The sequence below is a fragment of the Marivivens donghaensis genome (genome assembly GCF_030410045.1).
Classification (GTDB): Bacteria; Pseudomonadota; Alphaproteobacteria; order Rhodobacterales; family Rhodobacteraceae; genus Marivivens; species Marivivens donghaensis.
Genome location: NZ_JAUFRA010000003.1, coordinates 1 through 57,671, shown reverse-complemented (window position 1 = coordinate 57,671; position 57,671 = coordinate 1). Strand labels below are relative to the sequence as shown.

Sequence of the window (57,671 nt, the reverse complement as noted above, 5' to 3'; positions counted from 1 at the left end):
TCGCAATCGTTGGTAACGCGAAATCGGTTCTTGAGACGAACTATGGCGAACAGATAGAGACGCACGACGTCATCATACGCCTCAACAAGGGTTATGTGACGCAACCAAACGCCCAAGGCACGCGCACCGATATGGTTGGCCTTACACCAGAATTGTCCGAAGACGAGACGATCGCGCACTTTGAGCCATCATATTTCCTGATGCTTATCCCGAAGATGCGGCACTACAAGCTCTTTGGCAAAGATGCTATTAAGAACACTCTCTTCTATAAGTTCCGGTATTGGCTCGCAGACCGAAACTTGATCGGGAGAAGGCCCTCGTCAGGCTTTATGGCAATTAGTTGGATAGTGAGGCTTGGCATCGCAAAATCGATCACACTTTACGGGTTCGATTTTGGCGCGACACCGACCTACTACAATCCTGAGGGCTACAAGACGCCGCATAACTACGACAGAGAGCGGGAAATTGTACTCGAGTGGGAGCGCCTGGGGCGGATCCGAATTGTGCGGTCAGCTTAATTTAGGTCTTCACATTTAGGCGCTACAGCATGCCCGACACGGGAGCTCTTTTTATATTCTGAGGTCTAAATTTAACTTTAATGCTAGCCTTACTAGCCACACGTCCGAGCCCTCTCAGCCCCGAAACTACCGAGGCGCAATTCAATAGAGAGCTCTGTCGTACCGTCGAGCCCAGTGGCAGCATTCTTAACACGCGTGACACCCGCAAGGAACTCCACACACTCGTTGCTGTATTCAAGCCCGAGACCGAACCGGCTGGTTGTATCGAAGTCGTCTGAGTGAATGGCGTAAAGATCGCCACCCCAGTCCATTCGCCGGCGGATTTCTGCATCGACTTGGTCGTAGCGCTCGAGATCTCGGTCGTAGCGGCCACTGATTGATGCACGCCACACCTCACCGTCATCATAATTCAATGCACCAGTGGCAAAAGAATCATCGGTTTCAAACCCATTAAACGTTGTGCCAATTGCCCCACTCAAATGCGAGGTCAGTGGCGCAGAAATATCGAGTGACCAGCGCTCTAGGGCTTGTGCATTGGCGAAGGCCGGGTCCAAGTCCTGCCTGACATATGCCCCCGACACCATGAGGCGATCAATCGGCACCGAAAATGAGGCCGCGTCGTATATACGATCGGCACTTTGGTTAAACTTGGAGGTAAGCGAATAAGTCAGTCCACTCCCCTCCCGGCCGAGGTCGAGTGTATAGATGCGGCTGTCATCGAGGTTTAAATCGCTCGACGACACGACGAAGTCCTGATTGATGCCACCGCCAAAATAAAACCCGCCAATGGCACGGTACTGAAGGGTGACATCCACCTCAACTGTTGTGACGTCGTATGCCACATTTTGGTCTCTATTGAGACGCCTGAAGCGATTTAGGTCCGAGTAGTCATACGGATCGAGGAGATCAATCGTGGACCCATCGACTGTTGGGAGGTTCAAACCACCAGACTTAAATGTCATAAATTGCAGGCTAGGTATCAAAGTGGAAGCACCTCAGTCAGATCCTGCGAATGCTATTGGCCGCTCTAATTTTGTGGCGGCCAGGTAGGACGCACCAATCTGTGAATCTTCCCAAGATACATCATCAAAGACACGGTAATTATCGAGGAATACGCCCAGATCGGAATGGAGTTTCAGCTGATCGCCTACCTCTCGGCTATCCCGCCACGATAAATTCACTGATCCACGAGCAATATCAACCTGACGCGCATTTGCGGACCCAAAGTCATTTGCGTCGACTTGACCAACAACATTTAATCGCACCGTCCCAGGTAATTCACCAAAATTTAACTCTCGCATCCACTGCGAGTTAACAACTCGGTTTGGACCGTCATAGAGGTACGAGGGATCACGGAGCGGCGTGAAACCAACGTAACTAAATTCAAGGATTTCGCCTTCAAGGTGGCGGGTAATCATCAAGTTATCGTTTAGACGATCGTCCTCAAAAACAATTTCATCTCCTCGTCATGTTTTCCGATCGCGATCAAAAAAATCATACGTCCCGATATATGTCGGGTCGCTCGCGCTCTGTGATTGGAACCTTAAATCAACCCCGTTCTCGAACAGGAAATGGCCATTTGAGAAGAGGAACGCCCTCAAACTGGCATCGCTCAAGTCGTCTGAGCTCACGGCACCATTGAGCTCAACGTATCCATTTCCGTAAAATCGTCGGTATCGACCCTCAACAGTTTGAGACGCGTTACCCCCAATGGCAATATTGGGTGCGACCGTTAGGTCGGCGTAATCCCCAAGTGTTTTGAAATACGGCACCCCAATTCTAGTACCAAGGCGAGAGTTTACCGACAAAGTGGGCGGAAGAAAGCCATCTGCCCGCGTCACCGAGGGGTCGGGCAATCGAAGCCAGGGCGTGTACGCAACGGGAATATCCCGAATTCTGAGCTGCGCGTGTCGATATGTGACTGTCTTTGCTGCCTCATCGTGCACCGCAGCCTCAGCTCTAACTTCCCAGATAGGGATATCAGAGCCGGAGCATATTCGACAGGAAGACGCTCGAACCCGGCTAAATTCTGTCAAATTTCCGCCACTTCGCGTGACCTGCTGGGCGGCGACTTGCAGGTTATCCTCGATGACCTGGCGCACCGCGTAAATCACGCCCTCCGCTAGATCGGGAGAGAGTTCAGCAAATTCACCGTAAGTGACGGAGGTCCCGCTCGCATCGGACAATACAAACGGGCCCTCAATGCTGAACCGATCGCCGCCCTGATCATAGGTCACACTCGGCGCCGTGAGTTTTGCACCATCAAAATAAACTTCAACATTTCCGGTCGCGGTAAAAATTTGACGCTCAGGATCTACGGTCAGACTATCGGAAATTAGGAGCGGAGCCGACTGTGGTGAAGCCGCCTGAGATAATAATGATAGGCAAATGGCTAAGGACAAAGTCCTGAGGGCAGATGTCACCGACGCCATTTTTCAACTCCGCTCCCCAGACTACATTAATTTTCACTCTACAGGTAGTTACGCACTGGTACCAGTGCGCCTAGCTGCCAAATGAGAACGCCCGCAAGTCCTCGCATAAATATTCTCAAAATGTAGCCAAGAATGAAGCCCGCTTTGAAGACCCTACAATTCAGAACCGTTTTTACGGCCTCCGAAAACTCGCCACCACCAAACAAGGCCGCGCTCTAAATGCCCGATAACACCCACCCCCGGCCACCCAACGCATCGCGTGACCCAGCGCAAAGCGATCAATCAATGGAGCCAAAATCAAAGCCTAACTATGAGAATGACGCAGCCAGCGCGACAGCGCCCAGGTTATGTCGGACCAACTTGCGTTAACCGCTTAACCTCAGACTTCGCCCCGAGGATCAGCCCCACACGCTGGTGGTGATCCTCGGGCTGCAGGTCGAGGATATCGCTCACGCCGTTCGTCGCTGCAGCGCCCGCCTGTTCCATGATCATCGCCATCGGGTTCGCCTCATACATCAGACGCAACCGACCGCCCTTATCCCGCAGCTTTGCATCGACGGGATACATGAACACGCCGCCCCGCATCAGGATGCGATGAACCTCAGCCACGAGGGAGGCAATCCAGCGCATGTTGAAATCCTTGCAGCGCGGACCGTCTTTGCCAGCGAGGCAGGCCTCAACATACTCCCGCACAGGCGCATCCCAGAACCGCATCCGCGACATGTTCACCGCGAACTCAGCCGTTTCTTCGGCCACGCGAATATCGCCGTGGGTCAAACGGAAATCACCCGTCCCGTGCCGCGCAGAGAACCCGTGGACCCCCTGCCCCATCGTCAGTACCAGCATCGTCGACGGGCCATAAATCGCATAGCCCGCCACGATCTGATCCCGCCCCTTACGCAAAACCGTCCGATCGCCGTCCGCCTGCACCTGCATGACCGAAAAGATCGACCCGACGGTCATGTTTACGTCCAAATTGGACGACCCATCCAGCGGATCAAAGTAGAGGATGTAATCCCCCGCCTTCGGCTCCTTGAGCCACTGAACCTCATCCATCTCCTCGGAGACCAGCGCGGCCACATGGCCACCGTTAAACGTCTCAAGGAAGATATCGTTTGCCACGATATCGAGCGGCTTTTGCGCCTCGCCCTGAACGTTCGTCTCATCCGTCTGCCCAAGGTTTCCCTCAAACGCCATGTCGCGCACATGGCTGGCAATACGGGCACAGCTCGCCGCGATATCTTCGATCAGGAAAACGAGCGACGGATCAGTGTCCGAGGCCGTTAGGAAATGACGCAAGCTCTGCATGGCGGGACCTTTCAAATGCAGGGCAGATGTACCGCCCTGCAGCTTTGGTCACAAGCGACGATCAGTCGTCGTCGTGGTCCGAACCGTGATCATCGTCATGATCGGAACCATGATCATCATCGTTGCCGTTGTCATCATAACCACCAGAGTGATCATCCGACCCGCCTACATGATCGTTGTCATCGTTCGAACCGTGATCATCTACTTCGACGTAAACCGTCTCACCGGATGCTGTGGTTACGGTCGTATATACATCGTCGCTACCAGCTTTTGGCGCGCTGCGAAGCTCACCAGCTTCGACCAAAATCACTTCGCCAGTTGCAGTCGTAACTTCAACCAGCACGTCGTCGGACCCAGCAACTTCGCCAAGGTGCTTCTGTTCGATCTCTTGGATCGTGCCCGCAACAACTGCTGCATCATTGGTCTCAACGCGCTGGCTCACAACTTCGCCGGTCGAGTTATCGAGGACGACAGTCGTTTCCAGACCAGTCGGCGAATAGGCCTCAACCGAAGAATTCAGAACGCCGCGGCGAACCGAAAAGTGTGTGTAGCCCTGCGCAAACAGGCTGTCAATCTGCGCTTGAACAAAGTCCTGAGCAGAAGCAGCAGAAACCGAAAGTGCGAGCGCGATGGCGGCAAACGAAAGTGTTTTCATGTCTAGTCTCCAAGTGTTCGACGCAACGTTGTCTACTGCGCCTTCGATGGGACCGTTATGACCGCCGCATCCCCACCCCCAAATATGCCAAAGGTGTATTTTAAGCCGTTTTTGGCCTCTATACCGATGGTTTATGGCAATTTTAGCAGGATTAGCCCTAAGTCTAGACCTCATAAAAAAGGGCAATCCAATGTATTCCACCACCAAATTCGAAAATGCGACCTTCGCGACCATCATTTTTTGGGGCATGGGGATTTCAGGACTTTTCTTCGCTCAGGATGTCATCGTTGACCTGCGCGAGCACATCAGCGAAGGGCGCGGTTACCAATTCGGTGACCTCTCACACCTCATTTTCGAGATTCTCGCCGTCACCGTACTTGGATTCGGCATGGTGCTTTTGTCGGTCTACATCACCGAGCTAAAGACAAAGAACGCCCGCCAACGCGAAACACTCCATTCCCTTCGCCACGATTTCGACAGCCACGTTCACGCGCAATTCAACGAATGGTCCCTCACCCCGTCCGAGTCTGACATCGCGCTTTTGCTTATGCGCGGGCTGGCATCCAAAGACATCGCTGAACTGCGCAATTGCACCGTCGGCACGGTCAAGGTTCACTCGCACAACGTCTTTCGCAAGGCAGGCGTAACGTCTCGCGTAGAACTCATGTCGCTGTTCTTGGATGAATTCATGGATGTTGGCATGCAATCCGCCCCGCAACAGCCATCGTAAGTCACCCCGCCAAGAACTCCATCAAGGCTTCGCTATCCAGCGGCTTTGACATCACCAAATCCGCGCCCGCGTCAGTGAAACGATCCATGTCGTTGCCAACGGCCGCCGCCGTCAGGCCAATCATCACGTAATCATGATCCAACTCTTTCAGAGCACGGATCAACTGATCGCCCTCCATCTTGGGCATGAATAGGTCCGTTATCAGAAGGTCGGGCGGGTTTGCTTGGGCCATGACCAGCGCATCCTCACCATTCCGCGCCAAAGTCACATTCGCGAAAATCTTGTTCAGCCGCGTCTTTGTCACCTCGGCCACCAGCGGGTTATCCTCGACCAACAGCACATGCAGAACGGACAGGTCGACCGCGTCGCGCACGGTCGGCTCAACTGGCTCTACATCGGTCGCGATGTCCTCTGGTAGTCTGATCTGATAACATGCGCCCCGCGCCCGTTCGATATATGTGATCGACCCGCCCAGCAGCTCCACCGCTGTCTTCGCGATATAGAGGCCCAGCCCGCTGCCATCCGCCTGATTGCGTGGATCTTTGCCGCCCCTCTCGAATGGTTCAAACAGTCGATCGACCTCATCGGGCGGAATCCCGATCCCATCGTCGCGCACAGTCCAAACGGACCACATTTGCCCATTTTCCTCAGGCTGCGCTTCAAAGATAATCTCGACCGTCCGGCCCCGCGAATGCAGCAAGGCATTGCGCACAAGGTTCCCAACCAACTGCTTTGTCCGCAACTGATCCCCTATCCGCCGAACATCCGCCCCCGCGCCGAGCTTGAGCTTGATGTTCATGTGGTTCTTCTTGGCCTGCGCTTGATAGGTATTGCGCACCGTCTCGGCCAATTCCGCAGGCACATAGGGCGATTTAACCACAGCGAGGTTTTCTTCGGGGTTCACCGCTTGCCGCATGTCGCTCAGCACACCCAACAACTGGTTCGACGCCTCGGCGAGTTTTGGCTTCATCGCCGCGGTCTGCAACGGCTCCAAATCCTCGATCAACATCGCCATCACCGACGCAGGCGTGCGTATTTCATGCGAAATGATCGAGAACATCCGCCGCTGCTTTTCATCCCGCGCCTCAAGATAGGTCAACGCATGACGCAACGCGGACTCTGTCGCTTGTTCGTCGGTAATATCCAGCACCAGCCCGTAGGCCAGTTTTGCCCCGCTCTCGGCATATTGCGCCCAGACAAAGATGCGGATCATGCATTCGTCACCAGGTCCGCGAATGACCCGCAAAACATGCTTATACGTTTGCCCCGGCTCAACGATCCCCATCTCAGCCATCCGCTGACGGGACTCGGGCGCGAACCGAGCATAGATGTCCCGCACCGGCGTATATACAGTATCGACACCCAATACCCGCATGCTCGTCGGGTCAAGCTGCACCATGCCGAGGTTCTGATTGACCTGAAAAATCCCAACGCCCGCGAAATCGCGCGCTGCGTCGAGCCGTTCGTTACTGTCCCGCGCCAATTGCAACCGACGTTCCATATAGCCGCGAAGCGCCAGAATGTAGGTCCCCAAATTCAACAGGACCGTGCCGTAGTAATCCATCGCATTTTCATGCGCGGTCTCGGGTACCAGATCGGTTAGGAATGTGCCCGTCAGCACAGCATAGCATCCAACCCCAGCGACAAGGCTCAGCGGAGCGATAGCCTGCGGCATAACCAAAGCCATGACCATAATCACAAGGCCAGCTTCCATCTGGTTGCTTTGCCCAAAGCCAGACGCGTGAATAACCCCAAGCGTCGAGAACACAAAAATTGAAGGCAGCAGGTAGAGCAGCTCTAGCTTCTGCGGGCGATGTAGAAACAGCAGCAAAAATACCAAAATTACCGCGCACCCGCGCAGCACACGTTTCAGCGCGAGGTCAAAGTAGTGTTCGTCGTAACCAACCAAACCCTGAAGATCCGCAGGCAGCGACTTCATCACGTTCACGAAAATCGCGATCATGATCAGGTTCACGATGAAGAACACGACCTGCGCCAAAAGCGCGAGAAGAAGATCCGCCGTGTAAGGTAAGAGCCTGCTTCGGAATAACCCGATCGTCTCTCTCGCGACCACGCCGACGATCAACGCCGCAATCAGGTTCACCACAAAGAACGCGATGACCACTTGCGGCGCACGCACCAGCAATTCGTGCCAAACCGACATATCGACAAAGGGTAGGAGGAACGGCGCGCAAAGGGCGAATAGAAACACCAGCGCAGGCACCCAGATCAGTCTGGTTGGATAGATCAGAACACCAAGGGCGAGCACATAGAACGAGATCGACGGGGAGTATTGAACCGCAAAGGCATTATGACCGAAAATCGCGGCCCCATAGGACATCGGGTATGTCCACAGCAGAACAACAGGCAAGAAATACAGCAAAAACCCAAGGGGTTTTCTGCGCACAAACCGACGCATACGGTATAGCCGTGATACCGCAAATCCATCGTGCAACGGCTCCGACACCAACGGCCCGCCACCGACATTGATGCGCAAGTTGTTAAGTATTCCGAACACCCCGTAGATTTACGCCCCAGCTTAGGAACCGAGCCTATGCCGACGGGCGCAGAAATCAACCCGATCCCGCGCCCGCCCGACAAACAAACCACGAATGTTCAAGGTGATAGGCCGTCGGCCTAGTTCGGTAGCGCCCCACAGAACCCACCAGCCGTTGATAACCCCGACCCAATAGCGAGGATTGGCGGTGCCGCATAAGGATTCGGCGGGCTGGCCTTTAGGTCCCAGCCAATCAAACCAGCGACGGCCAGAACGGCGATACCTGCTGTAAAACGTCTGGTCATGACCGTGCCTCCAATCCCAGAATGGGACGCAGTTTGATCCCATAAATCGACCCGACAAAGGCGGCGCCGAACCAGACCCAACCGTGCAGGCTCCCCGTGGAAATCCCTGAAAAGAACGCACCTACATTGCAACCAAAGGCCAAACGCGACGAATACCCTAGCAGGAACCCCGCCACGATTGTCCCGACCCACGCCCGCGCGGGCAAGGATGGCAGTTTCGCCGATAGACCCCCTACCCTCCAGCTCGCGACAAAGAACGCGCCGAGGATGATGCCGATATCCGTCAACGACGTGTAGTCGGTCAGCACAGAACTGGTGACACGTTCTGCCGTCGCCGGTGCTGCCCAAAACGCAGAGCCCGACAGGTCCACGCCCGCCGCTACTGCACCCTTCGCCACCCAAAGGCCGAGCCCGTAAACCACGCCCCACGGCTGGCCAGAGATCAACAGGTTCGCCAGCGCCAGTGCCGCGATCACGACCGCCGCAATCACCAATCGACGCGGCAATACCCGTTTCTGGGGCGTTGCGAATTTCCACGCCACCATCGCGACCGAAAACAGCAGTCCAAGCGTGATGAGAACACCGCTCCACCCTTCAAAGTTCATGATCGGCAGCGCCCCCAAGCCCGTCCACCAGAACAGGTGATATGCGCCCGCGAAACTCCCGATGGCAAAGAATGGCAGCGCGACCAACGACACGGGGTTCCCAGACCCCGCGTTAACCAATGTGCCCGACCCGCAGCCCAAAACGACCTGCATCGCGACACCGAACACAAAGGCCCCGGCGATCATCGCAAAACCAATCGGGGCTTGCGCGCCGTTCAATTCGCCACCATGGTTCGCAATCAACGGCAGGGCAAAGACGGTGACGATCCCAATCGCCAACAACTGCGCCCACAATCCCGACGGCTCGCGCCGCAGGATCATCGCCCGCCACGGTCCCGCAAATCCGAACCGCAACCCTTCGAGGGCGAGGCCAAAGCCCAGCCCCACCGCCAGCAGCAGCCCATATCGAGCCCCCGCCAGCGCAGCCACGGCCAAAACGACGAACACGGCAGCCACAATCAGGCCACCGCGCTTTAGGATCGGACGGGGGGCCAAAGCCCCCGCAATCACGTGTTCAGACATTTTAGAAACCAATCTGGTTCAGCAAGTTACGGAACAGGCCCGGAGTGTTTTCCATCGGAAGACCCGCGTTGGAATATTCAACCATCGACCCTGCGTAGAGTTTCACGTTGTCTAGCTCAGCCAGCTCCGAGAGTGCAAACCAGTTCGTTGCCGCCCAGTGACCCGTGTTGCAGAAGGACACGATGTCTTTGCCCTCTTCGACGCCCAAAGCCACCTTCAACTCATCCACATTCGACGCCCCACGGATCGCCGCAGCGCCGTCATCAAAGAACGAAGTGTAGACGTAGTTAACGGCACCCGGCAGCGTGCCCGGACGGTCAGCCGCGTCATGGCCCTTGCGACCCAGATAGAAATCTTCAGGACGCGCATCGACGAGGATCGCTTGCGCCGCACCTGTGGTCACAGCCTCAACATCCGAGGTTTCCGCCAGCCACTCGTGGCTAAAGGACAGATTCAATTCCGACGGGATCGACGACTCGACTGTCGCGTTGATCGGCAAACCCGCCGCCGCCCAAGCCGCCTGACCACCGTTCAGGATCGACAGATCGGTAAAGCCTGTAGATTTCAGCGTCCAATAAACCCGCGCCGCAGCACCAAAATCAGTGTCTGTTTTGCCTTCAGTGATGATCACGATCGGCAGATCATACTCCAGACCCAACTGTTCGAGGTTCCCCTCAAGCGCGGTCAGATCAACCAGCGCACCTGGGTTTTCCGCAGGACCACGGAACATCCGATACGGCGCCCAAAGCGCGCCATCAACGTGCGCCTCGGCATAACCATCATTGCGAATATCAACGAGGATCGGTTGCACGTCATCAATCGACGCCGCCAATTCAGCAGGCGTCACCAGAGGCCCATACGTGTTCGCTTCAACAGCAGAGGCAAAGCCAAGAGCGGCTACAAAAGCAGGAGCAAGGAATTTCATTTCGACACCTTAAAGTCTTGTTCGAAACCGCAGGTAGTTGGAATTATTTTCTCTTTCAAGTGCCACAGCCCACCAAATTTCAGAACAAAATTCTCACATAACGCAGGCGAAAATGCTAAAATCCAAAACCCATCCCAAAAACAGAAAAAGCCGCCTAGCAGCACCAGACGACTCAAAACTCTGATCTTAATTTACGCGGCCCAAAGAAAAATGGCGGGCCTAAACCCGCCATTTAACTTTTAGCACTTATCCGCGGATTGCTGCCCACCGTTGCTGCGAAACGAGGTGCATATAGACCACGGGCAGCGCGCCAGTCTTGCGCAGGGCGAGGAAATCACCGTCGGACAGCGCCGACAGTTTCGACTCGTTCACAACGCGGAAACCACCGATGCGGGACTTGGTTCCGTTGGCGAGGGTCACTTCGACCTGACGCTCTTCGAGGAGGTCCAGCGTCTCCAACTGGCGGATGATGGTCGCGGTCCGCTCCATGTCCATGATGAAGGATTTGCTGAGCTCCAACATCCGCTCGGTCGCCTTGGACGGCTGATCGCCATCAAACAGCGGATCGCCGATTTTCGCATGGATCATCTCGGACTCGGGATCGATCGCCATGTTGTAGGTCGTGCCGTCTGGCGACTTCACCAGCATAAAGGGATAGCGACGGACGTAGGCGGGAACATACGCGCCTTTCTTCCACGCACCGTCTTTCGACACGAACATGTTCTCGCCCGTCTTACGACCTGTCACCGCAAAGGCGGTCGGCTCTGCGCCCTTGCCGCTGAAGACGATCGGGTAGTCGTGGCTGGCCGAGGCAAATTCAGATCCTGCCAGAACGATGGAGTTTGCCTTCGCCGCAAAGCTCATCGATTTCGCAGGGCGCAAACGCAGGTCGCCGTGGGCCGCTTTGTTCAGCAGCGCGAGCGATTTGTAGAACATGGGCAGCTGCGGTGCTGCGGTCTCTGCTTTGGGGGTGTCAGTCGCCATAATCGTCCTCAGTTCAAAATACGTTACAGGCCCCAGTGGCCCGCGTTGCGCATAGTTTTAACTGAAACGACAGAAGCCTAAAGCCGAAAATCAGGTGGTGAGTTCCGCTTCGATCAAATCGAGGATTTGGCGGTTGTCAGGTTTCGTGGTGCTGCCCCATGTGCCCTTGACCCGACCATCGGCACCAATCAGCACTTTGTTGAAATTCCACTGCGGGACAAAGCCATGATCCGTGGCGAGCCATTGATAGAACGGATGCGCCTCTGGCCCTTTGACATGGGTGATGTCGGTCATCGGTAGGGTCAGGTTAAAGTTCAGCTCGCAGAACTCTTTGACCTCATCAATCGACGACAACTCTTGGCGGAAGTCGTCGGACGGCACGGCGAGGACGATTAGACCGCGATCCGCATAGGCATCGTAGACTGCCTGCATCGCGTCATACTGCGGCGTGAACCCGCAGCGACTGGCCGAGTTGATCACCAGAACAGGATGCCCCGCCCAATCGGCGCTGTCGTGCATCCCACCATCCGCATTTACAAAGCTTACCCGTGGAAGAGGACTATCCCCCGCCGCAAAAGACGGCAGCGCAGCAGTGGCGCAGAGGGTGCCCAGAATAGAACGGCGCGTCAGGGTCATAGTGTCCTCCGATTGAGGTGTGCAACCTAAGATGGGGGTGAATGTAGCGCAGCCAGCGGCGTCGGCAACTCTGGTCCGATAGAGAGGGTTGCGCTATGGATTGGTCATGTCCGTCGCCACCGCCCCCCTGCGCCTCGCGCCATCACCTACTACCCGTTTGCTCTGCAACGGGGTAGAGGTGACGCGCCCCTATGTGGCTCGCGCCACGGGTGGCCCTGTCGATGTGATCGCGCCAAGCCCTCTGGCGACCGCCCTGCCCCGCCTCTTGGAGGCACTACACAGCGGTCAGAGCTTCTGCATTTCGCCCCGCCTGTTCGAGGCCGATGACGAGCCAGAGTATATACACACGCTCACCTCTGGTTCGACGGGCGCACCGAAACGTATCCGCCGTAGCTACGCGAGTTGGGTGAGCAGTTTCGCCGTGAACCGTGACCTCTTTGGAATTACTCCTGACGACCGTTCTGCGATCCTCGGCAGCTTGGATCAGTCGCTCGCGCTCTACGCGCTCTGCGAGGGTCTGTGGCAGGGCATCACCGTCGACGTCCTCAGCGACCTGCGCCCCGACCGTCAGACCGCCGCGATGGAGCAGACGACGATCCTTTACGCGACCCCCACGCAATTGCGCAGCGCCCTCCTCCGCCCCCTGCCCGCCTTGCGGCTGATCCTCGTCGGTGGCGGCCATCTGGATGCAGCGACCAAAGCACGCGTCGCTCAGATGGCACCGAACGCGCGGCTGCATGAATTTTACGGGGCGGCTGAGACGAGCTTTATCACCCTATCGGATGTATCCACGCCCGAGGGGTCCGTTGGCGCGCCCTACCCCGGTGTTGAGATCGACATTCGCGATGGCCTCGTTTGGGTCCGTTCACCCTACCTTTTTGACCACTACGTTGAGGGCTCCAGCGCCACCACTCAAACCCGCAAAGGCTGGGTCACCGTTGGCGAGATGGGAGAGATGCGCAACGGCCACCTCTTCCTCACAGGTCGTGCGGATCGCATGTTCACCGTCGCAGATCGCAACTACCACCCCGAAGCCGCAGAGGCCGCCCTATCCCAAATCGACGGCGTGCATGGGGTCGCTGTTTTGCCGATGCTGGACGACATGCGCGGGGCGGTTCCTGTGGCGCTCTATCACGGGATGATCACGCCCGAGGACCTCCAGTCCGCAGCCCGTGCCAATGGCATCCAAATCCGCCGCGCTTACCGTCTGTCGGACTGGCCCGCCTTACGCTCGGGCAAACCGAACCTCACCGCGCTGGCCGCTTTGCTGAGGAACCTCACATGACACCCCGCATCATCGCCGCCCGCCGCACCATCGTCGCGCCCAAGGGTGGCGCTTTGTCGGGATACGCGCTGCACGACCTCGCGGCACCTGTAATACTGGCGTGCCTCGCGGACGCTGGATTGCGCCCAGAGGACGTGGACGAGGTCATCCTATCGAACGCCATCGGTGGCGGCGGCAATCCCGCCCGTGTCGCCGCACTCGCCGCTGGTCTGCCGAGCCGCGTCGCGGGCCTGTCGATTGATCGGCAGTGCGCGGGTGGCCTCGATGCGATTGGGATCGCGATGGCATTGGTGCGCTCTGGTCAGGCCAAGGTCGTTTTGGCGGGCGGCGCAGAGTCCCATTCGCAACGACCGATCCGCATGGCGCAAACGCCTGACGGTCCCGTTGCCTACGACCGCCCCCCGTTCACCCCGTGGCCCGACCGTGACCCCGATCTGGCCGAGGCCGCGAATGCGCTGAACGTGCCTCGTGAACGGCAGGATGCTTGGGCCATTGATAGCCATGAAAAGGCGCTCTCTGCACGCACGGCGCTTCGGTTTGAAATCGTGCCCTTGGGCGATGAATTGGACGACCCGTTCACCCGCCGCCTTGCCCCGCGTTTGGTCGCCCGCGCCCCTGTCGTCACCGGAGAGTTGACAGCTGTCAACACCGCTGTCTCTGCCGATGCCGCCGCGTTCTGCCTTGTCGTGGCGGATGACGTTTTACCCGACCGCAATGCGCTGCTGCTGACCGACTACGCCTGTGTTGGCGGCGACCCGATGAACCCCGCGCTCGCCCCGATTGCCGCGATCAAAGCGGTCACGGACACCCCCGTCGATCAGGTCGAAATGATGGAGGCCTACGCCGCCCAAGCCATCGCCTGCGTGGAAGGCACACCGATCGATCCGCGCACCGTGAACCTCAAGGGCGGCGCATTGGCCCGTGGTCATCCGATTGGGGCCTCTGGCGCGATCCTGATGGTGCGTCTGTATCACGACCTTGCAGGGACGAACCGCACAGGATTGGCCGCAATTGCAGCGGCGGGCGGCATCGGTTCAGCGATCAAAGTGCAGGGTTTTGGAAAAAGTTGACAGCTGTCAACTTTGGGATCGGCTGGAAAAGTTGACAGCCGTCAACTTTCAAACCCACGGAAGGTCGCAAAGACATCCAGCGCGTCCCGCTCTGTCCGAAATTCGTTCACAGGATGGTCCGCCGCATAGCCAATCGCCACGCCTGCCACGACCATTTCATCGGCATCTAGCCCCAGATGGTCATGGATCAGATCACCGTAATTCGCCATAGCCCCGATCCCACAGGCCGCTAGCCCCGCATCCTGCACGGCGAGCAACATCGTCTGGATCGCCATCCCGAGGTCCATAAAGCACCCTGCGCCCATCTCACGATGGATCGTGATGATCATGCCCACAGGCGCGCCAAAGAAACGGTAATTGTGCTGAAACTGAACCTTCCGTCCCTCAAGGTCGCGTTTCTCTATGCCCAAAGCATCGTAGAGCGCAAAGCCAGCGGCCCTCTGACGGGCTTTTAGATCGGCGGGCATAGGGCGGGGGAAGTAGCTGTATTCGCTGACCTGAGGCCGATCCTCTGCAATTCCGTCGAGCAGGGCATCGGATAGGGATTTCAACGGTGCGCCAGTCAGGACATGGAACCGACCGGGCTGAAGGTTTGCACCCGAAGGCGCACAGCGGGCCAAGGTCAAAATCGTCTCTAATACAGCGCGATCCACGGGTTGATCCGTGAACGCCCGAACCGATCGACGATCCTCTATGGCCCGCCGCATTTCCATTACTGACGCGACAGAAGGCTTTGCGGACGGGCCTTAACCAAGGCACCAACCACGATGGCGGTCAGTACGACCTTAACCAGATCGCCAGGGATATAGGTCGCCATGATGGTGATCGAGGCCATCAGACCCTTGTCCGTCAGCATCCAGAACCCGCCAATACCCATGACATAAAGCACGACAATCCCACCGATCAGCGACGCGATGCCAGATGCAACCATCGCATCAATACGCAGGTTCTGCATCACAACACCCGTTACAAAGGCCGCGACGGGGAAACCGACGACAAAACCAGCGGTCGGCGATACGAAAACGCCCAAACCACCGCGTCCCCCCGCCAAAAGCGGCAGACCCAAGGCCACGAGGCCAATAAACAACAGCATCGACAGGCCGCCACGTTTCGCGCCCAAAACAGCGCCCGCAAGCATCACACCAAGGCTCTGCGCCGTCACAGGAATGCCCCAAGGCATCGGAATCGCGGGCAAAAGGCCCAAAACTGCAACGAGCGCCGCGAAAAGCGCGATCATCACAAGATCATTTTCTTTGGTTTGCATAATGTGTCCCCTGATTTGCGGGACGACATATCAGGGATTAAACGCTCCATCCAGCCCGCCGCGTGCACGCAGCGCGAGCGCCACATGATCGGCATCTTCGAGAACGCTGACGATCAGGGGCAGAATGATGTAAAACGTGGGCCGTTTCGTGGACCGAGCACGAAAAGCGTCCGCCATATGATTGGCCCGTTCCAAAAGCACAGGTACAAACCGCACAACGAGGGCAATTGAGAGCGCCAGAGGTTTGGGTGACAGTCCGATAAAGCGGGCAGGGGAGGCGAGCCAGATCACAAGGTCGATCAGATCGTCCAAACGGGTCGAAAGCGTCACTAAATTGGCCAAACTCACTGCAGTTGCCAATCGCAACACAATCGCGAAACCCGTGGCCGCATCACCCAAAATGACCTGCCAAAGCAGGATAAATCCGAGGAAAAACCGCAGTGGTTTCAGCATCCGGAGACCTTGGGCCGCGAATTTCGCACCAAACGACCGATAGAGCAGGGCGGTAAGTCCCGCAGCACCAGCAAGCAAAACTGGCGATTTCAGCAGGTATAGGGTCACAATAGCGATGGAAAGCAGTCCAAGTTTGACCCCAGCCCGCCAATTATGGAGCGGAGTGTGAATGTCAGAGGTGAGCGCCAGCATCATCCGCCTCCATCACCCGCAGATATTCGGGCAAAACGGTCTCTGGCGCACCATCTGCGATGATTTTTCCACCTTCGATCCAGAGAACGCGGTCATAATCCGCTATCATCGCAGGGTCATGCGTGATGTGAATCAGAGTCTGATCTAGCTGATTTAGTCTCTTTTGCAGGGCGCGTGTCGTGGGAATGTCCAACCCGCTGAACGGTTCGTCTAGAATGATCACCGAAGGCGCCATTGCGAGGACGGACATGAGGCACACAAGGTGGCGTTGCCCCTGACTTAGGGTCGAAACGGGGCGTTTGGCCCAGTCCGATTTGCCGAAATTGGCGAGGGTTTCATCGGTTTTCGTCGATGCATCGGCCTTAGAGTGCCCGAGCTGGCGTAACCCGAAGGAAATTTCCTCTTCAACAGTCGGGAAAATGATCTGATGATCGGGGTTCTGGAACAAAATGCCCACCGCAGAGAGCGAGGATTTTCGGTCGTTTAGGACGTCGATGCCGTTGATCAAAATTCGACCCTGTTCTGGGCGTATTAGACCCGAAAATGCCCGCGCCAGTGTCGATTTTCCAGAGCCATTTCGACCGACAATACCCACCCGCGCCTGGGTCAATTCGAGGGTGATTGTGTCGAGCACGGTTTTGTCGCCGTATTGGCAGGAAAGGGACTGTATCTGGATCATGGAGTTAGGGGGTCATAGCTGAAGTACGATGTAAAGGGGTGAGAGTTGACAGCTGTCAACTTTGTCGACGAGACAGAGCAATCATCATCGGCATCGGTGAAAATCCGCCTTGTTCGGCCTTTTGGGTGAGGCGGCGAAGGTAACCACCAGGTGATTTGATCTCTCCCATGCGCTGAAGGATGCCAGCACAGACAACAGAGGTGTTTTTCGGCCCCATGATTTTCATGGCATGATCCCACGTTTCAGCCGAGATACCCATCATGGCCTTAATGACCGACATTGCAGAGATGAAATCGTGCCAACTGCGAAGCGGTCGATTGGTAAAATCCGCGACATCGGGACAAGCGGTTAGAACCATCGGAAGCGGAACGGTGCTTTGTTCAGATTCAATAGTAGTATCATTTGAATTAGATTGGTGCCGGTCATTTTGGCTGTCGGTGCCGCTCATTTCTGATGATTTACCAACAGTCATTCCTAGCAAGTGATGGAGGTTTTCCACAAGCGCGTGAAGCCGCGTTTTGAGCGATGTTAGTGTCGAAATGTCCAGTTTACGGCGGAGCATTTTGCCGAGTTCGATCAGCGCCTCGCGAGGTTTGGTCCAGCGATCGTCGGCGTGATCTTCCATGCCAAAACTAATGAGTTTGTCGGCATCGCGTTTTAGGATCACGACTGTGTCGCGCAGTTCTTTTTTTTGCGCGTCCTCTTCGCGGATCTTTGTGGCGGCTTCGATGATTTCGTCGGCGCGCACCAAAAGGGGCCGAAGATCAAAGCCGTAGGCCCGTAGAACGCCGGTTCTACTTTTGACGGCGTAGCGTTTACCGTTCGGGCTGTCGTTGCGCAGAATGATGCCAGCCTCGACCAGAGCGGCGATGTGACGGCGGAGCGTGCTTTCGGGCATGCCGTGAGCGCGGGATGAGAGCGTTTCATTGGATGGAAACACGATCAACTGCTCGGACGCAGAGAGGTCATCGCCGCGATGAAAGGTTAACAATGCGTTCAGGACCGTGAGATCGCGGTCAGAGAGACCGAATTCTTTGCGCGCGGTGCAAAGTTCGCGGAAAAGCTCCCATTTATTCGCGTTCGGGAGGGCAGGGGCCTGTTGGCGAAGGGCGGCGCGTTCGATCAAACCAGCCGTTACTGGTCGCCGCCCAAAAGGCGTCGTTGCGTAAATGTCCATAGTTCATCACGGAGCAAAACTTTTTTGCCCGCCAGATTCGACGCCTGTTGACAGCTGTCAACTTTAGCCTGATATTCGGAAGTGCTAGAACACGAATAGGGCTCTCTGAGGTATCTGCTTTGGGGGGCCTTTTTCTTTGGGTTTTGCTGGGTCGTGCCTCCTAAGTTGTTGTTACTGCTCTATTATTCAGCCGTTCGACTGTTTCCAGTCGCGGTGAATTTCTTCCAGATGCGCCACCAACCATTCGTCAAAGCCGTCTTTGGGCAGGGTGAGCACTGTTTTATTCGGTTTGCGGGCAACCTGTGCGATCTCGGCACCGTTGGCGGTGATCCGGTTCGGTTTGGCTGCTGGCGTTTTGGGCAAGGTTAGAGACTTAAACACGGCCTCGAACCGCTGATCCGATCCTTCACCGACGGCGTTCGCAGTGAGATCCCGACCGTTGAGCTGATCGGCTAGTTTGCTCCACCGATCGCGGCCGATGGAGGGGGCCGCGCCGATGGCTTCGATCAGGGGTAGGGGGATCGAGTCGACGATCGATAACATCCGCGAAATGACGGTTTTATCGACGTTGAGCGCGTCACAGATCACTTTGCGTTCGTAACCAGCGTCCCGCATTTGGCGGGCAAAGTTGGCGCGTTCGATGAACGACAGATCGCGACGGGCAGAGTTTTCCTGACCCTGGGCAATCACCAGTTCGCGGTCATTCAAGACCCTAACCATGGCCGCAATGGGCTGTTTCAGCAGTTTTAGAGCCGCAACACGCCGCCGACCGTAGACCACCTGATAGCGTTCGGGGTCATTCGGATTAGGGCGGAGCAGAACGGGGACTTGCTGTCCGTAAAGTTTGATACTTTCTGCAAGGGCAGGGATGTCATCCGTTTCCAGACGGTCCTGCATACCCGCATCGTCGATCATCCGCGGATCGACCTGAATGATCGAGCGAGACTTGAGTTCGGCGATGGATTGGCTCACGGCACCGATGGCGCCCTTGCCGTAACGGGGTTTGGAGGGATCGACGCGCGTTTCGGTTGCGGGCGCAGCGGTGTTGTCCATCAAGCCGGTCAGAATACCTTTACGCGCCATTGGTCCGCCCCCATGCCTCTTGAACAAGCGTCTCTATTTCACCGCAAACGGCTGAAATACTCTCAATCGCGCGGTCATAGGTGGACCGCGTGAATTGGGACTTTTCGATCTCCCACAAGGTTTGTTTTGTCAGGCCAGCGTCTGAGATCGCAGTTGATTTCAGCATCGTGTGGTTCAAAACATGCTCACCAAACATGGAGCGCATGAAAGATACCATCTGGTTCTGCGGGCCATCGCCGGGTTCATACCGGGTCACCACGTAGCGCAGCCAGTCATAGGACATGTCGCCGCCTGCTTCGGCTACAACGCCGAGGAGGTTCGATGTCATCAACAGGAACTGACACATCGACATCACGTCGAGCATCTGCGGGTGAACCGTCACTAACACGGCGGTCGCGGCCGAAAGGGCCGACATTGTTAAGAACCCCAATTGGGGCGGGCAGTCTACGATAACCACGTCATAATCCTCTTCCACATCAGCGAGCGCGTCTCCCACTCTAGTGAAAAAAAGGTTACCATCCCGTTGGGCCAGCGCGCGGGGGGTATCGTGCTCGAACTCCATGAGGTCGAGGTTCCCCGGAATAATGTCCAGATTTCGGAAGTAAGTCTTTTGAATCACGTCACGAATTGGAACGGGGTTGTCATAGCGGATCGCGTCATAAAGCGTTCCACCGTCCAGTAGGTCGAACTCTGGCTGGAACCCATGCAACGCAGAGAAAGACGCCTGAGGGTCGATGTCGATCGCCAAAACGCGGTATCCGTCGAGAGCCATCTTCTGCGCGAGGTGCGCCGAGGTCGTCGTTTTACCAGAGCCACCTTTGAAGTTGATGACCGAAATCACCTGTAGATGATCGCCATCGCGACGACCGGGCATATAGGTGCCGGGAACCTTCGCGCCTTTTTCGAGGTATTCGCGAAGAGCTACGATATCGTCGGGCGAATAATAGCGGCGTCCGTTGCCACGGATTTCAGGATCGGGGCCTTTGGAATCGAGACTAAGCTTGCGCAAATAGGCATCTTTGACGCCAAGCAGGTCAGCGACTTCACCACTGGTGAATTTGCGCAGCTCTTTGGTCGCGTTCGGCGGAAAAAGCTGGGCACGGTGTGCTTGCAACCGCTCTGATAGCATCGCGGCGTGTTGACCAACGATGGTATCAATACGTAGGTTTGTCTTGGGTTCTTGACCCATCTGACCCTCTCTTCTCGCCTCTGTGGCCACCGTTTGTTACGGTTTTTGCCGTTATTTTCGTATTTTGCGTATATTACTGCGACAGGATTTGGATTCTGGCAAGAGTTTTCCACAGATTTTGTGCAAACTTCTTTTTAGGTTGTGTGGTTGCACTTCCGCGTGAGTTGAGACCAAAGTCGCGACGTTGCTCGATAAGACTATATGTTAAGGCTTTTGCGACATGACTCGTAGCTCTCATATCGACCGCGTGATGCAGTCCCTTTCGTCCGGATCGGCGGCGGCGCGATCGCGTTTGGCAGCGTCGTGGCTACGGTCGGCTAAGAACTACGGTTTGGATCCCGCGATGCGCGAAATGCGCGACTCGCTCGATTCTTCGTCGTTGAAGGGTCGCATGGCCGCGATGGAGCGGGTGTTGCACGTCGCGTCGCCGAAACTGGACAACCTCTTTGGTCTGATCGGGCATTCTGGTTGCGGCGTTCTATTAACGGACGCGGATGGGATCGTCCTGGAAAAACGCTGTTCCGACGGGGACTCGGAAGTGTTCAAGGAATGGGGCCTCTGGCCTGGTCACGACTGGAGCGAGGCTGCCGAGGGCACGAACGGCATCGGCACCTGTTTGGCAGAGCAACGACAGATCACCATTCACCGCACCGACCATTTCATGGCGAAAAATATCGCGATGAGCTGTATGGATGCGCCGATTTTCGGGCCTGATGGCGCGTTAATTGCCGCGCTGGATGTGTCGTCGGCGCGGGCGGACCAGACCGAAGGCTATAACCGTTTGATCGGCGCGATGGTCGTTCAAACCGCCCAACAGATCGAAGCGGAGGTGTTTCGGTCGTCGTTCGCGGGCAAACGCATCCTTGTGGCCGAAGGCGACGCGACGGGTGCGGCGCTTTTGGCGGTGGATGGGGACGATATCGTTGTCGGTGCGACCCGCGCAGCCCGTAAGGCCTTTGGTCTGAACGCGATGGGGCACCTCGCGCCGCGTCCTGCCGTGGACCTTTTGGGGCGTGACGGACAAGAAACTGGCTTTGATCGTGGGGAAAAGGCGGCGGTGAAACGTGCGCTTGTTCGTGCAGAGGGCAACGTGTCGGCGGCGGCGCGGGCCTTGGGTATTGGGCGCGCCACGATGTATCGCCGTATGAAACGCCTCGGTCTCAGCGAAAGTGGCGCTGACCTGTCTCAGTAGTGAGACAGGTGGGGCAGGGCGGCTGAGACACCCCCCTGCACAAGGCACCGTGATTCCATTCATCTCTTCTGCATACCGCGGCAAACGCGGTTCTTAGGAGGAGAAATCACATGAACCAGATGACCCAAGTCGTCGACTATTTCGTTAACCCATTCAAAGATCGCTATGACAACTTTATCGGCGGCAAATGGGTTGCCCCAGTTTCCGGCAAATACTTTGACAACATCACCCCGATCACCGGTGAAGTGGTATGTCAGGTTGCCCGCTCCGACGCAGCAGACATCGAGCTCGCACTCGACGCAGCACATGCTGCAAAAGACGCATGGGGCAAAACTTCGCCCGCAGAGCGTTCGAACATCCTGCTGAAAATCGCAGACCGTCTCGAAGAAAACCTGCACCAGCTGGCATCCGCTGAAACCTGGGACAACGGTAAGCCGATCCGCGAAACCGTAAACGCTGACATCCCGCTGTCGGTTGACCACTTCCGTTACTTTGCTGGCGTTCTGCGCGCTCAAGAAGGCAACATGTCGGAAATCGATCACGACACCGTTGCGTATCACTTCCACGAGCCTCTCGGCGTTGTTGGTCAGATCATTCCGTGGAACTTCTCGGTTCTGATGGCGGCATGGAAACTGGCGCCTGCGCTGGCTGCGGGTAACTGCATCGTGCTGAAACCAGCAGAGCAAACCCCTGCTGCGATCATGGTTCTGATCGACATCATCGCAGACCTTCTGCCTGCTGGCGTTCTGAACATCGTAAACGGCATGGGCGCAGAAGTTGGCGCACCGCTGGCACGTTCGCCGCGCATCGCGAAAATCGCGTTCACTGGTTCGACGGAAACTGGCCGCAAAATCATGCAGGCAGCGACCGAAAACCTGATCCCTGTGACTCTGGAACTCGGCGGTAAATCCCCGAACATCTTCTTCTCGGACGTTATGGCCGAAGACGATGCGTTTCTCGACAAAGCGGTCGAAGGTTTCGTTCTCTTTGCCTTCAACCAAGGCGAAGTTTGCACCTGCCCGTCGCGTGCTCTGATCCAAGAAGACATCTACGATCGCTTCATCGAAAAGTGCATCGAGCGTGTGAAGGCGATCAAACAAGGCGACCCGCGCGATATGAACACCATGGTTGGTGCTCAGGCGTCCCAAGAGCAGCAGGATAAAATCATGTCCTACCTGCAAATCGGTCGTGACGAAGGCGCGGAAGTTCTGGTTGGTGGTGATGCTGCTCGTTTCAACGGTGACATCGCGAACGGTTTCTACGTTCAGCCGACCGTTCTGAAAGGCCACAACAAGATGCGCGTGTTCCAAGAAGAGATCTTTGGACCGGTCGTCTCTGTCACCACCTTTAAAGACGAAGCAGAAGCGCTGCAGATCGCAAACGACACCATGTACGGCCTCGGCGCTGGTGTATGGACCCGCGATGCAACCCGTTGCTACCGCTTTGGCCGCGCCATCGAAGCTGGCCGCGTCTGGGTAAACAACTACCACGCATACCCTGCACATGCTGCATTCGGCGGCTACAAGCAGTCGGGTATTGGCCGTGAAACTCACAAGATGATGCTGGACCACTACCAGCAAACCAAAAACATCCTGATGAGCTACAACCCGAACAAGCTGGGCTTCTTCTAAGCCTTGCTTCCTCCAGCTGCGGACCCTTAGCCGGGGTCCGCAGTCCCTAATTATCAACGGCCACGCCCCTCCTCCCAGAGGGCGTGGCCGTTTGTTTATTGGGGTGCTGCTTTGAGGCCTGTGGTCAACGTAGGCGTTGTTTGGGAATGTTATCGAAGTAGCGGTTGATCACATCCTCAGTGATCACCGACCGTTCCACCAGAATATCGAGCGCATAGAGCGTCACATCGAACAGGCCCATGATCGCATCGCCGATGATGGCGAGCTTTTTGAGCTGTTCGTCGGTGAAGCTGTCCACGATCCGCAAATCCCGGACAAAGAACGCGTCGCCATCGACGGCTTGGGCGAAGTCATGACGACGGATTCGGCCACGGTGCCGACGGGCGAGGCTGACGTGTTTCATTGACGCGAACCGCAGGAATTCGAACCCCTGCGCGACGATCTCGGCCTCTAGCTCTCCGTATCTGGGTTCACCACGGTAGAGCGGGAACATGCGGACTTCGGTTTGGAGAGCGATCGCGTTGGAGAGTTTCTGTTTCCCGTGTTCGAGGATCGCTTTTTCGCTGCCCTGCACATCGATTTTGAGGAAATCGACGGTGGGCACCTCTTTGAGACTGTCCAGCTTGCGTGTCTTGATTTTGATCGTGCCTTTTTCAGTCATGCCCTTCACGAACCCAAGGTAGCGGGCACTGTCCTCATCGGCGGGGAAAATCGAGGTAAATCCGCCCTGCTGGTTGAGGTGTAACGTTTTTGACGTTCCATCTCCTAACGCGTGGGGCAGGTAGGTTTCATGGGCTGATTTGCGGTCATTTAGCGCGGCGAGGGCGTCCTCTTGGGGTTCAAAACCAAACACTTCGGCGTGTCCGTGGTCGAGGAGCGGTTTGTAGGACACATCCCCTTCGATCAGGGGGTTGGCGCCGATATCCAAGACCCGCAGGCGTTCCTTCGGACGCAAGTCGGCGATCAGCGTGTTCATTCGGTGAACGTCAGCAGGTGTCATATCAGTGCCCATTTCCTCATCCCCGAACAGGGTGACGGCTCAGGGCCTTGAGTTCAACCTCTACTTCCGACCCAATCCTGCCTCGACCGCGCTTGCGTGTTTGCGGAAGTGGCGGTCGATGAGGTGGGCGGCGTCGTCGGCTTTGCGGGCGATGACGGCGTCAAAGATGTCTTGGTGTTCGGCGCGGCTGTCGATGGGCATCTTGCGCCATGGGGCCGCGATCTGGATGTAACGCATCCAGTGGGTCTGGTGCAGATCGCGCATATCGGCGAGCCAGCGGTTGCCGTGGGCGGCGACGGTGGCATCGTGGAAATCGCGGTTCGCCTGTTCCCAGTGTTTTGCGCGTTCGGCGGGGATCGACTCTTCGACGCGGGCGAGGCGGTGGTGGGCAACGACAAGGCCGCTTTCCCAATCCTGATCACCGCGTTCGATCGCCAATCGGACGCCCTGCACTTCGATCATGCAGCGCATATCGACCAATTCGCGGAAGTCGGACAGGGACACTGGCGCCGCCTTGAACCCGCGCTGGCCTTCGGTCGTAACGAGGTTTTCAACGAGCAGACGCGACAGCGCTTCGCGCACGGTAGAGGAACCGACGCCATAGCGCGCGCGCAATTCTTCGACTCGCATTTTCGCCGAGGGCGCGATGGCCCCGGTGAGAAGGGAGTCGCGCAGGTCAGCGTAGACGCTTTCGATGGCGGTCTTGAACCCGTCTATGTCGCGTTGAAAAGCCACCGGCCCGTTTTTCCCATTCTTTGGTCGTATGTGCGTATATCGGTTGTCTGCTGGCTTCTGTCAAAGGTCAGAAAGTGCCGTTGCGTCAAAGTGCAGAAAAACAAAGGAAATTTTGCGAATCTGCAAAACGGTTTACTGTTTTTCAATTCTGTTGGTAAAAGATTTTACAAAAAAATACTGTTAGCGCTTATGTTTATGCGACCGTTGACAGGAAAATGGTGTATGACCACAGTCAAGTAAGCTTGGGGAGAGGAGCCCCGAGCCGAGATTTACAAAATGCTCGGGAGGAATTTCATGACTGACAAGATTTATCCGCCGTCCGAAGAGGTGGTAAAACGCGCTCATATCGACGCGGCGAAATACAAAGAGATGTATGCGGCTTCGGTGAACGATCCCGTGGCATTCTGGGGTGAGCACGGTAAGCGCCTGGACTGGATGCAGCCTTACTCGCAGGTAAAGAACACATCGTTCGAACACGGCAAAGTCGACATCAAGTGGTTTGAAGACGGCGTGATCAACGCAGCATATAACTGTGTGGACCGTCACCTCGCGACCCGCGGCGATCAGACCGCAATCATTTTCGAGCCTGACTCGCCTGATGAGCCTGCGCAGCACATCACCTATAATGAGCTGTCCGAGAAGGTGAACCGTTTCGCAAACGTCCTGCTGAGCCAAGGCGTGATGCGCGGCGACCGCGTTGTGATCTATCTCCCGATGATCCCCGAGGCTGCTTACGCGATGCTCGCTTGTGCGCGTATCGGTGCTGTCCATTCGATCGTGTTCGCGGGCTTCTCGCCTGACGCACTGGCAAACCGCATCAACGACTCTGGTGCAAAGGTTGTTATCACTGCTGACACCGCACCACGTGGTGGTCGTCGCACTGCACTGAAATCCAACTGTGACGCAGCGCTTCTGCACTGCTCGGACAAGGTGCGTTGCCTTGTTGTAAAACACACTGGTGATCAGACCACTTGGATCGATGGTCGTGACGTTGACGTGAAATACCTCATGTCTCACGCATCGCCAGATTGCCCCGCACGTCCGATGAATGCAGAAGACCCGCTGTTCATCCTCTACACCTCGGGTTCGACTGGTAAGCCGAAGGGCGTTGTGCACTCGACCGGTGGTTATCTGGTCTATGCAGCGATGACTCACGAATACACCTTCGACTACCATGAAGGCGACGTATACTGGTGTACCGCTGACGTGGGTTGGGTGACTGGCCACTCCTACATCGTCTATGGCCCGCTCGCTAACGGCGGCACCACCCTGATGTTCGAAGGCGTTCCGACCTACCCAGACGCTGGCCGTTTCTGGGCTGTGTGTGAAAAGCACAAGGTTACTCAGTTCTACACCGCACCGACTGCGATCCGTTCGCTGATGGGCATGGGTAAAGAGTTTGTTGAGAAATACGACCTGTCGTCGCTCCGCATCCTCGGCACCGTGGGTGAGCCGATCAACCCAGAAGCTTGGAACTGGTACAACGATGTTGTCGGCAAAGGCACACGTCCGATCGTTGACACATGGTGGCAGACCGAAACTGGTGGTCACATGCTGACACCGCTTCCGGGTGCAACCCCGACGAAGCCGGGTTCGGCAACCACGCCGTTCTTTGGTGTGCAGCCAGTTCTGCTCGATGCGACCACTGGTAAAGAGATCGACGAGATCGAAGCCGAAGGCGTTCTCTGCATCAAAGACTCGTGGCCGGGTCAGATGCGCACCGTTTACGGTGACCACGAGCGCTTTATGCAGACCTACTTCTCTGACTTCAAAGGCTACTACTTCACGGGTGACGGCTGCCGCCGTGACGCAGACGGTTACTACTGGATCACGGGCCGCGTTGATGACGTGATCAACGTATCGGGTCACCGTATGGGCACCGCCGAAGTGGAATCCGCGCTGGTGGCTCATGCTGCTGTCGCTGAGGCCGCGGTTGTTGGCTACCCGCACGACATCAAAGGTCAGGGCATCTACTGCTACGTCACCTTGATGAACGGTGTTGAGCCGACTGCTGAACTTCAGAAAGAGCTGGAAGTTTGGGTCCGCACAGAGATCGGTCCGATTGCTAAACCAGACGTGATCCAGTGGGCACCTGGTCTGCCAAAGACACGTTCGGGCAAAATCATGCGTCGCATCCTGCGTAAAATCGCAGAAAATGACACTGGAAGCCTCGGCGACACATCTACGCTTGCCGATCCGTCCGTTGTAGACGATCTTATTAAGAATTCGGTCCACAATAAGGGCTGAACCGTATGAACGCGGGAACTTCACCCGCGTTCTACTAAAACCCCGAAAGGGGGGAGGGAGCAGGGCGTACGCGCCCTGTTATATTACCCTTCGGTTGAGGGACCGAAGGTGGGGTAACTTGGAGGAAATTCAATGGCTAACAATGGCGACAACAACGCCTACTGGGCAGCCAACAAGCGGATCATCGGCATCAGCCTCGTGATCTGGTTTGTTGTTTCGTTCGGTTTTGGCATCCTGCTGCGTCCGGTGCTTTCGGGCATCGCAATCGGTGGCACCGATCTGGGCTTCTGGTTCGCACAACAAGGTTCGATCCTTGTCTTTCTTGTTCTTATCTTTGTCTACGCTGCAAAGATGAACAAGCTCGACAAAGAGCACGGCGTGGACGAGTAAGGAGCACAACCAATGGATCAGTTTACGCTTAACCTGCTGGTTGTTGGTGCGACTTTCGCGCTCTACATCGGCATCGCGATCTGGGCTCGCGCCGGATCTACTTCTGAATTCTATGCTGCAGGCCGTGGTGTTCACCCGGTTCTCAACGGCATGGCGACCGGCGCTGACTGGATGTCGGCAGCATCGTTCATCTCGATGGCTGGTATTATCGCATTCGGCGGCTACGACACTTCGGCTTACCTCATGGGTTGGACCGGTGGTTACGTTCTGCTCGCAATGCTTCTGGCACCTTACCTGCGTAAGTTCGGTAAATTCACCGTGCCGGAATTCATCGGCGACCGTTTCTACAGCCAAACTGCACGTACCGTTGCGGTTATCTGTCTGATCATCGCATCTGTTACCTACGTTATCGGTCAGATGACCGGCGTTGGTGTTGCGTTCTCGCGCTTCCTCGAAGTGTCGAACTCGACCGGCCTGTTCATCGGTGCTGCAATCGTATTCATGTACGCTGTTCTCGGCGGCATGAAAGGCATCACCTACACTCAGGTTGCTCAGTACGTTGTTCTGATCATCGCATACACCATTCCGGCTGTGTTCATCTCGCTCCAGCTGACTGGCAACCCGATCCCGGGTCTGGGTCTGTTCTCTGACTCTGTTGCGACCGGCCAACCGATCCTTCAGGACCTCGAAGGTCTTCTGAGCGATCTCGGCTTCAAGTCGTACCTCGCACAGTCTGACACCACCCTGAACATGTTCCTGTTCACCGTATCGCTCATGATCGGTACTGCAGGTCTGCCGCACGTTATCGTTCGCTTCTTCACGGTTCCGACCGTTAAAGACGCACGTTCGTCGGCTGGTTGGGCTCTGGTGTTCATCGCGCTTCTGTACCTGACCGCTCCGGCTGTTGGTGCAATGGCTCGTCTGAACCTGATCAACACCTTCTACCCGAACGGCACATCGGAAGCTGCGCTTTCGCTTGCTGAAATCGAAGCTGGTGTAGACGCACAGGGCAACGACGTGAACTGGGTGAACAACTGGGCTAAAACCGGTCTGCTGTCGTTCGACGACAAAAACGGCGACGGCGCTATCACCTATGCAAACGGCGACGCAAACGAGCTGACCGTTAACCGTGACATCATGGTTCTGGCTAACCCTGAAATCGCACAGCTTCCGGGCTGGGTGATCGCACTGGTTGCTGCTGGTGGTCTTGCTGCTGCGCTTTCGACCGCTGCGGGCCTTCTGATGGCTATCGCATCGGCTGTTTCGCACGACCTGATCAAATCTCAGATCAACCCGAACATCTCGGAAAAAGGCGAACTGATGGCTGCACGTGTTGCAATGGCTGTTGCTATTGCAGTTGCAACCTGGCTCGGCCTTAACCCTCCGGGCTTCGCTGCACAAACCGTTGCTCTCGCATTTGGTCTGGCTGCTGCGTCGATCTTCCCTGCGATCCTGATGGGCATCTTCTCGAAGCGCATCAACAACAAGGGTGCAGTGGCTGGTATGCTCGCTGGTCTGATCACAACCATCGTTTACATCTTCCTGCACAAAGGTTGGTTCTTCGTCGCATCGACTGCGTCCTTCTCGGATGCTGACCCGCTGCTTCTGTCGATCAAATCGACCTCGTTCGGTGCTGTAGGCGCTCTGATCAACTTCATCGTAGCTTACCTCGTGTCCAACGCGACCGAAGAAGTTCCGGCTGACGTTCAGGAGCTGGTTGAAAGCATCCGCATTCCGCGCGGTGCAGGTTCGGCTATTGACCACTAAGGTTGACGTAGGTCAGTGCAAAACCTGACCCGTGACAATATGATCGGGCGCGGGAGTATATCCCGCGCCCTTTTTCGATCACGAGGCTCCTTTGGAACACGCAGATATTATTCGGTTTCTCGCAACCACTCACCCTTATGACGGACTAGAGCGGCACGACATTAAAACGGTTGGTGCGGGGCTGATCCGCCGTGATGTTGTGACGGGCGAAACGATCTACAGCCATGATGATCCGCTCGAAGGGGTTTACCTGATTGAGGACGGCACGGTTGAGGTCACGGATGCGTCTGGTGCTTTGGTGTCGATCTTGGGCGCACGAAACCATTTCGGCGAAAGGGGTCTCTTGCGGGACGGGAAGGCCGCAACCAATGCCCGCGCGGCGAGCGATTGTGTGCTTCACCTATTTCCCGCTGATGCGTTTTTGAACGCGGTCAAACACTTCGCGACATTTAACCGATATTTCACCCGTGGCGGTGCCCGTGGCATCACCCAAGGCGGGATTTTAACGCTGCATGTCGCGGACATGTTGGCGCATGAACCGATCACCTGCGTGCCCGATCTGGCGATCAAGGACGCCGCGCGGCTGATGCGGGATGAACGGATTTCATCGCTCGGGGTTGAGGAAAACGACAAGCTGGTCGGCATCCTCACCGTGCGCGATATGAACAACAAAGTTCTGGCAGAGGGTCTAAATCCTGACCTGCCTGTCTACACCATCATGACCCGCAACCCTGTGACGCTGGACCCGTCAGCCTTGGGGTCGGACGTGATGCATATGATGATCGACCACCGCATCGGTCACTTGCCGATCGTTGAGAATGGCAAGTTCCGTGGGATGATCACCCAGACCGACCTGACGCGGTTCCTCGCCACCTCGCAGGCGCATATGATCGCCGATTTGGGCCGCGCGACCAGCGTTGAGGAAATGTCCGAGGTGACGAAACGTCTGCCCGATTTCCTCATGCAGTTGGTCGGTAGCCACCTTGCCCACGACGTTGTTACCCGCAAAGTCACCGACGTGGCCGACATCGTAACCCGTCGTCTGCTTAAGATGGCTGAGGTTAAATTCGGCCCCGCACCCGTGCCCTATTGCTGGGCCGCGTGTGGCAGCCAAGGTCGCCGCGAACAAACGGGCGTGTCGGATCAGGATAATTGTTTGATCATCCACGACAGTGCGACCGACGATGATATGAAGTATTTCGCGCAGCTCGCGACCTTTGTTTGTGACGGACTGAACGCCTGCGGCTATGTCTATTGCCCCGGTGATATGATGGCGACAGCCGACCGTTGGCGGCAGCGCCTGTCGGTCTGGCAGAGCTATTTCCGCATGTGGATTGCCAAACCGAACGAAGAAGCGCAGATGTTGGCCTCCGTCATGTTCGACCTGCGGCCTATCGCGGGGGACGAGACGCTCTTTTCCGAACTTCAGGGCGATACGCTGGCGATGGCGGCAAAGGATTCCATCTTTGTCGCGCATATGGCGTCGAATTCGCTCAAACACGTGCCGCCGCTGTCGCTGTTCCGTGGGTTCGCGACGATCAAATCAGGTGAACACCGCAATACGCTCGATATGAAACACAACGGCGTTGTGCCGATAGTCGACCTTGGGCGGATTTATGCGCTCAAGGGTCAGATCGCTGCGGTGAATACACGCGCGCGCATCGATAGCGCGATCGAGGCCGGCATTGTGTCCGAGGCAGGGGGCGCCGACCTCTTGGCCGCGTATGACACCATCGCCACTGTGCGCCTAAACCATCAAGCGGCGCAGGTCCGTTCGGGGCAAAAGCCCGACAACTACCTGACGCCATCATCGTTACCAGCTTTCGAGCGGTCGCACCTTCGCGACGCGTTCGTCATCGTAAGAACCATGCAAAGCGCCCTGTCATCCTCGGCAGCGCGTTAAGGGAGGACGCATGTTATATGAATTAGTCGCGGTCGTGATCGCGGGCGTGGGGATGGCAGGGATTGCCTTCGGCATACGGAAAATCACTCGTAACCGCGCACCACAATGGATCGTGCCTGTGATGGCTGGCCTCGGGATGTTGGGGCTGAGCGTCTACAACGAATACTCGTGGTTTGAAGTAACCTCGGGGGGCCTGCCCGAGGGCGCAGAAGTCATCGACACCGCAGAGGTCAAAGCGTTTTACAAACCGTGGACCTACGCTTGGCCGCAGGTCGAAGGCTTTTTGGCCGTTGCAGATGTCACTGACACAGCGGCGACAGGTGAACGCGAGGCGGTTCTCTATCGCATGATGCGTTGGCAACCCGAGCAGGTGATTGCTGTTCGGTTCAAATGTGAAACCTCGGAAATTGCGCGGGTTTTGGCGGATGGCGGTGCTGAACCCTTTGCGCCGCTCGACCCCCAAGACCCAATGATGCAGGCGGTGTGTTCCCGCTCTTAATGTTGTGTGGAGAGTAAAATGGGTGAGAAAAAAGTCCTCTTGGTCGAAGACGAACGACCGATAACCAAGGCAATCGCGACGATGTTGGGCGCGAATGGTTTGGTGGTTGATGTTGCCTCAACGGCTGAAATGGCTCTCACCCAGATTGCCTCGAACGGTTACGACCTCTTGGTCATTGATGCGAGCCTGCCCGATCAATCGGGATTTGCCTTGTGTCAAACGTTACGCCTGCGCGAAGATTTCGACGCGCTGCCGATCATCCTGATGACCATTCGCAACACCGACATTGAGGTCCGCAAGGCTAAGGCCGTCGGTGCGACCGCGACCCTGACCAAACCTTTTGGCCCCGCAGAGTTGCGCGCGACTCTCGCGCCGTTTGTGCAGTTGGAGAGCCTATGATGAAGCTAGACCGCCTACATCTGCGTCTTCGGATTCTGCTGTTCTTTGTGTTCATGACCCTCGGCGGGTTGGGGATTTTTGGCGCTGGCCTGTGGCTGGGCAGTCAGCGCGAACAGGACGGTTTCCTCTTTGCAGAGATCATTGGTGGTTTTGGCTTTTTGGGGCTGATGACGTGGATTTGGTATCTGTTTGACGAAAACCTCGCCAAGCCGATGCAATGGCTGGCGGGTGCCCTGATCGCGCGGGCGCATACGGACATTGAAGAGGAACTGGACCCGAAAACCGCGCGTTACCTTGGTGATCTCGCCCCTGCCGCACGTGAGGTCACACGCCACCTCGCGCAGACCCGCAACGCCTTGGCCGAGACGGTGGCGCAGGAAACCACGCGGTTGATCAATGAAAAACAGCAGCTCGTCGCGATGGCGGCGGATGTGCCGTTCGGTGTGGTGCTCTGTTCGGGAACGCATAAAATAGCGTTCTACAACTCTGTAGCTGCTGAAATGCTGGACGAGGACCACCATCACCCTGGCCTCGACCATTCGCTGTTCGACTTCCTCGAACCTGAACCGATTTTGGATGCCTATAACCGCCTTTGCGCATACGGGCAGGGGCCCGATATGGTCATCCCGACCTTGGTTACGACCGTATTGGGGCATCGGACGCTCTCTGCGCGGATGCGGTTGACCCACGCCGCCGACGAAAGCGATGCGACGCCCGGTTACGTGATGTCGATCGACGATGTGACCCATGATTTGGCGGTGGTCGGACAATCGACGGCGCTGCTCACGCGTGTTTTTGCGGACTTGCGCCCGCATATGGCGTCGCTTCGCACGGCGATTGAGTTCCGCAAACGGGACGCCGCCCTCGCCGCTGATCCGGAAATGACCGAAGGGTTGATCGACGGGCTAGACACGATGCTGCACAGCATTGGTGATCATTTTGACGAATACGACAGCAGTCGTGGATCACTTTGGCCGATGGAGGATGTCTCGGCCCGTCAGATCGTCAACGCGGTGAAATCGCGGCTGGAGATCAACGATCTGACCGTCGAAGGTCCAGATGCAACCCGACTGCATGTCGCCGCGCTGCCGATTATCGTGCTGCTCGCGCATCTGTGCGACCGCGTGGTCAATCAGCACGGCGGGCGGGTGCCGTCACTGATCGTCGCGGACGAAGACGATTGCCCGATGATCGCCGTGGGTTGGAGCGGTGATGCGCTACCCTTTGATATTATGTCTCAGTGGCTGGATGAGCCTCTCGATTTTGGCGTGCCTGGCGTGACGGGGCGGTCGGTTCTGCGGATTCACGCGACTGATTGCTGGCCAGAGTTCGGGCGCTTTGGACGGTCGGTCCTGAAAATCTCGCTGCCACATCTGGCGGGTCGCAAGCTGCCGTCTATGCAGCGGGGGGTCGAATATGACTTTGACCTTATGCAGAAAACGCCACCCGCCAAACTGACAAAGGCAAAGCTGTCTGACCTGACTTTTGTTGTGTTCGATACCGAAACCACGGGTCTGTTGCCGTCCCAAGGCGACGAGATTTGCCAAATTGCTGCTTTGCGCGTTGTGAATGGCCGCATCGTTGAGGGTGAGCAGATCAATCGGCTCGTGAACCCTGAACGTCCGATCCCTGCGCGGTCAACCGAGGTGCATGGGATCACCGACGAAATGGTCGAGAACGCCCCAACTATCGAAGTTGTGGGCGCTCAATTCCATAGCTTTGCCCGTGGGTCGATCTTGGTCGCGCATAACGCGCCGTTCGACCTCGAATTTCTAAGGCGCCATGAGGCTGGGATTGGCAAAGCCTTTACTAACCCCGTGTTAGACACTGTTTTGCTCTCTGCGATCGTGTTCGGTCAGGACGCGGAACATACGCTCGATGCGATTTGTCAGCGGTTGGGGATCGTGATTCCGCCCGAACAAAGGCATACGGCTATGGGCGATACGATTGCCACGGCCCACGCCTTTATCAAGATGACGGCGATGTGCGAGGCGCGCGGAATTGAGACGTTTGGCGATGTCATTGCCGAAGGGCGCAAGCATAAACGGCTTATTCAGGATCTAAATACCGACCTAGAAATCTAGCACTGATAGGCCCAGATTGCATCGTTCACATTGTCGAACCACATGAGGTGCCCGTCGCGGAGCACCATTCCCGCGCTGCACAAATTGCGCAACTGGTCCATATTGTGGCTGACCATGATCGCGCCCGCGCTTTCCATGCGTGACTTAAAGGCCATCGCGCTTTTTGCACGGAATTTGGCATCGCCCACGGCAGTCACTTCGTCCACGAGGTAGAGGTCAAATGGCAGCCCCATCGACAGGGCAAAAGCCAAACGTGCCCGCATTCCCGACGAATACCCCCGCACCGGATTGTTGATCTGATCGCCTAGGTCGGCAAAATCGGTGACGAAGTCCAACAGGGCTTCGGTGTCGACGCCATAGGCCCGCGCGACAAAGCGTGTGTTTTGCGCGCCCGTCAGATCGCCGTGGAATGATCCCGCAAAGCCAACGGGCCAACTGACCGTGCCGTTGCGCAGGATACGGCCCGCGTCGGGGCGCAAACTGCCACTGATCATGCTAAGGAGCGTCGATTTCCCCGCACCGTTTTCCCCAAGCAGCGCAACTGCCGTGCCCGCCGGGATAGTCATAGAGATATTGTCTGCCACCACGATGTCGCGTCCTTGGCCGCGAAAGGCTTTGGTCACGCCGTTGATCTGAACAATCGGCGCATGATTGCGAGGAGGGCTTGGCTGGTCTGGTCGAAACTGAAAGGTCATCGTTACACCACTACATTCGGCACCTTTCGCACGGCTCACACTAACCTTGCGTTTAGGTGGATATGGTTAACTATCGCAAAGCGTGCGCGAGAAGTGTGTAATTCTTTCGGGTATATCATTATCCCCAAAGGTTATAGCCTATCCCTTAGGGAATAATAAATCAGCGCCATCACCGCCCAGCCCAATGTGGTGAATAGAAGGATCAGGCCCAAGATCACCTCGCGGCGGGGATAGCTCGGTCGTTCTGCTAAAGTCGGTTGGATATAGGACGCAAGGTAGAGCGATTGGCGCTGCGCTTCGGCAATAGCGGCGTCATAAGCCTGCCGCGCGGCCCCATAGGCGAGCTCTGCAAATTCGCGATCCGCGGCGAGGCGTTCGTAGTCCGCGATGGTCGTCGCATAGGCAGGATCACCGTTTTCGCCCGCACCAAATTTGCCCCGTTCCTCGTCGATACGGGCGCGGATCACTTCGATCCTACGGGTGATTTGGTCGAGCCTCGGGTCCCCGTCGCGCACAGTGCCGGATAGAAGGTCGAAATCGATCAACGCTTCGGCCAGTTGCGCCTGAAGCGTGGTAAGGAGGCCCATTTGCCCCGCAACGTCCGCCTCTGGATCTACGATCTGGTTGCGAGTCCGAAATTCGGTCAGCGCCTCGCGGATGTCACGCAGACGGTCCTCTGCGCGGGTGAGGTCTTCGGCGGCATAGCGGGTGGCGTCGAGACGAGCCTGATCCGAAAGCGCGTTTATCATCACCGTGCTCTGGTCATAGATTGCGGTCGCGATTGCCTTGGCGTCCTCGGCGGTAAAGGCAATCGCCGAAACCTCCATCATGCCCGTGCCCGTGTCATAGGAGATTTTGAGCATCCGTTGCCAATAATCGGTCAGATCCTCAATCGTGCCCTCAGGGTTAAACCCCATGAGCGGATCGCTGGTATAATGCACGGAATAGAGACGACGCAGGTCCAATTCCGCGTCGATTTTCGCGACGATGTCTTGGCTGCGGATGAAAGCGTAGAGGATGTCGCTCTCGGATGACGAGGACGCGCCGAGGGTTCGTCCCAATCCGCTAAAGAGGTCCGTGTTGATTGACGTTTCCTCTTTGCGGACCGTGAAGCCGAGCGTTGAGGCGAATTGATCCTTTGCGATCAGATAGAGATAAGCGGCAGCAATCGCGGCAGGGAGAATAACGATCAGCACAAACGACCAGAGGAGCCCGCGATGGCGGGGGCGCAGGGTGGCCGCATGGGCTGGTGGCAGAGGCGATTGCGTCATCGTTTCTCCTTTGGTCAGAGCCTAGTCCTTTGCCCGTGGCCGCGCCAGATGTAGCGGATCATACCGCCCGCGTTTTCGCCGCAGCCCATGCCAGAACGCACGGGCAAAGATCGCAAAATAGGCGCGCTGTTCCCCGCCGCGTAGCCTCAGCCCCCGCTTGGTCCAGACCAGAACGAGGTAGGCAAGCGCAGCGGGGAACATCCATCCTGCGGCAACACGGGCGACTTCGACCCCGTTGCGGATGGTGTAGTGGTTTTTCCATAACGGACGGTAAACATCGCCCGAAGCGAGCGTCTCGCAATCATGGATGAACTGCATCTGGGGCAGGGTGCGAATACGCCAGCCCGCCTTGCGCAGGGCGAGGCTATAGAGAATGTCGTCCGAATAGAGGAATAGGCCCGCCTCTGGTTTCGGGATTTTTCGCGCGACAGACCCGCGCAGGGCATAACCGACAAAGGTCGCCGCATCGATGTCGCGGGCAGTGTCGGCAGGCACGGTAAATCCGCCGCGCCCGTGGCGAAGGGTGGTCAGAGCGCGATCCTTGAGGCTCCAGAACGGGTTGATGATCGGGCGGTTCATGTCAGAAGCAGTTCCATCGGACAGTCGAACATCGGCGGCAAGAACGGCAATGTCGGGCGAAATAGTCTCTAACTCAGCCCAAAGCTGGGTCATTGCGCCGCCAGCGGGCCAAGCATCATCGTCGAAAAGTACCAGCCAATCAGCATTTTCTGCAGCCTCTATCCCCGCCGCAAAGCCTCCTGCGCCACCGATGTTTTCGGGGAGGTTGATAACAGTCAGCCGAGGATCATTGATGTGCGCTAAAACCTCTGCCGTGCCGTCCGTCGAGGCATTGTTCACCACGAACACCTGATCGAACGGTTCCGCCAAGGTGCGATCCAGCGTCCACCGCAAGCGATCCGCCCGATTGTAAGTCACGATCACGGCGGCGATGCGGGTCATAGCGGGCGCACCGAAAATACAGGCGGGCAGGTTCTGTTTGCCGTGGCCGAGAGGTAAGCGGCGGCGGTGTCCAGCGCCTCGCGGATGGTCACGTCCATGTCGATGTAACGGTAGGTGCCCAAGCGGCCCACGAATGTAGTGTTGCTTGTCGCCTCTGCCGCCTCAACATAGCGGGCCAGCAGCTCCCGCTGATCCAATCGTCGCGTCGGGTAATAGGGCACATCGTTCGGCCCGCAGTCGATCGCGGTTTCCGCATAGAGCACGGATGCATCGTGATTTTCCCACGGCGCGAGGTGCTTTTGTTCAGTGATCCGTGTGTAGGGGACGGTTTCATCCCCGAAATTCATCACCGCACAGCCCAGCCAATCACCCCGTTCGCGGAACTCATCAAACCGAAGGCTCCGATACCCGAGCCGTCCGAATTGATGGTCAAAAAACCCATCGAGAGGGCCAGTCCAAAAGGTATGATCGTAGGTTGCTAGATCAGCCTGCGTCATTGGTTGACCCAGTTGCACAGTGATCAAAGGATGGTCCAAAATAGACTCTATTAAGGCCGTATACCCATCCGTTGGCATCCCGATGTAGGGATGGTCAAAGTAGCTGTCATCGTAGTTGAAACGCAGTGGCAACCGTCGAAACACCGCGGCTGGGATTTCCGTCGGCGGGCAGCCCCATTGTTTCACCGTATAACCGCGAAAGAACGCCTCGTAGAGCGCGGGCCCGATGGAGGCGAGCGCGGCTTCTTCAAAGTTGGCGGGGTTCGGGATGTCGACGCATTGCGCGGCGATAAACGCGCGTGCCTCGTCTGACCGCATCGCTGTGCCGAAAAACTGGTTAATCGTCTGGAGGTTTATGGGCAGAGAATAGACGTTCTCTGCCACCGTTGTCCGCACCGCGTGGCGATAGGGGTGAAACGCGGCAAAGCGGTTTACGTAATTCCAAACGTCCCGATCCCCCGTGTGGAAAATATGCGGCCCATGGTGGTGGAGCAGGATTCCAGTCTGCGCATCACGTGAGGTGTGGCAGTTTCCGCCGACGTGATCACGGCTCTCGATCACAGTCATGGTCAACCCAGCATCGGCCAATTGGCGGGCAATGACAGCGCCCGAGAATCCCGCCCCTACAACAACGATGCCTTTAGCCATGGACGCCCTCTGTTTACTCACCGCTAGGTAACGTGGTGGCCGCACGATTTACCAGTCGAAACTACCAAATATTGTGGGTAAAGCCGCGAAGGGGCCTACAAGTTATTGACCATATCCATTTGGGTAGTATGGTGCAAAGACTGCTTATCATAGCCACTCCCGGGGGGGACATGGGGTTTTCATATCGTCATCTGATGGCCGCTGGCCTTTGTGTCACCCTAGCCGCGTGTAACACGCCGCGTGGTGCTGGTTTCCAGTCAGAAGTGATCGCTGCCGCGCGACCCTCCCAATCTGGCGAAGAGGCTGCGTTCGAAGTGGTCGCTGTCACCCGTGATACCCAATCAGGTCTGGCTGCGTGGCCTGTGGTTGGTGACACGTCGCGGTCGTGGATCCGCAATGCAGGTCAGCCGTCGTCGTTAATCATTAACACCGGCGATGTTGTTACTGTGACCGTTTGGGAAACGGGCGAAAACGCGCTGCTTGCTGGCGCGGGGGGAAGTGCGGCGCAGCTCCAAGACGTTGTGGTGTCCTCGAACGGTGAAGTGTTCTTGCCCTTCGTTGGGGATCTGAAAATCTCGGGCATGTCGCCTGAAACGGCGCGTCAGCGGATTGAGGAAAAATACCTCGAAACGATCCCGTCTGCGCAGGTGCAGATTGCTGTGACCCCAGGCCGTGCGAATACCGCAAACCTCGTTTCTGGCGTTGGTGCGCCGGGTGTGTATCCGCTCGAAGGTCGGAACGTGACGGTTCTGTCGCTGATCGCCCAAGGTGGCGGCGCGCGCGGCGGTATGGCGAACCCGCAGGTAAAGCTGATCCGTGGCTCCTCCGTTTATGGCATCTCGCTTGATCGTCTGTTCGATAACCCCTCGCTGGATGCTGAAGTGCAGGGCGGCGACCGTATCCTCATCGAAGAAGACGACCGTACCTTCCTCGCGCTCGGCGCTGCAGGCACACAATCCGAATTCGTTTTCCCCGATGATCGCGTGACCGCGCTTCAGGCGCTTTCGCTGATCGGCGGCGTGGATGCTGGCCGTGCGAACCCCAAAGGCGTGTTGGTTCTGCGGGAATACCCCGCATCAGTCCTGCGCACCGACGGCACTGGCCCCGCGAAAGAGCGGGTCGTGTTCACCGTGGACCTCACAACCGCAGACGGCCTCTTTGCCGCCCGCAACTTTGAGATCATGTCTGGCGACCTCGTTTATGCCACCGAAAGCCCGATCAATTCCGCCCGCAGCGTGCTGGGTCTGATCGGTTCCGCACTGGGCATTTCGAACAGTCTGTAGGTCTAAAACCCCCAATCCGTGTCTCCGTTGACCATCTGTTTTAAGGTGTCATCGGGGATGTCGACCGTTCCGCAGAACCGCCACAGCACGTCTTGTAGGGACGGGTCGATGGCATCGTTGTTTTCGTCGATCATCGTGAGGTTTGAATAGCGATCGATGGGCACGAGGTCGTGTAGGACGAGTTGATCCCATGTCAGCGGGTTTGACGATTGGATATGCAGTGTTTCCTCGCCGTAGGTCAGCGTGAGGCCATCCTGCGTTTCGGTGTAGCCGATCTGGGACAAATTACGGATGAGGCCCCAACTGCTGATGTCGATGCGGTCCTCGCCGAGTGTGAAATCGGTGATCGTGTCAGGGGTGCCGTCGGGGATAAAGATGAACACATCTTCACCTGCGCCACCTGTCAGCATGTCGATCCCGCCGCCATCGAAGATCAGGTCGTCGCCGTCGGTGCCCAATAGCGTTTCCGCCGAATTAGTGCCTGATATCGTCGCCCCATTGGGGTCGAACGTGAGGTGGGTGATGCCCGTCTCGCTCGCTGATCCGACGTAGATGTCGATGATCCCATCGGTGCTGCCAAGTTCAATCGTGGACACATCGGCGAGGCCCGCTGTGACGGTGTCGGCCACGTGCGCGACGGGTTCCAACATACCGTTGGGGAGGAGGGAAAAGACGCTCACCCCGTCATCCGCGCCGCCTGCCGCGACCCACGTTTCGCCGTCGACTTGGATCGTGGCCAGTGCTGTGACGCCTGCGAACCGCGTGTCTAAGTCGTCGATCACATGGTCGATCACGGACATGGCGCCTGTTGCATCCAAGGTGACGACTGAGAGCGATCCGCTGCCCGCTGCGGCAACGATCATGTAGGTATTCGCGCCGATCACTACGGTTTCAATCGCGGTGGGGGCCGAGATCCACAGCCCGTCCGAGGCGTCGACTGTATCTTCGACCCAGAGGTTGCCGTTGTCTGCCACCGACCACAGGGTAAGGCCGTTCATCTCTTGGGCCAGGGTCACGATATACTGTGTGGTGCCAAAGTTCGCCTTGGTCATCGCTGTGATGCCAGAGGCGTAGGATTGCGCGGTGTCGGGCGTATAGCCTGTGCCGAGGAGCGCGCCATTGCCCGAAAACTGGAGCCGCGCGATACCGTCCTCACCCCAGAAGCCGCCGTAAAATCCGATACGGCCTGAGGCTAACGTGACGGCTGAGCTGGCGGTGATGTCAGACGGCCACGAGAATTCGCCGTAGTCTATTGCCGTGGACAGAGCGCCATCTGTTAAGCTGATCAATTGTAGGCTGCCGTTTGCGCCGCCTCCTGTCAGCAGAGCGGGGCCGTCGGAAAAGTTGACAACTGTCAACTCCGCCTCGCCTCCTACGGTATCGGTGCGAGTGTGAGCGAGGCTGTCGATTTGGCTGAGGTCGCTCGTCCAACTTTCAATCGCGCCGCCGTAACGTGAGGTGCCGACCAGCACGCCATCAATCACCACCAGATCAGTATAAAGCGCCGCCCCTGCGCGGCCAGCATAGTCGATGTTCATCGCCATCTCCCGTGTTCCACCGAACCAATGGTCAGTGGGCGGACGGTCAGGGGCAGGGGCGAAAATGAGGCGTAATGGCGGCCTTTGGGTCGGGTTTAATCCAAAGATTATTCGAGTTTTAAGTTCTCCAACCGTGCGGAAATCTGGCTGTCGGTATCATCGCTGTCCGCGGACAGGGCCAAACCAACAAGGGCAGTCGCCTCACCACCAAAAGCGCGAGCATAGTCGGCGGCGAGATTGACGGATTCCGTGTAGCTGCCCCTGCCCGCCGGTCTCCGAATGATCGTTCGACCCCGATCACCGAGGTAAGGAGAGGGCAGGACATCGCCGATCTTATGATCGCCGCCAAAGACATACATCAGCACCCGCGCCTCCTCGACCGCGAGGAGGCTGCGGATTGAGGCGGATTGATTTTGACGCGCTACATCTTCGGGCATGAACACGAAATAGAGCGATAGGTTCCGATCATCGCCACCCTTTTGCGTGAGGTCGGTTGGCGGCACGCTCGTTGTGACGGACCAATCCCAGCGGGCCCGACGCGTTGACCAGTCAGACGGGAGGAGCGCGGTCCACAACATCGACACTGTTCCCGCGCTTTGCACATCAACTGATGTCTCGGTCGCGGTATAATCGTTTGATGAAAACAGCGCGAATTTCTGTTCTGTCCAATTGGTCATGGGATTGGCCGCTGCATTGCTTGCGGCGAGGGTGAATAGGGCGGCGATTAGGTTGCGCATTTGTGTCCTCCGTCACGGTATAGGTAACGGGCGGCGCTGATCTGTAAACGCTCCTCTAGCGAACGTGATAGGCTGTCACAAAATCCTGTCGTGATTGGCGCGGAGCAGGATTAGACCGAAAACCAGTGCAATCAGGCCGAAGCTATAGCCGTAGGTGAGCGAGGCGTAGGTGGCCTCATAGGTTGGATAAAACCCCGCGCGAACCAGCCCGACGCCATGGATCAGCGGGTTCCACCAGAGCCATGTACGCAATGGCTCTGTCACGTTGTCGAGGATGAAGAACACACCCGAGGCAAAGAAGATCGGGCGCGAGGCGATGGCCCAGATGCGGCCCCAAAATTCGAACCGACCTGTGAGGTAGCAGTTCAGCGTACCGATGCCTGCGCCGAGGAGGGCGACCATGCCGATGCCTTGGGCTATTGGGATGGGGTCGATGTCTGCCTCGGCTGATGTCAGCGCGATGATGCCGCCGATCACGAGGATCGAGACGACGATCCCTGTCAACAGGTGCAAGGCCACGCGCGCAAGGATCGCATCGATCCACAGCACCCGCGGATAGGCCAAGAGCATCCGTGAATAGCGCAGAGTGTTCATCACCTTTGTTGAGAGTTCGCCGTAGATGTGGATCGGCAAAAACCCTGTCGCATAGAACAGCATAAAATTGCTGCCCAAGGACGGTTTGTTGATCATCAGTGAAAACCCGAACGCCATGATCGCGATGGCGCCCAAAGGTTCTAACACGGCCCAAAGATAGCCACCGGGTGAGCGACCATAGGTCGATGCCATCTCACGCAGGATCAAGGCCATGATCGAACGGAGCGTGGTGAATCTGGGGCGAGACAGGGTTGCGGTCATCGGGCTGCTTTGGTTCGTTTGGGTCGACTATAGACAGCGATATCGGCTTTGTCTTTCGGATCGGTAAAACAGTGGGCTTGGGTTGCTTGTGGCGGGTGGGATGCGGGGCTAAGAAGGATGTCCAGTTCGTATTTGGAGGCCCCTTTGGACACCATCACCCGCATTGCAGCGACCATCGCGCAGGACATTAACGCCACCCCGAAACAGGTCACCTCTGCCGTGGAGCTGTTGGACGAAGGGGCGACGGTTCCCTTTATCGCGCGCTACCGCAAAGAGGTGACGGGGGGACTGGACGACACGCAATTGCGCACCTTGGCCGAACGTTTGACCTACCTGCGGGAATTGCAACAGCGCCGCGCGGCCATCGCGAAAGAGATTACGTCGCAGGGTAAGATGACCGACGATCTGGCGCTGTCGATCCACAAGGCCGCGACGAAGGCCGAGTTGGAAGATATTTACCTACCCTACAAACCCAAGCGCCGCACCAAAGCGATGATCGCCCGCGAAAACGGGTTGGAACCATTGGTTGATCTGATCTTGTCCGATCGGGCGACCGATCCCGAGGTCCACGCGGGGGGCTTTATCACTGAGGCGGTTCCGTCGACCAAGGACGCGCTGAACGGTGCCCGTGATATTCTGGTCGAAGGTCTGGCGGAAAACGCGGGTCTGTTGCGTGATCTTCGTGAGTTCATGAAGCGTGAGGCGGTGATTTCCGCCCGCGTGATTGAGGGCAAAGAAAAGGATGGTGCGAAATTTTCTGACTACTTTGCCCATAGCGAAAAATGGGCGAGTGTGCCGTCCCACCGTGCGCTTGCGATGCTGCGCGGCGCGAACGAGGGCTTCCTCACCATCGATATCGCCCCTGACGAAGAGGGCGCTGCACGGGCCGTGTCGCTGATCGCCTCCGAACTGGGTGTTCGTTCGGGGACTGCGGGCGACAAATGGCTTGCTGGCGTTGCGGGTTGGACATGGCGGGTGAAGCTGTCGATGACTATGATGCTCGACCTTTTGGGCGACATGCGCAGCACGGCTCACGAGGAAGCGATCACCGTTTTTGCACGTAACCTCAAGGACTTGTTGCTGGCCGCACCTGCGGGCGCGAAGGCCACGATCGGTCTTGATCCGGGGATCCGCACAGGGGTGAAGGTCGCTGTCGTTGATGCAACGGGTAAAGTTCTGGACACCGCGACGATCTACCCGTTCCAACCGCGCATGGATGTGCAGGGATCGCAGGCTGTGATCCTCGCGCTCATCGCGAAACACAACGTTGATTTGATCGCGATTGGCAACGGCACGGCGAGCCGTGAAACCGAACGGTTGGTCGCTGAAACGCTGAAACGCTTGCCGTCCTCGGTCAAAGCCCCGACCAAGGTCGTCGTGTCCGAAGCGGGCGCGTCGGTCTATTCGGCGTCCGAACTCGCGGCGCGGGAATTCCCCGACCTCGACGTGTCTTTGCGCGGGGCGGTGTCGATTGCGCGGCGTCTGCAAGACCCTCTCGCCGAATTGGTTAAAATCGAACCCAAGGCCATCGGCGTCGGTCAATATCAGCACGACGTGGACCAGCACAAACTGGCGAAATCGCTAGAAGCGGTGGTCGAGGATGCGGTGAACGCCGTGGGCGTGGACCTGAATACGGCATCTGCGCCGCTCTTGGCCCATATCTCGGGCCTTGGCCCAGTTCTCGCCGAGAGCATCGTGGCGCACCGTGACAGCAACGGCGCGTTTACATCTCGCAAGGACTTGCTGAAAGTCGCGCGACTTGGGCCGAAAGCCTACGAACAATGTGCGGGCTTTTTGCGGATCACGGGTGGGAAGGAACCGCTCGACGCGTCCTCCGTCCATCCCGAAGCTTACGGCGTGGCTCGCAAGATCGTTGCGGCCTGTGGTCGAGATGTGCGGGCGCTGATGGGCGATGCGCAAGCCCTTCGCGGGCTAAGAGCCGAAGACTTTGTCGATGAGACATTCGGCCTGCCCACCGTCCGCGATATTCTGACCGAGTTGGAAAAGCCCGGTCGAGACCCGCGCCCGACATTCAAAACGGCAAGCTTTGCCGATGGGGTCGAGGAAATCACCGACCTGAAACCTGGGATGGTGCTTGAGGGAACAGTCACTAACGTGGCGGCTTTCGGTGCTTTTGTGGACATCGGCGTCCATCAGGATGGCTTGGTCCACGTCAGCCAATTGGCCGATAAATTCGTCAAAGACCCGCATGAGATCGTCAAAGCAGGGGACGTTGTGCGCGTCACCGTGACCGAGGTCGACGTGCCGCGCAAGCGCATCGGATTAACCATGCGCAAAGATGGTGGAGCGAGCGCGAAAGAGACCCGTAATGAACGCGGTCAGGATCGTCCGCGGGGCCAGGTTCCGTCCCGAATGCGGACACAGGCGAGCCCGCCGAAGCAGGCTGAAACGGGTGGTCTGGGGGCTGCGCTCCTTGAGGCGATGCGCAAGAAATAACCCACGTTCGAATTTGGAACTGCGGTTGCGCCGCACCCGATGGGTGCGGCGCTTTGCTTTGAAAAAGCAGGTCGAAATTTTTGAAATTTGGCCGCTTAATTGAGCCAAAGGTGGATCAAGGCGGCCTCTGGCGTCTCTAACCCGCCATTTTCAACGCCCGCCGCCCATAATTCCGACCCCGCCGCATAAGCACCCGGTTCTAACCCGCCCGTCGTGCTTTGGCTGACAGCACGGATGCGTTTGCCGTCTGCGATCGCGGATTTCAGGGCGTTATAGAGCGCGGGATTGTTCATCGCGGTCCCTGCACCAAACACCCGCAACACCGCGCCATCCAATTCGGACAGCATTGCAGATAGGGCAGCGACGGGAAAATCGGGCGTCAACGTCACGACGGCGAGGCGTTGCGCGTCAAACTGACGACGGGTCGGGGCGGATGAAAGTGTCTGTGGAATGTAGCGGAAAGCATCGTCCGCGTGGCTGTCGTATTTTGTCAGGCCATCAGCGGGTAAGAGCTTGCCCGCAAAGGATAAGTACACGCCCGCGTCGCTGTGGTTCAGCGCGGCATCAAGCGCGAGATCGAGGTTCCCTTCGGCATCACCGCCCGTGTTCAAGGGTTGCATCGATCCGCACAGAATGACCCGACGGTCCAGATCCGCCAGCGCCTGTGACAGAGCTGCGCCGGTGAAGGACATCGTGTCGGTGCCATGCGTTACGATCGCGGGCATAACGGGGTGATCGGTCAGCACCGATAGAATTTCGTTCCAGTGCTTTGGCCCAACATCAGCCGAGTCCAAAAGCGGATCAAAAACGTGCTGATGCAAGGTCACGCCAGTGGGTAGCCGCGCCGCGATTGCGTCCTCGACCACGCCCTTTTGCGGGGCGAGGCCGTTGGCCGTGGGCACCATGCCGATGGTGCCGCCAGTATGTATCAAAAGTAGGTCCATACCCATCACTAGCCTGATCGAGCGCGGCTCGGCAATCCGTCAAAACAGGTCATGCCATTGGGTGCCGTCGTAACACCGCAGCTTTGTCGTTGTGTCGTCGAAATAGAGCATCCCAGCGGTGGGCGAGGTGGGGGCGGTCGTCGGCGTTAAGGTTAATGCCTGAGATAAGGTGACGTTGCCATTGGCCGCCGCGACTGAAAGGGCGGTCGTCCAGGTGCTTCCATCCGCACTGACCTTCACCGCGAAATCGTCCGTTCCCGCGAGGCCCATCTCGGCGCGGCCCGACCAATTCGATTGGAAAAGGAGGCTGGCAGTGTCGGCAGGTGTTGCCTTGTTCACCTTCACCTGATGACCGGCGCCCGCGTGGTTCAAAAGCACCGCGTCAGAGGAAATTGACAGGCGATTGGTGCTGTCGGCAGAGGCGTTGATCCCGAGTTCGGGGAGGTTATGGAGCGCAGACTGATTGCGTGCATCGACCCAAGTTCCGGCAGAATAGAGCCTAATATCACCACTCTCGGTCGTCGCTAGCCAACCGTTTTGTGGGATGACATAGACCCAGCCGCCGTTCTGAAACACGGCGAGTTGCCCCGCGTTACCGATCCAGTCTCCAGTTGGAGTTTGGCCAATCGCGTAGCAGTCGCCTTCGGTCGGGTTGGCGGGGGGATTGGCCGCGTCGAATTCGCTGACAACGAGCTGCACAACGAGGTCGAGACGGTCGAGGGCATCGTTATGTGTGACGTGTTTTTGCGCCTGAGCGGGCATCAGATAGGGGAGCGAAAGGGTGGCGGACGTATCGGGCATAGGGACCTCTGGGGCTGAAATTTTCATCAACATTAAGGTTAAATTCCCAAGGTTCGGCTAATGCGGCGTTCGCTCTGGTAAGGGCCTGTTAACCTTGATTGTCTTTCTATGGCGCATATGGTCGGGTAGGAATTAACTATGACGGAAGCGCCAGAAAGATTGCCTTATGAGTCCCTGCTGGCCGCTGGCTATCAGGTTGCCCCGTTCGTTGTAGAGCGTTTGCTCTATATTCGGGAACGACTGTTCTCTCGTCAGATTGGGCGGCATCAATGGCGTCCGTTGAACGGCATTCTAATGGGGGATCGAACCCGACCTGACCACGCAAAACCGCCTGCGATCCTCATAGGAATGCACTGGTTTGCGGTCGGCGGGGCCGAGACGCTCGCGCGGGATTGCATCGAATGGGCGCGGGATTTGGGGCTGCGGGTGTTCGTCGTGGCCGAGCGATCACGGGGCGTTGCGCCCGAGGGCGTGACGGTGCTGGATTGGCTTGATCGTCCCCGTTCAGAGTGGGGCGTACTCGTTCAAGATGTTGTTTTGCAAGAGAATATCATTGCAATTCATATCCATCATTGCGTTCCCCTTTACGCCGCTTTGCCTGTGATCCGCCGTCAACTGCCGTGGGTTCGGACCTATGACAGCACGCATATTGTGGAGCATATGGACGGCGGGTTTGTTCGGATTTCAGGGGTGTGGAGCGGGCACCTTGATCGGACGCATGTGATCAGTCGTAAGTTGGTTAACTTTTATCGAGATCGGTTTGACTGCCCTGTTGATCTTGGGCGGATGATTGAAAAGAGAGAAGTCGCGGCTGTTCGGATGCAACCCCGGCAGACCGCGCTGCGGGTCGCCTTTGTCGGGCGGATGGCCTACCAGAAGCGACCTATGACGGCGCTTTGGGCGATGGCTCGTTTGGTGCGGTGGGGGCGAAAGAACGGTGTGGACCTGCGGTTTGATATGGTGGGCGAGGGGCCATTTTTGCGGTTTGCTCGGCAGATCGCCGAGGCCAAGGGTTTGTCCGCTCGGATTACATTTCATCCGAGCGGCGCGGATGTGCGGGCGGTTCTAAGGGGTGCGGATATATTGATCCTGCCGTCCGCGAATGAGGGCCTCGCGCTTGTCGCGATTGAGGCGATTGAAGAAGGGGTGATCCCGATTGCCACCGACGTCGGTGCGATGGGTGAACTGCTGTCGCAAGACCTGTTGACGCCGCAAGAGCCTGCGCAGACTGTTCGGGGGATAGTGCGCATCGTGGACCGTTTGTGGCGGGATGGGGCGTTTTTGGAAAAACAGGCTCTAACTTTGTGGAAAAACCTAGAAACGTTTATTGCTGAGCCTTCTGCGGAGGATGTGATTACGGGGTATTATCGCGAGGCGCTGGGGGCCAAATGACCAAACTTGCCGCTGTCATCGTCACCCATAATCGGGCGGATAAACTGGCGAAAGTTCTGGCCGCGCTGCGTGGTCAGACGCGCGTTCCAGATGTGATTTACGTGGTCGATAATGCCTCAATGGATCATACGGCTGAGGTCGCGATTGGCGTCGAGTATCTGCGTTTGCATGAGAATATCGGCGGGGCGGGTGGCTTTAACCTCGGGCTGAAACGCGCCTATGTGGATGGTGCCGATCTGGTTTGGGTGAGCGATGACGATGCCTATCCCGAGCCGACGGCGATTGAGCGGCTCGAACAGGCTCTAGCCCAGTTCGAAACGAACGCGGGGCGGTGCGCGCCGTTTGCCTGTTCGTGGGTAAAATGGACGGATGGCGGGCATTGCGAGATGAACACGCCTGCGCCCGTTTGGGATTGGCCGCGGTTTTATGCGCCTGACGCGCCGGTGTTCCTCGTGTCGTCTTGTTCGTTCGTGTCCTGCCTGATCCCGCGTTGGGCGATTGAGGCGCATGGGCTGCCGATTTCGGACTACTTCATTTGGTATGACGATGCGGAGTATACGCAGCGGTTGGCGCGGTCCCATCCCGGTCTATTCGTGCCTGAAAGTGTGGTCGTGCACGATTTGCCCGTTAACCAAGGAGTGAATTACGGGTTGATCACGCGGGAGACGCTCTGGAAATTCAGGTACGGAGCGCGGAACGAAACTTCGGCGCGGCTGCGGATGATGGGCTGGGCTGGCGTGGCAGAGTTCTGGCTTCGGGCGAACCGTCAGATGCGTGGGACGCCTTGGCAGTTTCGGCGGGCGATTTATGCTGCGTTTTGGCGTGGGCTTTGGTTCCGACCAGAGATTGAGAGGGTCAAATGAGCCATCGTTTTGATGCCACATACCCCAACCTCAAGGGCTGTATTTTCATTGTGACCTATGGGCGCAGTGGGTCAACGCTATTGCAGAACTTGTTGATGACGATTGATGGCGCCACGATCCGTGGTGAAAACCACAACGCGATGGAGTGTATTTGGGGCGCGGCGCGGCGGGTGCGGATGACACGCTATTCGTGGGGGGAAGAACCGCGCGGTCCTGATCATCCGTGGCACGGTGCCGATCAGATGCGGCCGGTGAAATTCGGGGCGGCCTTGGTCGATGCCTTTGTGGAAAACGTGCTGACGCCGCCCAATGATGCGCGTTGGTTCGGGTTTAAGGAAATCCGTTACAACGCCTTGGGTGATGATTTCCCAATGGTCCTCGATTTCATGCACCATCATTTCAAAAACGCTCGGTTCATTTTCAATACGCGTGACGTGGATGAGGTGGCACGTTCTGGGTGGTGGAAAGACTGGGATCGCGAAGACGTGCACCGTTTGGTCGAAGGGATGGATGCACGGTTTGCAAACTATGCCGCGCAGTATCCAGAGCGTGCGATCCTGACGAATTATGCGACGTTTTATGACGATCCTTCTGGATTAGAACCTGTTTTTGACTGGCTGGAGGAGCCGATTGATACGGCTAAAACGGCAGCAGTTTTGGCGTGGCGGTTGGACCATTAGTGATAAGTATTAATTATCGCGACAATCAGAATATCTAATTTTTACTTATTCTAAACTCTCGTTAGGCTTCTTCCAGATTGGCGCGGATGAACCCGCGCCCAGACCTATGATGGAGAGTGTTATGGACGGAAATACTGGCGGTAAATGCCCTGTTATTCATGGCGCGATGCCCAATGTGCGCAATGATCGCCGTGGGAATCGCGATTGGTGGCCAAACCAGCTGAACCTGAAGGTGCTTCATCAGAACCAGCCTGCGGGCAATCCAATGGACCCCGATTTTAACTATGCTGAAGCGTTCAAGTCGCTCGACCTCGACGCTGTAAAGGCGGACTTGACCGCGCTGATGACTGATAGCCAAGACTGGTGGCCTGCGGACTACGGGCACTACGGTCCGTTCTTTATTCGTATGGCGTGGCACTCTGCGGGCACCTACCGCACAGCTGACGGTCGTGGTGGGTCGCGTTCGGGCACGCAGCGTTTTGCGCCGCTGAACTCTTGGCCGGATAACGTGAACCTCGACAAGGCGCGCCGTCTGCTGTGGCCGATCAAACAGAAATACGGCAACGCGCTGAGCTGGGCGGATTTGATGATCCTCGCGGGCAACGTTGCGATTGAATCGATGGGCCTGAAGCCGTTTGGCTTTGGCGGCGGTCGTGAGGATATCTGGGAGCCTGAAGAGGACATCTATTGGGGTCCAGAGGCAGAGTTCCTTGCCACGTCGGACAAAGAAAACAGCCGCTATTCGGGTGATCGCGAGTTGGAAAACCCGCTGGCAGCGGTTCAGATGGGTCTGATCTATGTGAACCCAGAAGGTCCAGATGGGACGCCTGATCCTGTCGCCTCTGGCCGCGACGTGCGCGAAACCTTTGGCCGTATGGCGATGAATGACGAGGAAACCGTTGCGCTGGTTGCCGGTGGTCACACCTTTGGTAAATCGCATGGTGCGGGTGACGCGGCGCATGTTGGTGCTGATCCAGAGGCCGCATCGATTGAACAGATGGGCTTTGGTTGGGCGTCGAGCTTTGGCTCGGGCAAGGGTGCCGACACGATCAGCTCTGGTATTGAGGGTGCGTGGAAGCCGAAGCCGACCACTTGGGACATGGGCTATCTGAAGGTTCTGTTCAAATACGATTGGGAACTGTGCAAGTCGCCAGCAGGTGCGCACCAGTGGCACCCGATTGATTGCGAAGACGAGGACATGGTCGTCGACGCACATGACCCGTCGAAAAAGCATCGCCCGATGATGACGACTGCGGATATGTCGATGAAAATGGACCCGATCTATGGGCCGATTTCGAAGCGGTTCCTTGAGAACCCTGACCAGTTCGCAGATGCGTTTGCTCGTGCGTGGTTCAAGCTGACCCACCGCGATATGGGTCCGAAAGCCTGCTATTACGGTGCGGATGTTCCTGCGGAAGATCTGATCTGGCAGGACCCGATCCCAGCTTGCGACCACGAGGTTGTCAACGCGGCTGAGATCGCTGATCTGAAAGCCAAGATCTTGGCCTCTGGTCTGTCGACCCGTGAACTGGTGCTGACGGCTTGGGCGTCTGCCTCGACCTTCCGTGGGTCTGACCTGCGCGGTGGAGCCAACGGTGCGCGCGTTCGTCTGGCCCCGCAATCGGGTTGGGATGCGAACGAGCCTGATCAACTGGCGAAGGTTCTTGGCGTTCTCGAAGGGATCAAGGCCGAGTTCGAGGCAGGCGGTAAGAAGGTGTCGCTGGCGGACCTTATCGTGCTGGCAGGTTCTGCTGCTGTTGAACAGGCTGCGAAAGCCGCGGGTCACGCGATTGAGGTGCCGTTCACCCCAGGTCGTATGGACGCGAGCGCAGAGCAGACCGATGCAGAGTCCTTTGATCCGCTGGAACCGCTGAGTGATGGGTTCCGCAACTATCAGCAGCGCCAGTTCAGTGCGTCTGCTGAGGAATTGCTGGTCGATAAGGCGCAGTTGCTGACCCTGACCGCACCAGAGATGACCGTTCTGGTCGGTGGTATGCGTGCATTGGGCGCAAACCACGGCGGGACCAAGCATGGTATTTTGACAGAGCGTGAAGGTCAGTTGACCAACGACTTCTTCGTCAACCTGCTGAGCATGGATACCGCGTGGGTGCCTGTGGACGGCGATCAGCTGTTCGAAGGCCGCGACCGCAAGACGGGCGCTGCGAAATGGACCGCGACCCGCGTTGATCTGGTCTTTGGCTCGAACTCGCAACTCCGCGCCCTGTCCGAGGTTTATGCGCAGGACGACAACGCTGGCAAATTCGTTGCCGACTTTGTCAAAGCATGGACCAAGGTGATGGAACTGGATCGGTTCGATCTGAAGTAACGAACGAGAGGCCGGTGGAAACACCGGCCTTTTTCAAAACAGGTAGATGTCGTCAACGATGTCGTTGGCATCTTCCCAATCGTCGAGGGTCAGCGTGTTCCCTCCGCCGAAATCCCAAAACAGCGCGGTATCGAGTTGGGTCGCCATATCGGCAATTTCTTGGGCTGAGAGGCCGTTTAGACCGAGTGCGGCACTGTCTAAGGACAGGCGATCAACGTCGTTTAGGAAATCCCCGATCCGATCATTGCCTGCATCGTAAACAAATGTATCAAACCCTTGGCCGCCGCGCATGAGGTCGTCACCCGCGCCGCCTGACAGTGTGTCATTCCCCGTCGCGCCATAGAGTTGGTCGTTTCCGTCCATCCCGTAGAGCGTGTCGTTGCCTTCGTTTCCTGCAAGGAAATCATTGCCTTCGCCACCGCGCAGCAGGTCGTTCCCGTCCCAACCATGCAGGGAGTCATCGCCTGTAAAGCCATAGAGCTCGTCATCGCCAGACCCGCCAATGAGGATGTCGTTGCCTTCTTCGCCCGCGATGAAATCGTTATCCGCGCCGCCGTGGATGTAGTCGTCCCCTTCACCGCCGTTCAGGATATCGCGTCCTCGGTCGCCAAAAATGCTGTCGTTGCCAGCCTCGCCGTAGATGCGGTCATGGCCGATGTAGCCGTAGAGCTGGTCATCGCCATCGCCGCCGTAAACTGTGTCGTTGCCCCAGCCCGCGCGGACATCGTCAGCGCCGCTACCTGCGCGGATCACATCGTGGTTTAGGTTGCCGAACAGGTGGTCGTCGCCCGCGCCGCCGTTGATGGTGTCATTGCCCGACAGTCCGCGGATCGTGTTGGCGTATTCATTGCCATTGATCGTATCCGCCGCCGTGCCGCCGATTCCGTTTTCGATCACAGCGCCATAGGCGATTGAGACGTTGCCGTCATATCCGCCGATGTTGGAAAACGCCCCATCATTAAGGTCGAGGAGTTGGCCTGTAGTAAAATCTGACAGGTCGATGGTGTCCGACCCACTCCCGTCCCAAATGCTGAGGAGAGGGGACGTGTTGGTCGAGAAGTCAAACACGCCGCCCACGTTCGAGTTAAACCCGTAGACAGAGTCGCCGCCGTTGGTCGTCGTATTCGCACCGTAGAGCATTTGCAGCGCGTAAATGTCGTAGAGCATATATGTCTGCGGATAGAGCCCCATGTTCTGCATGGTGTTGGCTTCGTCGAAATAGCTCATCACCGAATATTGGTGGCTGTCCGAGATGAACTGAGCGGCTGATGAATAGGTGATCGTCGTTCCCGCGACCACGTCATAATCACCAGGGTGGGACAGGCCGATGGCGTGACCGAATTCGTGCAAGAAAACGAAGTAGGAGTAGCTGCCAACGTCGAGCGAACTGGTCGACACCCAGCGGTTGTTCACCCAAAGATCACCCGCCGCGTTTGAGGCAGCGGTGCTCCCTGGGAAATAGGCATAGGCCCCTGCGCCGTCGGTCGATGACGTGTAGCCAGCCAAGAGGATCGTGGCATTGTTCGTGGTTCCGCCAGCGGCGACTTGGGTCAGTGTCAGGTTTGTGAGGCTCGCTGCGTAGGTTACAACCTCGGTTGCGGCATCCATTTGGGCGGCGGAGAGTTGGGAAAACGGGGCCGCTTTGCCGTCTGCGTCTAGCGCAGTGCCACTGTCCCGAAATCCCCACGTGACAGTCGCGCCTGTCGCGGGGGCGCTGGACCACGTGGAGTCCGAGCGGATCAGCGCGGATGACCCCATCGCGAGATCGTAGTCCGCCTTGGTCCCGATGGCCAAAGACACTGCAAAGTCGCCGCTGCTGCCGCCATTGTAGCTGCCTGCAGCGAGGTAATAGGTGCCCGTGGTCGTGGGGGTATAGGTCAGGTTGGAGTAAAGACCGGGGCCACTGTCATCGTCGACCGTAATATTGCTGCCGTTTGAGGAATAGAGGGTTAGGTAGGTATCAGACACCGCGGCCGACTGCGTGCCCAAACCGGCCATCGCAGCCGTGTAGGTTGTTCCAGCGGTTAAAGTGACCTCTATCCAGTCTTCGTTATTTTGGGCGAGGTAGCCGACAAAATAGTCACCCACAGAGATCGCATAGGGCGTCTGTGTCGATGCGACGGCATCGTTGGTTTCGGTGACATAGGCCATTGGCATCCGCGACTGGATTGTACGTATACTCCAGTAACTTATACGGCGCTTTGTTAATGACTGCCAAACGCAGAAGCGCAAACTTTAGTTTATTCGGGTCAATCTTCCGCGATTGGGGCGCTTAGTCTTGCTCCGCATAGTGTTTGCGTTTCGACATTTTGCCTAAGCCCGGATTGAGGCTGTTGGTTGGGTCGATGGATTTGTAGAAGTTGGCGAGGTCGGGTTTCGCCGCGTAAAGGTGGCCGACGTTGTGCTCTGCTGGGTATTCAGCGCCGCGTTCATCAATCAGTTTAAGCATCGCGGTTTTGATCGCTTTGACGTCCGCGCCTGCTTTGACCACGTAATCCTGATGCATCACGTGGCACATGAAGTGACCGTAGTAGAGGCTATAGGTCAGGTGTTGCGAAATCTCAGACGGGAGCCGTTCGAGGAAATCCTCGTCGTTTCGGCGCAGCGCAATATCGAGGGCGATGATGTCCTCGACCTCTGCAGCGTGAATCGCTTTGTATCGGATTGCAGCGCCCGCAGCGGCAAAGCGGAGGAGGCCCGCCATTTTCGCTTCGCGCGGGTCACATTCAAAGAACGACAGGCGGCCGTCGCTCGCCATCTTGTCGAGGAGCGCGCGCGCCTCGGCAATGCCGTCGTCGCGCATCTTCAGGATCAAGTGGTGTTCGTGTTTGGCCCGCATATCGCGGAGCAATGCAGGCAGGATGTCGGGCCAAACACGCGACAGGGTTTGCATGAACTGATCCGTAAAGCGGCCCATGAACGGGACCTTCGCCAGTCGCGCATCAACCCAACCCTTGATCGCAAAGAACATGGGCAAACGGTCGGTGCCCAGTTTGTCGATCATGACCATCGTGTCTTTGCCGTAGCGGTCCGAGATGTCGAACACGTCGGCGTGCATGTATTCGGCGCTGACGGGCAGGGAGGCGAAATCAGACAGGATCGCGCGGCGCAGATCGGTCAACGCGGCGGTGTCATCGGTGCCGATGTAGAAGGTGCGCTCTGACGTGTTCTTTTCAAAGGTGTCCAGACGCACCGCAAAAACAGCGAGCTTGCCGGCGCAGCCAGCGGCCTCGTACAGGCGGCGTTTGTCGGCGTTAAAACGGGCAGGGGTGTCGGCTGTCACATCACGGACGCGGGTCACGTAGTCGGTGTCTGACCCTTTACGATTGGTGTCGTCGATGTCAGTCTCTGTAAAAGAACCAGATTCCAAACGGGTCAGGATCTCTTGTGCTGTGTCGCCCAGATTGATCCCGAGGTGGTTCACAAGTTCGAGCGTGCCGTCTGCGGTGATCTGCGCGTAGAGCGCCATTTCAGTGTAGGACGGGCCGCGTTCGACCAATGAGCCGCCAGAGTTGTTGCAGACGCCACCAACGACAGATGCGCCGATGCAGGACGAGCCAATCACGGAATGGGGCTGACGGTTCAGCGGGTCGAGGAGCTTTTCAAGCGCAAAGAGCGTCGCCCCTGGAAAGCTAATGACCTGTTTGCCGTCACGGATCAGGCGCAGGCCATCCATGCGGCGGGTGTTCACCAAAACCACGTCACGGTCATAGGTGCCGTTCGGGGTGGAGCCTTCGGTCAGGCCCGTATTCGCGGCCTGCATGATGACGATCTTATCGGCGGCCACGCAGGCTTTGAGGATTTCCCATTGCTCAAGCAGGGTTGCGGGTTGGACAACGGCCAGAACCTCGCCTTCACCCGACCGAAACCCTTTGCGGAACCGCTGGGTTGCGCGGGGAGAAGTGAAAATATGACGACGTCCAACGATCTGACGTAGTTCAGCGAGAAGCGCGCGGTTGTCCATTTCCAACTCCGGTTAGCGGAATCGCAGGTTATCGCGGGACAGTTGGCTGACCGAGGTCACGCCCATCAGTTTCATCCCGCGTTCGATCTCGGCTTTCATCAGGCCAAGCGCGCGTTCGACACCCGCCTGTCCAGCTGCGGCCAAAGGGTAAAGGTAGAACCGCCCGCCGCCAACAGCCTTGGCGCCCAGCGACAGTGCCTTGAGCACATGGGTGCCGCGCTGAATGCCGCTGTCCATGATAACGTCGATTTCGTCCCCGACCTCGTCCACGATTTCCTTGAGCTGATCGAAGGGCGTGCGCGATCCGTCCAGCTGGCGGCCACCGTGGTTCGACAGAACGATGCCAGTACAGCCGATGTCCACGGCGCGGCGAGCGTCCTTGGCGGTCATGATGCCCTTGAGGCAGAATTGACCGTCCCATTCCTGCACCATTTCCGCCACGTCGTCCCAGTTCATCGACGGGTCGAGCATGTTCGAGAAGTAGTTGCCGATCGACGAGGTACCACCGCCCATGTTCACGAACTTATCCAGCTGCGGCATCGCGAATTTTTCGTGGGTGACATAGTTGATGCCCCACATCGGCTTCATTGCGAATTGCATCATCCCACCAAGTGTCAGGCGGAAAGGGATGGAAAATCCGGTGCGCAGGTCGCGTTCGCGGTTGCCGCCGGTGATGCTGTCCACGGTCAGCATCATGACGTTCACTCCGCTTTCCTTGGCGCTTTGCATCATGGCGCGGTTCAGCCCACGATCTTTGTGGAAATAGAACTGGTAGCACTGCGGGTTTTTGTGTTTGGCCCGCATTTCCTCGATGCTGACGGTGCCCAGAGAGGACACGCCGAACATCGTGCCGTATTTTTCTGCCGCTGCCGCGACAGCGCGTTCCCCGTCATGGTGGAACAGACGCTGGAGCGCGGTTGGCGAACAGTAGATCGGCATGTCGAGCTTCTGGCCCATCACCGTGACAGACATATCCACGTCCTGCACGCCGGTCAGAACCGAAGGCAGCAGGTCACAGCGATCAAAGGCAGCTGTGTTTTGGCGATAGGTCACCTCGTCATCGGCAGCCCCGTCGATATAGTTGAAGATCGGACCGGGCAGACGACGGCGGGCAAGTTCGCGGAAGTCGTGGAAATTGTGGCAATGGGCCAGACGCATTTTCAAGCTCCGTTAATAAGCGACAGAGGGCAACCAGGTGGCAAGCTGTGGCCAGAGGTAGACCAGCATAAGACCAGTCAGCTGAAGCAATACGAAGGGGATGATGCCTTTGTAGATGTCGATCAGGCGGATTTCTGGCGGGCAGACACCCTTGAGGTAGAAGAGCGCAAAGCCAACAGGCGGCGTGAGGAAGCTGGTCTGCAAGGTCACAGCCACCATGATCACGAACCACAGAAGCGCGGGTTC

At 57.3% G+C, this 57,671-nt stretch carries 52 protein-coding genes (1 of these 52 running past the window's edge); 19 read left to right on the top strand and 33 right to left on the bottom strand.

Going from position 1 to position 57,671, the window contains the following annotated elements; all coding sequences use genetic code 11:
• Positions 1-518 carry the 3' portion of a glycosyltransferase family 29 protein gene (locus QWY83_RS03140; protein ID WP_290245385.1) on the top strand. The gene continues 28 nt to the left of window position 1, outside the view, so only the last 518 of its 546 coding nucleotides appear in the window; the start codon falls outside the window, past its left edge; it ends in the stop codon at positions 516-518.
• Between the two features lie 92 nt (positions 519-610).
• On the opposite strand, the gene QWY83_RS03135 is transcribed toward QWY83_RS03140, so the two are convergent.
• The 5 genes from QWY83_RS03135 to QWY83_RS03115 all read right to left on the bottom strand — a co-directional run bounded on the left by QWY83_RS03135 (position 611) and on the right by QWY83_RS03115 (position 4,913).
• On the bottom strand, positions 611-1,360 hold the full coding sequence (locus tag QWY83_RS03135) for an LPS-assembly protein LptD (protein ID WP_249947206.1): 750 nt from the start codon (positions 1,358-1,360) through the stop codon (positions 611-613).
• A 153-nt stretch (positions 1,361-1,513) separates the two neighbouring features.
• Positions 1,514-1,936 carry a hypothetical protein gene (locus tag QWY83_RS03130; protein WP_249947207.1) on the bottom strand — a complete coding sequence of 141 codons (423 nt, stop codon included), beginning with the start codon at positions 1,934-1,936 and terminating at the stop codon, positions 1,514-1,516.
• Between the two features lie 48 nt (positions 1,937-1,984).
• The gene (locus tag QWY83_RS03125) at positions 1,985-2,950 is read right to left on the bottom strand and encodes an LPS-assembly protein LptD (protein ID WP_249947208.1); all 966 of its coding nucleotides are present in this window, start codon (positions 2,948-2,950) and stop codon (positions 1,985-1,987) included.
• 345 nt (positions 2,951-3,295) lie between these two features.
• The gene (locus QWY83_RS03120; protein ID WP_249947209.1) at positions 3,296-4,258 is read right to left on the bottom strand and encodes a class 1 fructose-bisphosphatase; all 963 of its coding nucleotides are present in this window, start codon (positions 4,256-4,258) and stop codon (positions 3,296-3,298) included.
• 61 nt (positions 4,259-4,319) lie between these two features.
• The gene (locus QWY83_RS03115) at positions 4,320-4,913 is read right to left on the bottom strand and encodes a hypothetical protein (protein WP_249947210.1); all 594 of its coding nucleotides are present in this window, start codon (positions 4,911-4,913) and stop codon (positions 4,320-4,322) included.
• A 190-nt stretch (positions 4,914-5,103) separates the two neighbouring features.
• On the opposite strand from QWY83_RS03115, the gene QWY83_RS03110 reads away from it, so the two are divergent.
• Positions 5,104-5,643: a helix-turn-helix transcriptional regulator gene (locus QWY83_RS03110; protein WP_249947211.1), complete on the top strand. Its 540-nt coding sequence runs from the start codon at positions 5,104-5,106 to the stop codon at positions 5,641-5,643.
• A gap of 1 nt (position 5,644) precedes the next feature.
• Here the strand turns inward: QWY83_RS03110 and QWY83_RS03105 are convergent, their stop codons facing one another.
• The 6 genes from QWY83_RS03105 to QWY83_RS03080 form a co-directional block, all read right to left on the bottom strand.
• Positions 5,645-8,050 (bottom strand): PAS domain-containing hybrid sensor histidine kinase/response regulator, encoded by a 2,406-nt coding sequence (locus QWY83_RS03105; protein ID WP_249947212.1) that lies wholly within the window; start codon positions 8,048-8,050, stop codon positions 5,645-5,647.
• 230 nt (positions 8,051-8,280) lie between these two features.
• The gene (locus tag QWY83_RS03100) at positions 8,281-8,445 is read right to left on the bottom strand and encodes a hypothetical protein (RefSeq protein WP_249947213.1); all 165 of its coding nucleotides are present in this window, start codon (positions 8,443-8,445) and stop codon (positions 8,281-8,283) included.
• A complete protein-coding gene (locus QWY83_RS03095; protein WP_249947214.1) occupies positions 8,442-9,572 on the bottom strand; it encodes a YeeE/YedE family protein in 1,131 nt (376 codons plus the stop codon). The genes QWY83_RS03100 and QWY83_RS03095 overlap by 4 nt, the downstream gene beginning before the upstream one ends.
• A 1-nt stretch (position 9,573) precedes the next feature.
• Positions 9,574-10,497, bottom strand: a complete 924-nt coding sequence (locus QWY83_RS03090) for a sulfurtransferase (protein WP_249947215.1) — start codon at positions 10,495-10,497, stop codon at positions 9,574-9,576.
• A gap of 246 nt (positions 10,498-10,743) precedes the next feature.
• Positions 10,744-11,481: a SapC family protein gene (locus QWY83_RS03085; RefSeq protein WP_249947216.1), complete on the bottom strand. Its 738-nt coding sequence runs from the start codon at positions 11,479-11,481 to the stop codon at positions 10,744-10,746.
• A 90-nt stretch (positions 11,482-11,571) separates the two neighbouring features.
• The gene (locus QWY83_RS03080; protein WP_249947217.1) at positions 11,572-12,117 is read right to left on the bottom strand and encodes a glutathione peroxidase; all 546 of its coding nucleotides are present in this window, start codon (positions 12,115-12,117) and stop codon (positions 11,572-11,574) included.
• Positions 12,118-12,223: 106 nt separating this feature from the next.
• On the opposite strand from QWY83_RS03080, the gene QWY83_RS03075 reads away from it, so the two are divergent.
• Together QWY83_RS03075 and QWY83_RS03070 are read left to right on the top strand one after the other, a co-directional pair.
• Positions 12,224-13,402 (top strand): AMP-binding protein, encoded by a 1,179-nt coding sequence (locus QWY83_RS03075; RefSeq protein ID WP_249947218.1) that lies wholly within the window; start codon positions 12,224-12,226, stop codon positions 13,400-13,402.
• Complete coding sequence (locus QWY83_RS03070; protein WP_249947219.1) at positions 13,399-14,472, top strand: thiolase family protein; 1,074 nt, start codon at positions 13,399-13,401, stop codon at positions 14,470-14,472. Before QWY83_RS03075 ends, QWY83_RS03070 begins: the two co-directional genes overlap by 4 nt.
• 41 nt (positions 14,473-14,513) lie before the next feature.
• On the opposite strand, the gene QWY83_RS03065 is transcribed toward QWY83_RS03070, so the two are convergent.
• From QWY83_RS03065 to repA, 7 genes are all read right to left on the bottom strand, one after another.
• Positions 14,514-15,179 carry a nitroreductase gene (locus QWY83_RS03065; protein WP_249947220.1) on the bottom strand — a complete coding sequence of 222 codons (666 nt, stop codon included), beginning with the start codon at positions 15,177-15,179 and terminating at the stop codon, positions 14,514-14,516.
• A gap of 5 nt (positions 15,180-15,184) precedes the next feature.
• A complete protein-coding gene (locus tag QWY83_RS03060) occupies positions 15,185-15,736 on the bottom strand; it encodes a biotin transporter BioY (protein WP_249947221.1) in 552 nt (183 codons plus the stop codon).
• Between the two features lie 30 nt (positions 15,737-15,766).
• Positions 15,767-16,381, bottom strand: coding sequence for an energy-coupling factor transporter transmembrane component T family protein (locus tag QWY83_RS03055; protein WP_249947222.1), 615 nt, complete (start codon positions 16,379-16,381; stop codon positions 15,767-15,769).
• Positions 16,362-17,060: an energy-coupling factor ABC transporter ATP-binding protein gene (locus QWY83_RS03050; RefSeq protein WP_249947223.1), complete on the bottom strand. Its 699-nt coding sequence runs from the start codon at positions 17,058-17,060 to the stop codon at positions 16,362-16,364. The genes QWY83_RS03055 and QWY83_RS03050 overlap by 20 nt, the downstream gene beginning before the upstream one ends.
• 55 nt (positions 17,061-17,115) lie before the next feature.
• Entirely contained in the window at positions 17,116-18,237 is a 1,122-nt protein-coding gene (gene repC, locus QWY83_RS03045; RefSeq protein WP_249947224.1) for a plasmid replication protein RepC, read from the bottom strand.
• A gap of 186 nt (positions 18,238-18,423) precedes the next feature.
• Positions 18,424-19,320, bottom strand: coding sequence for a plasmid partitioning protein RepB (repB, locus tag QWY83_RS03040; protein ID WP_249947225.1), 897 nt, complete (start codon positions 19,318-19,320; stop codon positions 18,424-18,426).
• Positions 19,310-20,509 (bottom strand): plasmid partitioning protein RepA, encoded by a 1,200-nt coding sequence (gene repA, locus QWY83_RS03035; protein ID WP_249947226.1) that lies wholly within the window; start codon positions 20,507-20,509, stop codon positions 19,310-19,312. Before repA ends, repB begins: the two co-directional genes overlap by 11 nt.
• A 220-nt stretch (positions 20,510-20,729) precedes the next feature.
• Between repA and QWY83_RS03030 the strand changes: the two genes are divergently transcribed.
• The gene (locus QWY83_RS03030; protein ID WP_105236628.1) at positions 20,730-21,701 is read left to right on the top strand and encodes a GAF domain-containing protein; all 972 of its coding nucleotides are present in this window, start codon (positions 20,730-20,732) and stop codon (positions 21,699-21,701) included.
• Between the two features lie 110 nt (positions 21,702-21,811).
• Positions 21,812-23,332 (top strand): aldehyde dehydrogenase, encoded by a 1,521-nt coding sequence (adh, locus tag QWY83_RS03025; RefSeq protein WP_105236629.1) that lies wholly within the window; start codon positions 21,812-21,814, stop codon positions 23,330-23,332.
• Positions 23,333-23,456: 124 nt separating this feature from the next.
• Here the strand turns inward: adh and QWY83_RS03020 are convergent, their stop codons facing one another.
• Both QWY83_RS03020 and QWY83_RS03015 read right to left on the bottom strand, forming a co-directional pair.
• On the bottom strand, positions 23,457-24,344 hold the full coding sequence (locus QWY83_RS03020; protein WP_249947227.1) for an FkbM family methyltransferase: 888 nt from the start codon (positions 24,342-24,344) through the stop codon (positions 23,457-23,459).
• A 48-nt stretch (positions 24,345-24,392) separates the two neighbouring features.
• Positions 24,393-25,067 (bottom strand): GntR family transcriptional regulator, encoded by a 675-nt coding sequence (locus tag QWY83_RS03015; RefSeq protein ID WP_249947228.1) that lies wholly within the window; start codon positions 25,065-25,067, stop codon positions 24,393-24,395.
• A gap of 294 nt (positions 25,068-25,361) precedes the next feature.
• Here QWY83_RS03015 and acs point away from each other — a divergent pair, with 294 nt between their 5' ends.
• The 7 genes from acs (at position 25,362) to QWY83_RS02980 (ending at position 34,356) form a co-directional block, all read left to right on the top strand.
• Positions 25,362-27,314, top strand: a complete 1,953-nt coding sequence (gene acs, locus QWY83_RS03010) for an acetate--CoA ligase (RefSeq protein ID WP_249947229.1) — start codon at positions 25,362-25,364, stop codon at positions 27,312-27,314.
• A gap of 132 nt (positions 27,315-27,446) precedes the next feature.
• Complete coding sequence (locus QWY83_RS03005) at positions 27,447-27,704, top strand: DUF4212 domain-containing protein (protein WP_067546907.1); 258 nt, start codon at positions 27,447-27,449, stop codon at positions 27,702-27,704.
• A gap of 12 nt (positions 27,705-27,716) precedes the next feature.
• Complete coding sequence (locus tag QWY83_RS03000) at positions 27,717-29,471, top strand: sodium:solute symporter family protein (RefSeq protein WP_249947230.1); 1,755 nt, start codon at positions 27,717-27,719, stop codon at positions 29,469-29,471.
• A gap of 91 nt (positions 29,472-29,562) precedes the next feature.
• Positions 29,563-31,374, top strand: a complete 1,812-nt coding sequence (locus QWY83_RS02995; RefSeq protein WP_249947231.1) for a DUF294 nucleotidyltransferase-like domain-containing protein — start codon at positions 29,563-29,565, stop codon at positions 31,372-31,374.
• A gap of 10 nt (positions 31,375-31,384) precedes the next feature.
• Positions 31,385-31,873, top strand: coding sequence for a hypothetical protein (locus QWY83_RS02990; protein WP_249947232.1), 489 nt, complete (start codon positions 31,385-31,387; stop codon positions 31,871-31,873).
• An 18-nt stretch (positions 31,874-31,891) separates the two neighbouring features.
• Positions 31,892-32,272 (top strand): response regulator transcription factor, encoded by a 381-nt coding sequence (locus QWY83_RS02985; protein ID WP_249947233.1) that lies wholly within the window; start codon positions 31,892-31,894, stop codon positions 32,270-32,272.
• Entirely contained in the window at positions 32,272-34,356 is a 2,085-nt protein-coding gene (locus QWY83_RS02980) for a 3'-5' exonuclease (protein ID WP_290245369.1), read from the top strand. The genes QWY83_RS02985 and QWY83_RS02980 overlap by 1 nt, the downstream gene beginning before the upstream one ends.
• Here QWY83_RS02980 and QWY83_RS02975 read toward each other — a convergent pair.
• The 4 genes from QWY83_RS02975 to QWY83_RS02960 form a co-directional block, all read right to left on the bottom strand.
• Positions 34,353-35,051 (bottom strand): ABC transporter ATP-binding protein, encoded by a 699-nt coding sequence (locus QWY83_RS02975; RefSeq protein WP_353958938.1) that lies wholly within the window; start codon positions 35,049-35,051, stop codon positions 34,353-34,355. The two genes, QWY83_RS02980 and QWY83_RS02975, sit on opposite strands and share 4 nt — an antisense overlap.
• Before the next feature lie 131 nt (positions 35,052-35,182).
• A complete protein-coding gene (locus QWY83_RS02970) occupies positions 35,183-36,322 on the bottom strand; it encodes a KpsE/RkpR family capsule polysaccharide export protein (RefSeq protein WP_249947235.1) in 1,140 nt (379 codons plus the stop codon).
• A gap of 21 nt (positions 36,323-36,343) precedes the next feature.
• Positions 36,344-37,282, bottom strand: a complete 939-nt coding sequence (locus tag QWY83_RS02965) for a glycosyltransferase (RefSeq protein ID WP_249947236.1) — start codon at positions 37,280-37,282, stop codon at positions 36,344-36,346.
• Entirely contained in the window at positions 37,279-38,427 is a 1,149-nt protein-coding gene (locus QWY83_RS02960; RefSeq protein WP_249947237.1) for a UDP-galactopyranose/dTDP-fucopyranose mutase family protein, read from the bottom strand. The genes QWY83_RS02965 and QWY83_RS02960 overlap by 4 nt, the downstream gene beginning before the upstream one ends.
• A gap of 170 nt (positions 38,428-38,597) precedes the next feature.
• On the opposite strand from QWY83_RS02960, the gene QWY83_RS02955 reads away from it, so the two are divergent.
• The gene (locus QWY83_RS02955) at positions 38,598-39,710 is read left to right on the top strand and encodes a polysaccharide biosynthesis/export family protein (protein WP_249947238.1); all 1,113 of its coding nucleotides are present in this window, start codon (positions 38,598-38,600) and stop codon (positions 39,708-39,710) included.
• Positions 39,711-39,712: 2 nt separating this feature from the next.
• Here QWY83_RS02955 and QWY83_RS02950 read toward each other — a convergent pair whose 3' ends face one another.
• The 3 genes from QWY83_RS02950 to QWY83_RS02940 all read right to left on the bottom strand — a co-directional run bounded on the left by QWY83_RS02950 (position 39,713) and on the right by QWY83_RS02940 (position 42,840).
• Positions 39,713-41,248, bottom strand: coding sequence for a M10 family metallopeptidase C-terminal domain-containing protein (locus tag QWY83_RS02950; RefSeq protein ID WP_249947239.1), 1,536 nt, complete (start codon positions 41,246-41,248; stop codon positions 39,713-39,715).
• A 107-nt stretch (positions 41,249-41,355) separates the two neighbouring features.
• Positions 41,356-41,985, bottom strand: coding sequence for a DUF3047 domain-containing protein (locus tag QWY83_RS02945; RefSeq protein ID WP_249947240.1), 630 nt, complete (start codon positions 41,983-41,985; stop codon positions 41,356-41,358).
• Positions 41,986-42,060: 75 nt separating this feature from the next.
• Positions 42,061-42,840 (bottom strand): ABC transporter permease, encoded by a 780-nt coding sequence (locus QWY83_RS02940; protein WP_249947241.1) that lies wholly within the window; start codon positions 42,838-42,840, stop codon positions 42,061-42,063.
• Positions 42,841-42,984: 144 nt separating this feature from the next.
• Here QWY83_RS02940 and QWY83_RS02935 point away from each other — a divergent pair, with 144 nt between their 5' ends.
• On the top strand, positions 42,985-45,297 hold the full coding sequence (locus QWY83_RS02935; protein ID WP_290245367.1) for a Tex family protein: 2,313 nt from the start codon (positions 42,985-42,987) through the stop codon (positions 45,295-45,297).
• A 95-nt stretch (positions 45,298-45,392) separates the two neighbouring features.
• Here QWY83_RS02935 and QWY83_RS02930 read toward each other — a convergent pair whose 3' ends face one another.
• Positions 45,393-46,241 (bottom strand): asparaginase domain-containing protein, encoded by an 849-nt coding sequence (locus QWY83_RS02930; protein ID WP_249947243.1) that lies wholly within the window; start codon positions 46,239-46,241, stop codon positions 45,393-45,395.
• 39 nt (positions 46,242-46,280) lie between these two features.
• A complete protein-coding gene (locus tag QWY83_RS02925) occupies positions 46,281-47,042 on the bottom strand; it encodes a DUF2793 domain-containing protein (protein WP_249947244.1) in 762 nt (253 codons plus the stop codon).
• A gap of 138 nt (positions 47,043-47,180) precedes the next feature.
• Here QWY83_RS02925 and QWY83_RS02920 point away from each other — a divergent pair, with 138 nt between their 5' ends.
• From QWY83_RS02920 to katG, 4 genes are all read left to right on the top strand, one after another.
• Positions 47,181-48,434, top strand: a complete 1,254-nt coding sequence (locus QWY83_RS02920; protein ID WP_249947245.1) for a glycosyltransferase family 4 protein — start codon at positions 47,181-47,183, stop codon at positions 48,432-48,434.
• Positions 48,431-49,297 (top strand): glycosyltransferase family 2 protein, encoded by an 867-nt coding sequence (locus tag QWY83_RS02915; protein WP_249947246.1) that lies wholly within the window; start codon positions 48,431-48,433, stop codon positions 49,295-49,297. The genes QWY83_RS02920 and QWY83_RS02915 overlap by 4 nt, the downstream gene beginning before the upstream one ends.
• Positions 49,294-49,977 carry a sulfotransferase gene (locus tag QWY83_RS02910; protein ID WP_249947247.1) on the top strand — a complete coding sequence of 228 codons (684 nt, stop codon included), beginning with the start codon at positions 49,294-49,296 and terminating at the stop codon, positions 49,975-49,977. The genes QWY83_RS02915 and QWY83_RS02910 overlap by 4 nt, the downstream gene beginning before the upstream one ends.
• 121 nt (positions 49,978-50,098) lie before the next feature.
• Positions 50,099-52,303 carry a catalase/peroxidase HPI gene (gene katG / locus QWY83_RS02905; protein WP_249947248.1) on the top strand — a complete coding sequence of 735 codons (2,205 nt, stop codon included), beginning with the start codon at positions 50,099-50,101 and terminating at the stop codon, positions 52,301-52,303.
• A gap of 33 nt (positions 52,304-52,336) precedes the next feature.
• On the opposite strand, the gene QWY83_RS02900 is transcribed toward katG, so the two are convergent.
• The 4 genes from QWY83_RS02900 to QWY83_RS02885 form a co-directional block, all read right to left on the bottom strand.
• Positions 52,337-54,454 (bottom strand): M10 family metallopeptidase, encoded by a 2,118-nt coding sequence (locus tag QWY83_RS02900; protein WP_249947249.1) that lies wholly within the window; start codon positions 54,452-54,454, stop codon positions 52,337-52,339.
• Between the two features lie 121 nt (positions 54,455-54,575).
• Positions 54,576-56,267: a D-lactate dehydrogenase gene (gene dld, locus QWY83_RS02895; RefSeq protein WP_249947250.1), complete on the bottom strand. Its 1,692-nt coding sequence runs from the start codon at positions 56,265-56,267 to the stop codon at positions 54,576-54,578.
• Between the two features lie 12 nt (positions 56,268-56,279).
• Positions 56,280-57,425 carry an alpha-hydroxy acid oxidase gene (locus QWY83_RS02890; protein ID WP_249947251.1) on the bottom strand — a complete coding sequence of 382 codons (1,146 nt, stop codon included), beginning with the start codon at positions 57,423-57,425 and terminating at the stop codon, positions 56,280-56,282.
• Between the two features lie 12 nt (positions 57,426-57,437).
• On the bottom strand, positions 57,438-57,671 hold a 234-nt coding region (locus QWY83_RS02885), incomplete at its 5' end, for a TRAP transporter large permease subunit (protein ID WP_290245361.1).

What these genes read in the sequence shown, in the direction of transcription:
- QWY83_RS03130 (WP_249947207.1), bottom strand. Translation starts at nt 1,936, where the DNA reads ATGATTACCCGCCACCTTGAAGGCGAAATCCTTGAATTTAGTTACGTT.
- QWY83_RS03125 (WP_249947208.1), bottom strand. Translation starts at nt 2,950, where the DNA reads ATGGCGTCGGTGACATCTGCCCTCAGGACTTTGTCCTTAGCCATTTGC.
- QWY83_RS03120 (WP_249947209.1), bottom strand. Translation starts at nt 4,258, where the DNA reads ATGCAGAGCTTGCGTCATTTCCTAACGGCCTCGGACACTGATCCGTCG.
- QWY83_RS03115 (WP_249947210.1), bottom strand. Translation starts at nt 4,913, where the DNA reads ATGAAAACACTTTCGTTTGCCGCCATCGCGCTCGCACTTTCGGTTTCT.
- QWY83_RS03110 (WP_249947211.1), top strand. Translation starts at nt 5,104, where the DNA reads ATGTATTCCACCACCAAATTCGAAAATGCGACCTTCGCGACCATCATT.
- QWY83_RS03100 (WP_249947213.1), bottom strand. Translation starts at nt 8,445, where the DNA reads ATGACCAGACGTTTTACAGCAGGTATCGCCGTTCTGGCCGTCGCTGGT.
- QWY83_RS03095 (WP_249947214.1), bottom strand. Translation starts at nt 9,572, where the DNA reads ATGTCTGAACACGTGATTGCGGGGGCTTTGGCCCCCCGTCCGATCCTA.
- QWY83_RS03090 (WP_249947215.1), bottom strand. Translation starts at nt 10,497, where the DNA reads ATGAAATTCCTTGCTCCTGCTTTTGTAGCCGCTCTTGGCTTTGCCTCT.
- QWY83_RS03085 (WP_249947216.1), bottom strand. Translation starts at nt 11,481, where the DNA reads ATGGCGACTGACACCCCCAAAGCAGAGACCGCAGCACCGCAGCTGCCC.
- QWY83_RS03080 (WP_249947217.1), bottom strand. Translation starts at nt 12,117, where the DNA reads ATGACCCTGACGCGCCGTTCTATTCTGGGCACCCTCTGCGCCACTGCT.
- QWY83_RS03075 (WP_249947218.1), top strand. Translation starts at nt 12,224, where the DNA reads ATGTCCGTCGCCACCGCCCCCCTGCGCCTCGCGCCATCACCTACTACC.
- QWY83_RS03070 (WP_249947219.1), top strand. Translation starts at nt 13,399, where the DNA reads ATGACACCCCGCATCATCGCCGCCCGCCGCACCATCGTCGCGCCCAAG.
- QWY83_RS03065 (WP_249947220.1), bottom strand. Translation starts at nt 15,179, where the DNA reads ATGCGGCGGGCCATAGAGGATCGTCGATCGGTTCGGGCGTTCACGGAT.
- QWY83_RS03060 (WP_249947221.1), bottom strand. Translation starts at nt 15,736, where the DNA reads ATGCAAACCAAAGAAAATGATCTTGTGATGATCGCGCTTTTCGCGGCG.
- QWY83_RS03055 (WP_249947222.1), bottom strand. Translation starts at nt 16,381, where the DNA reads ATGCTGGCGCTCACCTCTGACATTCACACTCCGCTCCATAATTGGCGG.
- QWY83_RS03050 (WP_249947223.1), bottom strand. Translation starts at nt 17,060, where the DNA reads ATGATCCAGATACAGTCCCTTTCCTGCCAATACGGCGACAAAACCGTG.
- repC (WP_249947224.1), bottom strand. Translation starts at nt 18,237, where the DNA reads ATGGACATTTACGCAACGACGCCTTTTGGGCGGCGACCAGTAACGGCT.
- repB (WP_249947225.1), bottom strand. Translation starts at nt 19,320, where the DNA reads ATGGCGCGTAAAGGTATTCTGACCGGCTTGATGGACAACACCGCTGCG.
- repA (WP_249947226.1), bottom strand. Translation starts at nt 20,509, where the DNA reads ATGGGTCAAGAACCCAAGACAAACCTACGTATTGATACCATCGTTGGT.
- QWY83_RS03030 (WP_105236628.1), top strand. Translation starts at nt 20,730, where the DNA reads ATGACTCGTAGCTCTCATATCGACCGCGTGATGCAGTCCCTTTCGTCC.
- adh (WP_105236629.1), top strand. Translation starts at nt 21,812, where the DNA reads ATGAACCAGATGACCCAAGTCGTCGACTATTTCGTTAACCCATTCAAA.
- QWY83_RS03020 (WP_249947227.1), bottom strand. Translation starts at nt 24,344, where the DNA reads ATGGGCACTGATATGACACCTGCTGACGTTCACCGAATGAACACGCTG.
- acs (WP_249947229.1), top strand. Translation starts at nt 25,362, where the DNA reads ATGACTGACAAGATTTATCCGCCGTCCGAAGAGGTGGTAAAACGCGCT.
- QWY83_RS03005 (WP_067546907.1), top strand. Translation starts at nt 27,447, where the DNA reads ATGGCTAACAATGGCGACAACAACGCCTACTGGGCAGCCAACAAGCGG.
- QWY83_RS03000 (WP_249947230.1), top strand. Translation starts at nt 27,717, where the DNA reads ATGGATCAGTTTACGCTTAACCTGCTGGTTGTTGGTGCGACTTTCGCG.
- QWY83_RS02990 (WP_249947232.1), top strand. Translation starts at nt 31,385, where the DNA reads ATGTTATATGAATTAGTCGCGGTCGTGATCGCGGGCGTGGGGATGGCA.
- QWY83_RS02985 (WP_249947233.1), top strand. Translation starts at nt 31,892, where the DNA reads ATGGGTGAGAAAAAAGTCCTCTTGGTCGAAGACGAACGACCGATAACC.
- QWY83_RS02980 (WP_290245369.1), top strand. Translation starts at nt 32,272, where the DNA reads ATGAAGCTAGACCGCCTACATCTGCGTCTTCGGATTCTGCTGTTCTTT.
- QWY83_RS02975 (WP_353958938.1), bottom strand. Translation starts at nt 35,051, where the DNA reads ATGACCTTTCAGTTTCGACCAGACCAGCCAAGCCCTCCTCGCAATCAT.
- QWY83_RS02970 (WP_249947235.1), bottom strand. Translation starts at nt 36,322, where the DNA reads ATGACGCAATCGCCTCTGCCACCAGCCCATGCGGCCACCCTGCGCCCC.
- QWY83_RS02965 (WP_249947236.1), bottom strand. Translation starts at nt 37,282, where the DNA reads ATGACCCGCATCGCCGCCGTGATCGTGACTTACAATCGGGCGGATCGC.
- QWY83_RS02960 (WP_249947237.1), bottom strand. Translation starts at nt 38,427, where the DNA reads ATGGCTAAAGGCATCGTTGTTGTAGGGGCGGGATTCTCGGGCGCTGTC.
- QWY83_RS02955 (WP_249947238.1), top strand. Translation starts at nt 38,598, where the DNA reads ATGGGGTTTTCATATCGTCATCTGATGGCCGCTGGCCTTTGTGTCACC.
- QWY83_RS02950 (WP_249947239.1), bottom strand. Translation starts at nt 41,248, where the DNA reads ATGAACATCGACTATGCTGGCCGCGCAGGGGCGGCGCTTTATACTGAT.
- QWY83_RS02945 (WP_249947240.1), bottom strand. Translation starts at nt 41,985, where the DNA reads ATGCGCAACCTAATCGCCGCCCTATTCACCCTCGCCGCAAGCAATGCA.
- QWY83_RS02940 (WP_249947241.1), bottom strand. Translation starts at nt 42,840, where the DNA reads ATGACCGCAACCCTGTCTCGCCCCAGATTCACCACGCTCCGTTCGATC.
- QWY83_RS02930 (WP_249947243.1), bottom strand. Translation starts at nt 46,241, where the DNA reads ATGGACCTACTTTTGATACATACTGGCGGCACCATCGGCATGGTGCCC.
- QWY83_RS02925 (WP_249947244.1), bottom strand. Translation starts at nt 47,042, where the DNA reads ATGCCCGATACGTCCGCCACCCTTTCGCTCCCCTATCTGATGCCCGCT.
- QWY83_RS02920 (WP_249947245.1), top strand. Translation starts at nt 47,181, where the DNA reads ATGACGGAAGCGCCAGAAAGATTGCCTTATGAGTCCCTGCTGGCCGCT.
- QWY83_RS02915 (WP_249947246.1), top strand. Translation starts at nt 48,431, where the DNA reads ATGACCAAACTTGCCGCTGTCATCGTCACCCATAATCGGGCGGATAAA.
- QWY83_RS02910 (WP_249947247.1), top strand. Translation starts at nt 49,294, where the DNA reads ATGAGCCATCGTTTTGATGCCACATACCCCAACCTCAAGGGCTGTATT.
- katG (WP_249947248.1), top strand. Translation starts at nt 50,099, where the DNA reads ATGGACGGAAATACTGGCGGTAAATGCCCTGTTATTCATGGCGCGATG.
- QWY83_RS02900 (WP_249947249.1), bottom strand. Translation starts at nt 54,454, where the DNA reads ATGGCCTATGTCACCGAAACCAACGATGCCGTCGCATCGACACAGACG.
- dld (WP_249947250.1), bottom strand. Translation starts at nt 56,267, where the DNA reads ATGGACAACCGCGCGCTTCTCGCTGAACTACGTCAGATCGTTGGACGT.
- QWY83_RS02890 (WP_249947251.1), bottom strand. Translation starts at nt 57,425, where the DNA reads ATGCGTCTGGCCCATTGCCACAATTTCCACGACTTCCGCGAACTTGCC.